This is a genomic window from Bacteroides caecigallinarum (genome assembly GCF_021531075.1).
In the GTDB taxonomy this organism is placed as follows: Bacteria; Bacteroidota; Bacteroidia; order Bacteroidales; family Bacteroidaceae; genus Phocaeicola; species Phocaeicola caecigallinarum_B.
Genome location: NZ_JADYTJ010000025.1, coordinates 1 through 45520 on the forward strand (window position 1 = coordinate 1; position 45520 = coordinate 45520).

Below are 45520 nucleotides of genomic sequence, written 5' to 3' on the forward strand. Positions count from 1 at the left end.
CTCATAGACACAATCGGTAATCCTGAAATATCATTCATAATAAAGAAATTATCATCCATACCAATAAACGTATTTATTGCATATTCCCCTTCATCAATAGCAGCTATAAGAGATTCTCCCTCACCAAAATTAAATTCCGTACTATTTGAGCTATTTTTATCCACGAAAAAGATTCTCACTGGATAATCAATGTCCAAAATATCACCATTAGAATTCTTATGAAATTTAAAATAAACATTAAACTTATCACTATCACCATCATCCAAAGTATATTTACTGCATGCTACCAAAAGCAATAAAGGCAATAAAGCAATTATAAAAAATATATATCTTTTCATATCGAATATAGATTACTTATAGAATATATAACTGTCAATTAACTTATTATACTATATTGACATTAAAAAAAATAACATGCGCATCGGTATATAGCTTATTTAAAGACATAACCAACTAAAATAAGTATAATTTTGCCAATAGCACAAAACTGTTTACCTTTGCAAAAGATCATTATATATGTAAATATGAATATATTAGGAAAAATTCTATCAGGCTCACTAATCATAATCTACGCTGCGTCTGTTACAGCATGTGGCAGTAGCAAGAAAAGCGATACTACGATTACTAAAGAAGAAGCTGCAAGTGACATACAAGTACCAGTTTTTAATGCCGATAGTGCTTATCATTACGTAAAGTCACAAGTAGATTTTGGTCCTCGTGTTCCGAATTCTGATTCACATAAGAAATGTGGAGATTATCTCGCATCAGAACTTGAACGTTTTGGCGCAAAAGTATATAACCAGTATGCCGATTTGGTAGCGTACGACGGTACATTACTCAAAGCACGCAATATCATAGGTGAGTACAATCCAGAAGCAAAGAAAAGAGTTATACTGTTTGCGCATTGGGACAGTCGTCCATATGCAGACTGCGACGAAGAGAAACATCACCATACTGCCATAGATGGAGCAAACGATGGTGCCAGTGGTGTAGGTGTACTCCTTGAAATTGCCAGACAGATTCAGAAGCAATCCCCTGCAATAGGTATAGATATTGCATTCTTCGATGCCGAAGATTATGGTATTCCCGAATTCTATCAGGGAAACTATAAGGCTGACACATGGTGTCTTGGTTCGCAGTATTGGGGAAGAATACCTCACGTATCAAACTATAAGGCTCGCTACGGAATACTTCTGGATATGGTGGGTGGCAAGAATGCTACTTTCTATTATGAAGGATATTCACAACGCACAGCCAATAATATAATGAAAAAAATCTGGAATGCAGCCCACGAACTTGGCTACAGCAATATTTTCATAAAAGAAAAGGGTGGAGAAATAACCGACGATCATATTTACGTAAACCGTTACAGACAAATTCCTTGTGTAGATATCATTCATTACGACATAAACAGCAATACAGGATTTAATCCTACATGGCATACCATAGACGACACTATGGATAATATAGACCGTACCACCCTACAGGCAGTTGGTCAGACTGTACTCCAAGTAATTTACAATGAAAAATAACATAAAAGTAGAATAACGATGAAAACAATAAACGAACTTCAGGACGAAGTAATAGAAGAATTCAGCGACTTTGATGATTGGATGGACAAGTATCAGCTTTTGATTGATTTAGGAAATGAACAGGAGCCACTTAACCCAGAATACAAAACAGACCAAAACCTCATTGACGGTTGCCAGAGCCGTGTATGGCTACAAGCTGATATGGAAGACGGGAAAATAATATTCCAGGCAGAAAGCGACGCTTTAATAGTGAAAGGTATTATAGCTCTACTTATTAAAGTTGTGTCTGGACATACTCCTGACGAAATATTGGAGTCTGACTTATACTTCATCGAAAAGATTGGACTGAAAGAACACCTTTCGCCTACACGAAGCAACGGACTTCTTGCAATGGTTAAACAGATGCGTATGTACGCATTAGCTTTCAAGGCAAAGAACGCTTGACATAAAGGAAACTTTTACAAAAAAAAGAAAAAGAGTTTAATAGTGCCAACCTTAAAATAATCATCCGCCGCATTATCCGGAATCCCGGTAATACGGCGGATGTGTTTTTTATATCATCTCTTAAAGATTCAGATAACTCTTTGCATTGCAATAGCAGATATCTTCTATCATACCTTTTATTCTTCCCATTTCCGATTCTGGAAGTATTCCGTTCACCACGTCATTACCAATCATATTACACAATATTCTGCGGAAATACTCATGACGAGGATATGAAAGGAACGAACGCGAATCGGTAAGCATACCAACAAAACGGCTCAATAATCCCTGTTCCGACAATGCATTCATCTGGCGTAGCATTCCTCCCATCTGATCGTTGAACCACCATCCTGAACCGAACTGCATCTTACCAGGGACACTACCGTCCTGATAATTAGCTATCATCGCTGCCACCATATCATTCTCGGCAGGATTAATATTATATATAATTGTCTTGGCCAGTTTTCCTTCAGAATTCAGACGGTCGAAAATCTTCACCATAGCCTCTGCACATCTGAAATCACCGATAGTATCAAAGCCTGTATCAGGACCAAGCTTAGCCATCATCTTTGAGTTAGTGTTACGCAAAGGTCCGTAATGATACTGTTGGGTCCATCCGGCCTCGGCATTCATTTCGGAAAGAATAATCAATAAAGCTGTTTGGTATTTTGATTTTTCTTCTTTTGTCAATTCATTTCCACCATATACTTTATCGAATATTGCAGAGATTTCCGACATAGTATAATCTGCAGCAGGTATATCCGCAAGACCGTGGTCGGCTAGTTTACATCCGTGCTCGGCAAAATACTGATGACGTAATTTCAAAGCCTCAACCAAATCGTCAAACTTGGAGATTGTCACACCACTAGCCTGTGAAAGTTTTTCCAGATATGCTCTGTATTCGGCTGCTGTAGTGATGTTCATAGCCTTGTCAGGTCTCCAAGTAGGAAGAACCTTAACTTCGAAACCAGAATCTGCAATCGCCTTATGATACTCAAGTGTATCAATCGGATCGTCAGTAGTACATACAGACTCTACATTATATCTTTTCATCAGTCCGCGAGCCGAGTATTCAGGAGTAGCAAGCAATTCATTACACTTGTCGTATATCCTTTTTGCCGATGCAGGATTCAGGGTTCCACCTATACCGAAAGCTGTCTTCAATTCAAGATGAGTCCAGTGATAAAGCGGATTGCGCAATGTATATGGAACTGTTTCTGCCCATTTCTCAAATTTCTCCCAATCGGAAGTTTCCTTACCTGTGATATACTTTTCATCTACTCCATTAGCACGCATCGCACGCCATTTGTAATGGTCGCCGCCAAGCCATATCTCGGTGATGGAACTGAATTTATAATCATCTGCAATCATCTTCGGATTAAGATGACAGTGATAATCTATGATAGGCATCTTTTCCGCATGTTCATGATACAACATCTTTGCCACATCACTCTGCAGAAGAAAATCTTCGTTTATAAAATCTTTCATATTAATCAATTATCAAATTTCAATTATCTTATATTTCGGAACAAGTATCTTTATCATTATCCAGCTGAACAGATAAGCTACTGAAGCTATAAGGAACACTATCATATAGCCGGCATGAATACCTTCGAATCCCATGAAAGCCATATTCGTTTCCTTTGAATAAGTAAACAGGATACCTGAGCCCTGATTGAACAGCAAGCTGCCGATACCACCAGCCATACCACCGATACCTGTAACTGTTGCCACAGCCGATTTAGGGAACATATCGCTCACTACCGTATAAGTATTGGCACTCCAGCTCTGATGCGCTGCACCTATTATACCGATTATGATAATAGGGAACCAGCAGGATATATTTCCGAGCGGTTGTGCAAAAAGTCCGAGCAATGGGAACAAAGAGAAGATAAGCATAGCACGCATACGTCCTGCGAACGGATTCATACCAAGGCGTGTGATAAACACGGTAGGCAGATAACCGCCAATGATGGAAAGCATTGATATCAAATAAAGAGTAAAGATAAGCAGCATACCCATAGTAGAGTCTGAACTGTATCCGTAAACGTCTTTCACATAAGCAGGTGCCCAGAAAAGGAAGAACCACCACACACCGTCAGGAAGACAACGTCCGAATATAACAGCCCAAGTCTGACGGAAAGTGAAACATTTCCACAAGCTGATACCCTTCTCCTTTTTCTCTTCTGTTGCAGGCTTTGCAGTCTCAGAAGCTTCTGTCAGACGATCCTGCTCGATATATTCCAGCTCAGCCTTGTTTACCTTCTTCTGCTTTGACGGAGTTTCATACATTCTCACCCAAAATCCCATCCAGAAGAAACCTAAAGCACCGATGATAAGGAATGACATTTCCCAACCCATATAACGTGCTATGACAGGAATGGTGAAAGGTGCGAGCAAGGCACCAAGCTGTGCTCCGGCATTGAACACACTGGTTGCGAAAGCACGATCTTTCTTAGGGAAATATTCTGCAGTTACCTTAATGGCACAAGGGAAGTTTCCAGACTCTCCTACTGCCAAAATTGAACGTGCAGCAAGGAAAAGCCATATACTAACAGTCGATACACTCCATATCACCGTTCCTACTGTTTCGGCCGCCTCGATAGCTTCACGCGCTCCTTCGAAAGTGAAAGCCCATGTACCTGTAGATATTCCGGCAGTAAGTATTCCACAGAAAGTGTGAAGACAGGCACCTACAGACCATATACCTATAGCCCACAGATAACCTTTCTTTGTTCCTATTTTATCCACAAACTTTCCTACGAAAAGCATGCTTATCGAATAAAGAATAGAGAAGAATCCGGCAATTGTTCCGTAATTAGCATCAGTCCAATTGAATTCTGGAGCTATAAAGTCCTTCCATGTAAGTGAAAGGACTTGACGGTCCATATAGTTTATCGTTGTGGCAATAAATAACATAAGACATATCGTCCAGCGATAGTTCGTCATTTTCATTCTATTATCTTGTGAATTCATGGCATTATTCATTATCTTTTATACTATTCCGTTTTTCAGTTCATCTTCCACCACAGCCATCATACCTTCCACCTGTCCGAGGGCAAGCATACGTCCGTGGAATGAATATCCTGCGTTGTAACCCTTGTCTTCGTCGCCTAGCATCATACGTCCATGGTCAACACGCATCGGCAATCCCGGGTTTTCCTTTTCGAATATTCTGATAAGGTCAATCAGATGTCCGCGACCAGACAGATGAGTACTTTCAATAAAGTTACCGCCAGGCATAGCCGCTGTACTGCGCAAATGTACGAAGTGTGTACGTTTAGCAAACTTCTTTGCAAGTTCACGTGTATCGTTATGCTCTCCTGCACTCAAAGAACCTGCACAGAAAGTCAGTCCATTGTGAGGATTGTCAACAGCATTGAGGAACCATGCTATATCTTCTTCGTTTGTTACTATACGAGGCAATCCAAGAATCTGGAAAGGAGGATCATCTGGGTGTACACACATATTCACACCATATTCCTCGCATACAGGCATTACAGCAGCAAGGAAGTAACGCATGTTCTCACGCAATGTATCACGGTCAATTCCTTTATAAAGTGAGAGAAGACGCTTAAATATAGCTACAGGGTTCTTGTCACCTTCACGAATATTACCGTTTACGAATCCTTGAGTCTTAACAATGATAGCATCGATAAGCTCATCTTTTTCTGCTTCTGTAATAATCTTGTCAAGTTCTTCCACCTTGCGAAGTTCTTCTTCCGAATAGTCTTTCTCCGCTCCTTTGCGCTGAAGAATCTTTACATCGAAATATGCAAAACGCACCCTGTCGTAGTACAATGAACTTGTACCGTCAGCCCAAGGATGCTGCAAGTCTGTTCTCACCCAGTCAATAACCGGCATGAAATTGTAACATACAGTCTTTACTCCGCATTTACCCAAATTGGCAAGGCTGACTTTATAGTTTTCAATAAGCTGGTCACGTTCAGGACCTGCATATTTGATAGCCTCGCATACAGGAAGACTTTCCACTACCGACCATCTCAATCCGTATGATTCGATATATGATTTCAAATCATTGATAGCCTCAACAGTCCAAATCTCACCGTTTGGAACATCATGCAAGGCTGTTACTATTCCTTCTACTCCTATCTGACGCAGCATGGAAAGAGTAATCTTATCCTTCTTTCCAAACCATCTCCAAGTTTTTTCCATCATAATGTTTACTTTTTTAGTTACGAGTTGACAAGTTAACGAGGTTTAGCTTCGCTGACCGTTGGTTCCATCCGGATGAACCAACGGTCAGCGGAGCTAAAGCCTTGTTTCCTTGTAACTGAAGCCTTGCCAACTAAATATAATTATACTCCACTGAATGCACTGAATCCACCGTCGATAGCCAATGTTGCACCAGTAATAAAGCTTGCAGCATCACTGCAAAGGAACTGTACAGACCCGTTAAGTTCCGAAATATCCCCAAAACGTCTCATAGGAGTCTTGGCAATAACCTTCTGACTGCGTTCAGTAAGCGAACCGTCTGGATTAATAAGGATAGCACGGTTCTGATTTCCGATAAAGAATCCCGGAGCAATTGCATTTACACGGATCTTTTCGCTAAACTTGATAGCCATTTCCTGTGCAAGCCAACGAGTAAAGTTTTCTACAGCACTCTTAGCCATAGAATATCCAGGTACGCGAGTGATAGACTCGTATGCAGCCATTGAAGATACATTTACGATAGCTCCACTCTGTTGTTTAGCCATGATTTCACCAAATACCAGACATGGATAAACAGTTCCATAAAGGTTTAGGTCTACCACTTTATTAAGGTCTTCCACTTTCATGTCGAATATATTCTGGTCAACAGTCAATGTACCTCCAGGAATATTACCACCGGCAGCATTGATAAGGAAGTCTACACGTCCCCATTTTGAAAGCACTGTATCTTTTACAGAACGAAGGCTCTCTATATCAAGCACATTACATACAGTACCTGCAACATCTTCGCTTATAGTTTTCAAGCGTTCCAACGCAGCATCTACTCTGTCCTGATGCGCACCAATAATTATAACTTTAGTTCCGGCCTTCAACAAACCTTCAGCTATATTACTTCCCAAAACGCCGGAACCACCTGTCACAACGGCTACCTTTCCGGTAATATCAAACATGTTGTTCATATATATAAGTTTTAAATTTTTCCAAACGCAAAAATACTACAGAAAGACATATATGGATATACATAATTTTGCAAGATATTTACGTATATTTGCACCTAGAACAAATCTTATAATATACAATGAAAAAGATATTAAACGAGCAGTTATACATATCAGATTCAAATCCGATAAAAGCAAGGTCATATAATTACAAATCATTTACTTACCCGTGGCATTTTCACGGAGAATACGAAATGTTATATGTAGAAAAAGGATATGGACAATGTATAATAGGTGACAGTATTATAGATTATTCGGACGAAACTCTATTACTGTTTGGGTCAGCACTGCCACATTGTATGAAAAATCCTCCTGAATATGATAAAGACGATAATTTAAGAGTTAATGGGACAATAATACAATTCGAAAAAGATTTCATGCAATATTCATTTACTCACTATGTACAATTCATAAATATAAATACACTTCTAAATGAATCAAACCGAGGCCTAAAAATATCAGTAAAAAACAAACAGGAAATTTCATTATTGTTAAAACAAATACCGGGAGCAGAAGGAATGGAACAGATAATACTTTTTCTTAGGTTACTACAAGAACTTTCGTTGATTAAAAAAAGAGAATTTGCGGCATCTCCAAACTATAATCCTGTACCTGCAGAATTCAAAAATAAAAAAATAGAAAAAGTTGTAGCATATATCAACAAGAGATATACAGATAATATAACATTAGATGAGATATCATCATACGCAGCTATGAATCCGTCTGCCTTTTGCAGATATTTCAAAGACAATACAGGAAAAACACTAAAACAATATATTACAGACATGAGAATCGGTTACGCCTGCAAACTTTTGGCAGACGACCGTCTTAATATTTCAGAAATAAGTATAGAATGCGGCTTCGACTCTGCTGTACATTTCAACAGATGTTTTAAAAGTGTCACCAGTGTTACTCCTACTGAATACCGCAAAAAAATTTTAGAACTATAATATTCAATCCTGCCAATACGTTTAACCCAGATTTATATTGTAACCAAGTTAGTCATGACTTACCAAAATCATTCAACCATTTCAACGTAACATTACAACACGTCGCAAGATGAGTTGTTTATACTGTCTTTTCATATCTTCAGGCAAAAAAGAATTATCTATCAATTCGAACCACTTAGGCAATGCACGGCTAAAACGGCGAGCCAGATTTTCTATTACCTTTTCATCAACACCAGATGCTGTAATTGCTTTGTAAAAATCAACCTTACGCAAACGGCTCTTCTTACCATTAAGAGTAAGGGCAAGCTCCTCTGTATCTTCCGGCATAACAAGAGTCGTTGAAAGCATATCGTATGCCGGCGTAAGTGTATATCCACCCATCTGATTATAAAGGGAGAAATTCTTAAGATGCATATCTGCATTACCGGTTATCCAACAGAATACCACAACTTCCCAAAAATTTATCACATCAAGCTGTGGCGCAGAAGAATAGCGACGTATAAGTTTGGCTATTTGTTCATACGAGCCTTTGTATTTATATTCGGTAAGTCTTTCGGATAGCTGACACATATCTTCCATTGCTATCTTATGGCCATCAGATTGGCGGTCTATACGCCTAGTGATATAACACAGTTCTCCATCGCTGAAACGTATCAGACTATGAGGAACCACATTAATTTTAGCAGCTTCAGCCAAATGCATAGTAACATCCTCCAATTCAGGTAAGGCACGATACGAATGAGTCTGAGGCTTTAATATAAATCGTCCCCAAAGCCCAACAATAGTAAAACGGTCAGGCTCATTACGCCCACCACGATTAATATCAAGCGATAATTTGGCCTGAACTCCTGTAAGAGTTGTCTGACTGCGCACAACCTGACGAGCCAAATCTCCTAATTGAGCACGTACATATGGCAAATCCGGTGCTGTTCGTGTTCCAAAAAATTTCCTGGCACATGCAGGATGGAAGTCCTTTATTCCTTCAGGCAATTCTTTATAGCAATACAGACATCGGCTCATAATTTATCCTCCTCTATTTCGTCATCAGGTACTACACTTACAGCTCCTATACAGTCTTTACAACAAGCCAAGAGAAGAGACATACGGTCTCTCTGGTTTATTTTCCAACTTCGTTCTGCAATATCAAGCAGCCATCCTTCTGGTATCAGACCGTCAAAGAACGGAAATAATACCATATCATGATATGGTTTGTCAACAAGAGGAAGCGTCAAGCTGACTGCCGCTGCATCCGGCTGCTTCAGGAACCCAGCATCGTATGTAAAGGTGAAGCCATTTTCATCTTCCACCAATCTGCCTGCCAACCGGTCATGCAGAAACACTTTTGCACGCTTCATAACTTATTTCTCCATTGTTTTGGTACTCAATTCCACAGGCCCTACCTGACGCCCGAAAAGACTGAGTACCTGATTTACCTTATCCATACGCAAGGTTTGTTTACCTTGCTCCAAATCACGAACAAAGCGCAATCCGACTCCAGACTTGTCAGCTAAATCAACCTGAGTCAATCCGAACTGCCGACGCATCTCCTTTACAAAATCCGCTATTACTGTATATTCCATATTTATACCCTTTCGGGTACAAATATAATAATATATTCAAGCAATTATACCTTTTAGGGTATAATTTTGCATTCAAAATTATTTTTTATACCCAAACGGGTATAAGAAGTAAAGTATTTATAAAAACTACACAGCCAAAGTTAGTTTTGCAAGGTAGTCATAATGTTCTCCACTATATACAAGCTCTGCCTTGAAACCAAATTGAGATGCATAAAACTCTAATGTCCCATAATCTATATACAGCCACTTGAATGTTTCACCTTTTATCTGCTTATATTGCATACAGAATTCTATCTCGCCATAATAATCGGCTGCCAAATCAATAAGCATACTTCCATCCTCATCTTCAAACAGATACTTCAAGTCACTTGAATCCATCAGAATACAGCCATCAGGGTTCAACAGTTCCTTCATACGTGTAAAGAAAGTTTCCATATTCTCCAACGAGCCAATTATTCCGGAACCATTCATCAGCATCAATATAGTGTCATAAGTCCCAACCAACGATGTGTCAAAAAGATTTACACAGCGGGCATTCACACCACTCTCTTCCATTACTTTAACCGACAAAGGAGATATATCTATAGCTTCTACATCCTTACCCATGTCTTGTAAAGCAACTGAGTGACATCCACTTCCTGCACCTACATCCAGGATTTTACCGTGTGCCATATCAAGAGCCATTCTTTCCAATTCAGGCATTTCATCATATTCGCGAAACAACGTTTCTACAGGAATTTCATCTTCATCAAACTGAGGCGAGAAAACTCTAAGTCTACCGGCATGTCCTTTGCTGAAGTAATCATATATGGCATTTCCCATAGGGTCCTTACCTGTTTCAAGCAATCCGTTATTCATATACATTATTAATATTATACTTCAGCACAAAGTTACAAAAAACTTATACATATACCGTCAATATGATTATTTATGCATAGTTTTCACATTTTTTACGAATAATCATATAAAAAACTTCGTATTTATGCATGAATTTAAATAAATAGCTGTATATTTGCGGCCAATACAGAATAATTATACAATGAAAAGTAAAAGTACAAGGCTTGATGCCATTAAAATGATTATCTCCGTAAAGGAAATCGGAAGCCAGGACGAACTTCTTCAGGAACTTACCAAAGAAGGGTTTAGCCTGACACAAGCTACGTTGTCTAGAGACTTGAAGCAGCTAAAAGTGGCAAAAGCCGCCAGCATGAACGGCAACTATGTTTACGTACTTCCGAACAACACCATGTATAAGCGCATGGCTAATCCACCAGGAGCCACCGAAATGATGCGTCACAACGGGTTCATGGGAATAGAATTCTCAGGCAATATAGCTGTAATCAAGACAAGACCAGGATATGCCAGTAGTTTGGCATACGACATTGACGATCACAACTTTGACGAAATTATAGGTACTATTGCAGGTGATGACACTATAATGTTGGTAATCAGAGAAGGATACTCCCGACAGAGTGTAACTGATACACTCAGACAAATTATTCCGAATATAAACTAAAAACAAGATAACATAAAAAGCTGAAGGAAACAACATACGAAAAAGATGGAAAAAGAAAAACAAATAGACGTAATGGTGGCAGATGCTTCACACGAAAAATATGTGGATTATATTCTTGACACCATAAGAGAAGCAGCCAAAGTACGCGGAACAGGTATTGCAGAACGTACTCATGAATACGTAGCCACAAAAATGAAAGAAGGTAAAGCTATTATAGCACTGTGCGGAGATGACCTTGCAGGATTTACCTATATCGAATCATGGGGAAACAAGCAATATGTTGCCACATCCGGACTTATAGTTCACCCTAAGTATCGTGGATTAGGCCTTGCCAAAAGAATCAAACACGCATCATTCACTTTAGCAAGACTAAGATGGCCTAAAGCAAAGATTTTCAGTCTTACTTCAGGAGCTGCTGTAATGAAAATGAATACAGAACTTGGATACGTTCCGGTAACATTCAATGAACTTACCGACGATGAAGCATTCTGGAAAGGTTGCGAAGGTTGTATCAATCATGAGATTCTGATGGCTAAGAACAGAAAATTCTGTATCTGTACTGCCATGTTATACGATCCTGCGTTACATCAGGACGACAAAGTAAATAATTTCTAAAAACTCAAAACTCACATACATATATGGAAAAGAAAAAAGTAGTTGTGGCATTCAGTGGCGGTCTTGACACATCTTTCACTGTAATGTATCTGGCAAAAGAAAAAGGATATGAAGTATATGCGGCTTGTGCCAACACCGGAGGTTTCAGCCCTGAACAATTGAAACAGAATGAAGAAAATGCATACAAGCTTGGAGCTGTTAAATATGTGACTCTTGACGTTACACAGGAATACTACGAAAAGAGTTTGAAATATATGGTATTCGGAAACGTACTCCGTAACGGTACATACCCTATTTCCGTTAGTTCGGAACGTATCTTCCAGGCACTTGCCATAGCACGCTACGCAAACGAAATCGGTGCGCACGCTATAGCACACGGTTCAACAGGAGCAGGTAACGACCAAGTTCGTTTCGACATGACTTTCCTTGTTATGGCTCCGGGTGTGGAAATAATCACCCTTACACGCGATATGGCTCTGAGCCGTGAATACGAAATCAACTACCTTAAAGAACATGGTTTCGAAGCAGACTTCACAAAACTGAAATACTCTTACAATGTAGGTATTTGGGGAACATCTATCTGTGGTGGAGAAATTCTGGACTCAACTCAAGGATTGCCTGAAAGCGCATATCTGAAGCAGGTAAAAAAGACAGGTTCTGAAGAACTCAGACTTGAATTCAAGAACGGTGAGATCTGCGCTGTAAACGGCGAACAGTTCGAAGACAAGATAAAAGCTATCCAGAAGATAGAAGAAATAGGTGCAGCTTACGGTATCGGTCGCGATATGCACGTAGGTGATACAATTATCGGTATCAAGGGACGTGTAGGATTCGAAGCTGCAGCTCCTATGCTTATCATCGGTGCACACAAGTTCCTCGAAAAATACACTTTGAGCAAATGGCAGCAGTACTGGAAGGATCAGGTTGCCAACTGGTATGGTATGTTCCTTCACGAAAGCCAGTATCTGGAACCTGTTATGCGCGACATCGAAGCTATGCTTACTGAAAGCCAGCGTAACGTAAACGGTACAGTTATTCTGGAATTGCGTCCTTACTGCTTCTCAACTGTAGGTGTTGATTCTAAAGACGACCTCGTAAAGAATAAGTTCGGCGAATACGGTGAAATGCAGAAAGGCTGGACTGCAGATGATGCAAAAGGATTCATCAAGGTTCTTTCTACTCCGCTCAGAGCTTATTATGCTAACCATAAAGACGAGGCGGACGTATGATAAAAGTAGGAATTATAGGTGGTGCAGGATATACGGCAGGCGAACTTATTCGTCTGCTTATCAACCATCCTGAAGTAGAGATAGTATTTATCAACAGTTCCAGCAACGCCGGAAACAAGATTACAGATGTTCACGAAGGTCTGTACGGCGAAACTGAACTTACATTTACAGACGAACTTCCATTAGACAAGATAGACGTTCTCTTCTTCTGTACAGCTCACGGCGATACAAAGAAGTTCATGGACAGCCACAACGTACCTGAAGACTTGAAGATAATCGACCTCTCAATGGATTATCGTATAAAGAGCGACGACCATGATTTCATCTACGGATTACCGGAACTGAACAGACGCGCAATATGTCATAGCAAGCATGTAGCCAATCCTGGATGTTTTGCCACTTGTATCCAGTTGGGACTTCTGCCTTTAGCAAAGAACCTGCTGCTCAACGGAGACGTAATGGTTAATGCCATCACAGGAAGTACAGGTGCCGGAGTAAAACCGGGAGCTACCAGTCACTTCAGCTGGCGTAACAACAACATGAGCATATACAAGCCATTCCAGCATCAGCATGTTCCTGAAATCAAGCAGTCACTCTGCCAGCTCCAGAACAGTTTCGATTCTGATATAGATTTCATTCCTTACCGTGGTGACTTTGCACGAGGAATCTTCGCTACTATTGTAGTAAAGACAAAAGTGGAACTTGCAGAATTGGTAAAGATGTATGAAGATTATTATGCAGAAGATTCTTTTGTACATATAGTAGAAAAGAACATTGATCTAAAACAGGTTGTAAACACAAACAAGTGTCTGATCCATCTGGAGAAACATGGCGACAAGCTGCTCATCATATCATGCATCGACAATCTGCTGAAAGGTGCAAGCGGTCAGGCCGTGCATAACATGAACCTGATGTTCAACCTTGAAGAAACAGTGGGACTGAAGCTGAAGCCAAGCGCGTTTTAATATTAGTTGTTAGTTTTTAGTTGTTGGTTATTAGTTCAAACGGCCAACAGTTAAAATCTAAAGACTAAAGTCTAACAACTAAAAACTAATAGCTAAAAAGTCTAACAACTAAAAACTAAAAAAAATGACCCTCTTCGACGTATATCCGCTTTTCGACGTAAACATTGTGAAAGGCAAAGGCTGTCACGTGTGGGACGCGAAAGGCAATGAATATCTTGACCTGTACGGAGGACATGCCGTTATCTCAATAGGACATGCTCATCCGCACTATGTAGAAGCCGTAAGCAATCAGGTTGCAAAATTAGGTTTCTATTCAAATTCTGTAATCAACACACTACAGAAAGACCTTGCTGAAAAGCTTGGAGCAATGTGTGGCTACGACGATTACCAGTTATTTCTTATCAACTCAGGTGCCGAGGCCAACGAAAATGCCTTGAAACTGGCTTCTTTCTACAACGGTCGCACCAAAGTTGTTTCCTTTGCAAAAGCATTCCACGGACGTACTTCTCTGGCTGTAGAAGTAACAAATAATCCTAAAATCATAGCTCCTATAAACGATAACGGACATGTAACATATCTTCCTCTGAACGATACAGAAGCTGTAAAAGCAGAACTATCAAAGGGTGATGTATGTGCTGTTATCATCGAAGGTATACAGGGAGTTGGCGGTATTCAGGTACCAAATGCAGATTTCCTTAAAGAAGTCCGTCGTATGTGCGATGAGACAAACACCGTACTTATCCTCGACGAAATACAATCGGGTTACGGAAGAAGCGGTAAGTTCTTCGCTCACCAGTATATGGACATAAAGCCTGATATGATTACTGTGGCAAAAGGTATTGCAAACGGATTCCCAATGGCAGCCGTACTTATCAGTCCTAAGTTCACCCCGGTATACGGACAGCTCGGTACCACATTCGGAGGTAATCATCTGGGATGTGCTGCAGCAATAGCCGTTCTTGATGTAATGAAGGAAGAAAACCTTATCGAAAATGCTGCTAAAGTAGGTGCACACCTTATGGAAGAGCTTAAATCCTTCAAGGGAATAAAGGAACTTCGCGGACTGGGATTAATGATTGGTATGGAGTTTGAAGAGCCTATAAAGGAAATCCGCAGCAAACTTCTTTTCGAACAGAAAGTGTTTACCGGTGTCAGCGGAACTAATGTCATCCGTCTGTTGCCTCCTCTTTGCCTGAGTATGGCAGAAGCTGACGACTTTCTGGAAAGACTTCACAATGTAATTAAATAAGTTAACAAGGCTTAGATACTAGGGACTAGTACCTAGTATCTAAGAAAAACCTAGTCAACTAGTACCTAGTATCTTAGAAAAAAAAGTATGAAAATAGCAATTATAGGTGCCGGAAATATGGGTGGTGCCATAGCTCGCGGTCTGGCACACGGACAGTACATTGATGCAAGCAGCATCACAGTTTCAAATCCAAGTAACGCTAAGCTAGAGAAACTGAAAGAAGAATATCCTGGCATCAACATAACCAACAACAATAAGGAAGCAGCCGATGGAGCTGATATCGTAATTCTTGCCGTAAAACCGTGGAAGATGGAAGAAGTGCTCAAGCCTTTACGCTTGCGACAGCCACAGATTTTAGTATCTGTTGCAGCAGGGCTGACTTTCGAGGATCTTGCCCATTTTGTTGATCCGGAAATGCCTATCTTCCGTGTTATTCCTAACACCGCTATTGCCATAAACGAAAGTCTGACACTCGTCGCATCAAGAAATGCTTCTGATGAACAGACAGACATGATGATCAAGTTATTCAACGAAATGGGAGTTGCCATATTGATAGAAGAAAAGCTTTTCCCTGCCGGTACTTCACTCACTTCATGCGGAATAGCTTATGTGCTAAAATATGTACAGGCAGCCATGCAGGCGGGTATAGAACTAGGTTTCAAGCCTCAAGACGCTAAAAAGATGATTGCACAGACAATGCTTGGTGCTGCACAGATTCTCCTGAAGAATGAGACTTCACATCCGACCACTGAAATCGAGAAGGTCACTACTCCAGGTGGTATAACCATCAAGGGACTCAACCGTCTCGAACACGACGGATTTACATCAGCCGTTATAAATGCTATAAAAGAAAGTTGTATCTGAAAATAACTTGATATATATCAATACACCATATTATAAGAATGACGTAACTTTGCAGCCGAAAAAATTAAAAGCGAAGTGGATAAAGTTATTCAACAGACAAATATCAAAAGGGGACTTACCAAACTGGTGGTCCCTATTTTTATAGAGACGCTCCTTATAATGATGTTGGGAGCCATAGATACTATCATGTTGAGCCAATACTCAGACGAGAGTGTGGCAGCAGTAGGCGTAGTCAATCAGATAGTAATGTTCGCATTCCTCATTTTCGAGGTTATAAATATAGGAACATCGGTACTTTGTTCGCAGTATCTGGGAGCCAAACTACAGCAGAAGATGATACAGGTGGTAGGCGTATCGCTATTGTTAAACCTCGTTGTAGGTCTTCTGGTCAGTGCTATACTGTATTTCGGAGCAGTAACTCTACTCAACTGGATGGGACTCCGTCCGGAGCTTCTTCAATATGGTATAGGATACATGGAAATAGTAGGCGCTTTTGCTTTCTTCCAGGCTATATCTCTCACCATATCCGCTTCCCTCCGTAGTGCAAACAAGGCTATATATCCTATGCTTGTCACTGTTCTGGTGAATATCATGAACATCATTGGTAACTATATACTGATTTTCGGTAAGTTCGGTTTTCCGGCTATGGGAGCCGAAGGTGCTGCAATCTCCACATCTATCGCACGTGGAGTAAGTATGGTGGTATTGTTCGTGATACTTTTCAGAAAGCACATATCCAGATTTCCACTTGCCTTGTTCAGGCCATTCCCCTGGATTGAACTTAAAAATCTGCTAAAAATAGGAATACCGTCAGCCGGAGAAAACATGTCATACAGTTTCTCACAGGTAGTCATAACTTATCTGATAAATATCTTGGGAAACAATGCACTTGCCACACGTACATACACCGTAAACATTGTTATGTTCGTTTATCTGTTTGCGATAGCAATGGCACAAGGTGGTGCCATAAGTATCGGACATCTTGTGGGACAAAACAAGATACGTGCAGCATATCTGCTTGGTAAATTTGTCATGCGAATATCAATTCTCGTCTCACTTATCCTCTCATGTATATGGGCTGTATGCGGTCATGCCATATTCAGTATGCTCACAGATAATGAAGAAATAATAAAACTGGGAGTTACCATACTAATGATAGATGTACTGGTTGAAATAGGAAGGACTGTAAACATCTATGCTACCAATGCCCTCCGCTCTGCCGGCGATGTGAACTTCCCGTTCTATCTTGGCGTCGTAGTACAATGGAGTGTCTCAGTAGGATTAAGCTACATGCTTGGAATATACTGGGGATGGGGACTTGTAGGAATGTGGGTAGCCTTCCTTTTAGACGAAAACATACGAGCGGCAGTATTCGTCAAAAGATGGAACAGCATGAAGTGGGCCAAGAAAAGTTTTACAAGAAATCGGTCTTGAATTTGCGTAGCTGTGCCCTGAGCTGATGGGAAGCACCATCGGTCATGCTGTCAAGAAGTTTCCAGAAACCGGGCCCATGATTCATCTCCTTGGTATGGGCTAGCTCATGCAGAATAACATAGTCCATCAGATGAACAGGCAGTAGCATAAGATAGCAGGAAAGACTTATTGTTCCTCTTGAAGTACAGCTTCCCCAACGCGACTTTGCTCCTGTTATTCTCACTTTGCGATATGTCATTCCATATTTTTCAGCCCAAAATTTCAGTAAAGGCGGAAGGAACTCTTCTGCGCTCTTCTTCATGGCACGCACAATGGCTGCATTCAGCAGTTTCTGTGTCTGTGGAGAATTAAAGTCGACATTCTGAGGACAAAGAATTTTCATTACCCCTTCCTCTTCACGACGAACGGAAAAACATTTCATTCCTCCTATCCCAACGGTAAGTTTAAAACATGGGGCATCAATCGAAAATCCGTCTGTAATAGTCTTTGGAGATGCCTTGGTAAAAGAAGCAAGCAGTTTCGGCCTGTAGTCGGCAATTACCAGCATAATACGGTCTGTTTTCGTAAATGGTGGGACAGTGACATAAAGTCCATCCTTCTTTACACGCATTGATATGTTTCTGGCATTTATGCGTGTACCTATCACTATTTTTCCGAAATCATCATCCGGAATTATTCGTTTACTCAATTAATAATTAAAAATTAAAAGTTAAAAATTGGATATATCAACTAAGAATTAAAGTAAGTCGGGTAAGCTAATGAACGATTGATGAACGCCAAATAAACAACGTCTAAACGGTAGTTAAACAGCAAATAAATAATAAGACAGCAGCTGACTGTTCAGTAAGCGTTTAGAAGATGTTCAGAAGCCGTTCAGATTATGTTTAGAAAACATTCAAAAAGGGGCAGAAACTGCTTTCTACCCCATATAAAATTATCCAAATCTAGTCAATCGCTGCTTTTTACTGGGACTTATTCATTTCTGATAACAGTTCCCGCAGAAGCATCACTGATATCTGAAGCCTGCTTGATTATCACCTGCTTCACACCATTGTCTATAGCAGAGAAAGAGTTCTCCAGCTTAGGTATCATACCTCCCTGGATTACGCCCTCTTCAGTATATTTGCGGAAGAGTTCAGGAGTAATGACAGGTATAACGCTATCATCATCGTTTTCATCGCTGAGAACACCTTTCTTTTCGAAACAGAACACCAAAGTCACATCGAAGAAAGGAGCAAGTCCCTTTGCTGTTTCTCCGGCTATAGTATCAGCATTTGTGTTCAGGATATTGCCTTTACCATCGTGAGTAAGAGGAGCCATTACAGGCACAATACCCTGAGAGATGAGGGTAGAAAGCATCTTTCCGTTCACTTCCTTAACATCGCCCACAAAGCCATAGTCCACATCCTTCACCGGACGTTTTACTGAAAGAATGGCATTCATATCAGCACCTGTCAGACCGATGGCATTCACTCCCCTTGCCTGAAGGCCGGCAACGATATTCTTGTTAACCAATCCACCATAAACCATAGTAACCACCTTCAACGTTTCGGCATCTGTCACACGGCGACCATTCACCATAGTGCTTTCAATACCCAACTGCGCAGCTACCTTAGTGGCAGAACGTCCCCCGCCATGCACCAGCAGTTTATATCCCGGTATTGAAGCAAAATCGTCAAGCAGGCGCGCAAGTGTATCCGGTTCCTCTACAATCTTTCCGCCCACCTTTATAATAGTAAGTTTTTCCATATTATTCCAAATAAGTATATCCATAAAGTCCCGAACGATAGTTAGAGAGGAATTCCTTTCCTTCTTCGAGCGAGATACGTCCTTCTTTCACTGATTTAGTAACCCAAGTTTCGAGTGTACGCACAAGTTTCTTAGGATTATACTGTACATAGTCAAGCACTTCTGCCACAGTTTCACCGTCTATCACCTGGTCTATGCTATATCCCTTATCGTTCACAGTTACGTGTACAGCATTTGTATCACCAAACAGATTGTGCATATCTCCAAGGATTTCCTGATAAGCACCTACCAGGAATACACCGATATAATACGATTCCTTACCCTTAAGAGTATGAACAGGCAAGTCATGCGATACACTTCTTGAAGAAACAAAGTTTGCAATCTTACCGTCAGAATCGCAAGTGATATCCTGCAGAGTAGCCGTACGGTCAGGTTTTTCATCAAGACGCTGTATAGGCATGATAGGGAAAATCTGGTCGATAGCCCAAGAGTCAGGTAGTGACTGGAAAAGAGAGAAGTTACAGAAATACTTGTCGGCAAGAAGCTTGTCGATATTTCTGAACTCTTCAGGTACATGCTTCAGTCCTGATGCTATCTGCGTAATCTCACGAGTGACAGACCAGTAAAGTTTCTCAATCTGCGCTCTAGTCTTCAAGTCTACAATACCGTGGCTGAACAAATCGAGAGTTTCCTCACGAATCTGCTGAGCATCGTGCCAAGCCTCAAGCATACGGCTCTGGTTCAAATTATCCCAAATGCCGTACAGTTCCTGTACCAATTCATGGTCATCTGGTGAAACTTCGAAATCTTCGTCCATAGCAGGAAGAGAAGCAGTCTCCAGTACCTCAAAAATCAACACAGAATGGTGTGCCGTAAGCGAGCGTCCACTCTCTGTAATAATATTTGGATGAGGAATACCATTTTTGTTGCTGGCATCCACCATTATAGATATAGAGTCGTTTACATACTCCTGAATAGAATAATTCACACTACTTTCGCTGTTAGGCGAGCGAGTTCCATCGTAGTCTACCCCCAATCCACCACCTATATCAACAAATTCAACCGGGAATCCCAACTGATGAAGCTGAACATAGAACTGTGAAGCCTCTCTGAGGGCAGTCTTGATACGGCGTATCTTTGTCACCTGGCTGCCAATGTGGAAATGAATCAGTTTCAGACAGTCTTTCATGTCTTTCTTTTCGATAAAGTCGAGTGCCTCAAGAAGTTCGCTCGAAGTCAATCCGAACTTACTTGCGTCACCACCGCTTTCTTCCCATTTCCCGCTACCCGATGAAGCCAACTTGATACGGATACCTATGTTTGGACGCACATTCAACTGTTTTGCCATTTTGGCAATCAGTCTCAGTTCGTTCATTTTCTCCACTACAAGGAAAATACGTTTACCCATCTTCTGGGCCAAAAGAGCCAGCTCGATATAACTCTCGTCTTTATATCCATTACAGATAATAAGCGAGTCAGAGTCTGTATTGATGGCAATCACGGCATGCAGTTCAGGTTTAGAACCGGCCTCAAGTCCGAGGTTGAATTTCTTTCCGTGACTGATTATCTCCTCAACCACAGGACGCATCTGATTCACCTTGATGGGATAGATGATGAAGTTCTGGGCATTATAGCCATACTCCTTCGATGCCTGTCCGAAGCAGTTCGAGATTTTTTCGATACGATTATCCAGAATATCCGGGAATCGCACCAGCATTGGGGCTGTAACGTCCCTAAGCTGAAGTTCGTCCACCAATTCCTTCAAATCCACAGCCACCCCGTCTTTACGCGGAGTAACCACCACATGTCCCTTCTCGTTTATTCCAAAATAAGAAACACCCCATCCGGTGATGTTATAAAGCTCTTCCGAGTCTTCAATACGCCATTTTCGCATTTCTTGAATTAATAATTAACAATTAAAAATTAATAATGTACTATCAATTATCATTAACCGGGATTTACCTCCCCTTCATCAGTCAGTTATATTATCTATCAGATTTTTAAGAATTTCCACCGTTTCATCAATCTGCGTCCTGCTTTCCAGTCTGCTACCATCTAATGTTATTGCAGCTTTCGAGTAGAAAGGCATCCTTCGCTCCAATCCCTCGGATATTGTCTGTCTCAGTTCATCGTCCGACTTTCCTGCCACGAGCGGTCTGTTGGCCGCAGCCAGTTTCAATCGACGGAACAGTACCTCCTGTGAAGCATCAAGAAACACAGTGATTCCGCGACTGTTCATAACCTCCATATTGTCGAAAAAGCATGGAGTTCCCCCTCCGCATGCCACGATGACATTTTCAAATTCCGATACTTCGTGCAGCATACTCCTCTCCAACTGTCGGAATCCGTCCTCACCACGGGTAGCAAAGATATCTCGTACAGATGCGTGCATACGCTCCTCGATGTACCAGTCGAGGTCGATAAAACTAAGATTGCATGCCTTGGCAAAAGCCTTACCTAACGTAGTCTTGCCAGAGGCCATATATCCGGTCAGAAATATTCTCATTTTTTTAGTTGTTAGTCGTTAGTTGTTAGTTGTTAGTTGTTGGTCATAACATTCGTCTAAAAACTAACAACTAATAACTAAAAACTCTTATCTATTTTTTCCTCTTTCTTGTTTCTGCCTTGGTTTTCTGCAGTTCTATCACCTTAAAACAAGCCTCTGGAGTTAAATCGGCAGGTTCCACTCCCGAAGGAATCTTGTAGTTCTTTCCTTCGCTTGCGATGTAAGGGCCATACCTTCCGTTCAGCACCTGAAGGTCAGGATAATCGGCAAACACCTTTATCACCTTCTTGGCCTCGGCATCCTGTTTGTCCTTGACCATCTGTACAGCTTCTTCCAGAGTGATAGTCAGCGGATCTTTATCCTTAGGCACAGACACATATATATTATCGTACTTCACATACGGACCGAATTTTCCGGCACCAATGCTCACCTGTTTTCCTTCATGTTCGCCCAGCATACGAGGCAGACGGAACAATTCCAAAGCTTCTTCCAGAGTAATAGTCTCCATTGACTGTTCTCGGCGCAACTGTGCAAAACGCGGTTTTTCCTCATCATCGGCACTACCAATCTGTACTACAGGACCGAAACGACCGATTTTTACAGAGACAGGTCTTCCGGTTGAAGGTTCCTCACCCAACAATCTTTCGCCCACCTTGTGTTCAGCCTTCGAGGCCGATGTCTTCTCCACCAACGGATGGAAAGCGGCATAGAAACGGCTTATCATATCCGTCCACGGCCTCTCGCCCGCAGCCACTTCGTCGAATTCCTTTTCCACTCCCGAAGTGAAGTTGTAATCCATGATTTCAGGGAAATATTCCAAAAGGAAGTCAGTCACCACTACACCAACATCGGTAGGCATAAGTTTCTGCTTTTCACTTCCTGCTGTTTCTGTCTTTATTTCGCAAGAGATGTTTCCTTTCTTATCGAGAGTAAGCAGTCTGAACTCGCGTTCTATACCCTCACGGTTACCCTTCTCCACATATCCGCGCTGCTGCACTGTAGAAATGGTAGGAGCATATGTAGAAGGACGTCCGATACCAAGTTCCTCAAGTTTTCTCACCAGACTGGCTTCAGTATATCTTGCAGGCGGCTGGCTGAAACGCTCTGTTGCACGAATGTCCTTACGCACAAGCTTCTGCCCGGCCTTCATTGGCGGCAACAGACGACTTTCGTCTTCGCGTTCGGAGTCATCATCAAGACTTTCGCTATACACACGCATAAAACCGTCGAATGTCACTGCCAGTCCGGCTGCATTAAACTTGCAGTCTGTACCCTCGGCAGCAATAACGGCAGTGGTCTTCATCAGTTCGGCATCAGCCATCTGCGAAGCCAGGGTACGCTTACGTATAAGGTCGTAAAGTCTCTGTTCCTGGGCAGTAGCATCTATCTTTTCCTTGTCCATATATGTAGGACGGATAGCCTCGTGCGCCTCTTGAGCCCCTTTAGTATGTGTATGATATTGTCGCGTACGCAGATATTTTTCTCCGGCCTTTTCGGTAATCACTTTCGCACATGCTCCAAGAGCCAGTTCCGAAAGGTTTACGGAGTCGGTACGCATATATGTGATATATCCGTTTTCATAAAGTTTCTGAGCCAGCATCATGGTCTGTCCCACGCTGTAGCCCAATTTTCGTGCAGCTTCCTGCTGAAGAGTTGAAGTAGTGAAAGGAGGTGCCGGACTACGTTTCACCGGACGTGTATTTATATCTTCCACTACGAAGTCAGCTCCCGCACATTGTTCTAGTATGCGACGTGCCTCTTTCTCCGTTTCCGGGCGTACTGACAACTCTGCCCTAATCTCAGCTCCATCAGTATCAGTCAGCACAGCAACCACCCTGAACGCCGGTTTCGGACTGAATGCATTTATTTCGCGTTCGCGTTCCACTATAAGTCTTACCGCAACACTCTGTACTCTTCCGGCCGAAAGCGACGGTTTTATCTTTTTCCACAATACAGGCGAAAGTTCGAAACCTACTATTCTGTCCAGCACACGACGTGCCTGCTGTGCATCCACCAGACTAAGGTCGATACCTCGCGGTGTCTGTATTGCATTCTTTATGGCATTAGGGGTTATTTCATGAAAAACTATTCGGCGTGTGTTTTCCTGTTTTAGTTTCAGCACTTCCTGCAGATGCCATGCTATAGCCTCTCCTTCGCGGTCCTCATCACTTGCCAGCCATACGATGTCTGCACTATCAGCCTCAGCCTTTAGCTGTGCCACAAGTTTTTTCTTGTCAGCCGGAACTTCGTATATAGGTGCAAAACCATGTTCTACATCTACGCTGAACGATTTCTTCTTCAGGTCGCGTATATGCCCGTAGCTGGACATCACCTTATATCCGCTGCCCAGAAACTTTTCTATGGTGCGGGCCTTTGCGGGAGACTCTACTATTACCAGATTGTTCTGCATATTTCAGGTTCAAATTGATTATTGATGGCAAAAGTAGAAAAAAAATTGAGGGTACATTATATAATAAGGTATGAAATGATAATTTTTTCTTATTTTTTTTCATCCCACTCCTCTATGGTTCCAGTTTCGGATGAGAATATTACACATATTCGTTTTCACTGCCGCCCAAACAGTTTGATGCAATCATTGATAAAAATCCGCGTCTTACTTATTATTTAGATAATCCAGCAAAAATATGTTACGTTCCAAATCAACTCATTTTACAGTCAGATATCCACTCTGATAAATCAAGAGAAAATCGGTGTTACACGTTCGTGTTACACGCGTTACACGTTCGTGTCACAAAAGTCACACGTTCGTGTTACTATAGTTACACGAACGTGTAACGGTAATTAAGAGTAGGTGTTTTATTAAAAAATTATCATCAAGAACGTTTTTTCTTTTATTTGATACCGTATAGTTCCCATATTCTGTCGGTTTCCCATAGGTTATTATTATTTTGCCCCACTGTCTAATAAAAGCTCTTCATTTTGAGGTATGGTTTTAATGTTCTACAATGGGTCTGTTGGAACACCCCCTTGACGGACTATGATAACCCTAACTTAATGTATTCGGTCCATGATCGGGATATTAAACCGCAAAGCATTTTCTATAATGTCCGATTTTCTTTAAGAATTTCGGACATTTTATTGCTACATCAAGAGTAATATCGTATCTTTACAAGTGGAATCATTGTGGATATGAAGACGATACTGACGAAGGAAATACGAAACATCATAGACCAAAACGGACCGAACAGGCTTTATATGGTGAGTGATTTTGCCCATCTGAATAATGATGGGCTAGTTACTCGTGCGCTTTCCCGATTAGAGAAAGAGGGTGTGCTCATTCGTCTTTCTCAAGGTCTATATCTATATCCATTACGGAATAAATTCGGTGTACTTCGTCCCTCTATAGAAGATATCGCATACGTTATAGCGGAAAAGGACAAGGCTCGTATTATACCTAGTGGATTGACAGCATTGAACAAATTGGGACTTTCCACACAAGTCACGATGAATGCAGTCTATTTGACAGATGCCACAGCAAGGGAACTTACTATCGGGAACCGTAAAATCATATTCAAGCGTAGCGCACCTCGCAATTTTGCCTACAAGACAGACTTGTTCCCACTTATAGTCGCTGCCATGAAAGAATTTAGATTTCCATTCTTCCCAAATCGAATGACATTAAAGCCGGATAATCGCCGCACACACTTTTAACGTCGCTACGTCCTTCATCACCATCCCATCCTATTCCATATACAGGGTCATCATGATGACCGAACATAAATCCGTATGCAGGAACTGTCTTCAATTTAAGAAGCAACTGTTCGGCTTCTGATGTTTTTACGGGTTTAACATCTTCTTTTGAAAGTTGGCAGGAATTTCCCAAAAGTGACATAATAATACTTGCGGCAATAAGTTACCTCATACTATTAGAGATTAAATTTATTATTGTAATTTATTTGGATCAGCAGTTGGAAAGCAAAGTTCCAACCACTGATTCATATTATTTATTTTTTTGGTTCAAGACGGAAATTGTCTATACAGATGCCGGTAGGAATATTCTCACCAAACAGACTATTATTCGTATTTACAAACGACAATTCACCTTTAAGATCAGGTTTTATATCGGAAATATTACGTGAAACGGTAATCCATTTACCATCTGTTGTTTCCGGGATGAAATCAGTACCGAACCCAATCCAATTATCAGCGAGTATATATTGCATGTTAGCCTGTGAGGCACCTGTAACTCCTTCCTCTATCTTTAAATCGAATTTGATAACATAGTTCTCAATATTAGAAACTTTAGCAGAACAGTGACTGCAATTAAATAGATAAATTGTCTTAGAAAGCGCAGATGAAGATGCAAACCTTAAATATGTATTACCATTGTCCTTAGGATATTCCAAAGTCACGCCTTCTGTCCAACTATTATCATTATGTCCTTCAAAATCACTGATCATGATAGCATCTTTAGATACAGGATCACGTTCCAATAATGTTGTAAGGGCGGTAATCTTAGTAATAGTATAACCATCTCCGGTAAGAATCAAATTATGTTTTTTCAGTTTCTCTGCAGATTCAGACGTTATCGTATAAGTAAAAAATCCTTGAGCTTTTTCATTTTCATCAATTTGTCCATGAGCATCGTCGTCCAATGGTTTCCATGTACCTGTATCTTGAAATGATTTAGTACCACTTTCACAACCTTTGAAATAAACAGTCAATACATCACCTTCTTTTAAATAGTGAAAATAAAAATGAGAGATTGGCAAATTGCTCCAACCAGAGATTTCTTTTTCACCTTCAAACAAAGTTATAACACTTTTTTCAGTATCTCCTCCTGCCGTTTTTTCCACAGGAACTTCCATGTCGTAATATTTGTTTGAATCAAGATTGTAAGAATATATTGTATTACATTTAGCAGTCTTTGTATAATCTGCTGTATATCCACTATAGTTACCCTTAAAAGAAAGTTCGATTGTCTGATCTATAGAAGCCGTATTTGTAGGGAACACCAAAGCATATAGATATGCAGTTTCACCTGCATTAACCTTTAAACCTCCTTCAGGTGTAGTAACCTTTATAGCGTATGTACCGTTTGATACACTATATGTAGGAGTTACTGTACCATCATTATCCATGCTGAGTTCAGCCTTATTACAGAAAGGTCCTGATATACTTACCTCATTTACTGTAAGATCCTCACTTTCGGTGTTAGTTATCTTGAATCTGTATATTGCAGGAAGGACCTTGAATTCGATGTTTGCAGAATTACTGCCATCTACAACTCCCGTACCGGACATCAATATGTATTGCTTAAGATGTTCTGTACTGTTCAGTTTTGTCTGTGTAAATCCGTCAGGCAAAGTGAATGTCACTTTATTTTCTGCACCGATATTACTATTTTCCAAAGGAGATACAGCCCAGATAATATCACCTTGAGCATACTGCTGTGATAAACCTGTAGTAATCTGGAGCTGTGCCCGTTTCTTATCATCTGTATTTGGAGTTACAACAGTAGCAGAATATTTCTTTTCATCTGTAAAGTTAACAAAAGCACTATTGCTCCAAACAAATGATTGCATCTTATCAGTAGATTCCCAAGTGAAAGCAGGACTTTTTCTTTCATCATCATTTATATCCCAATAAGCCCTTGACTCAACACCACCTTCATTTACATCACCCGTCAAAGAGATATAATATCCTTCGCCTGATACCGGAGCCTGTCCTTCTTCAAACTCATTCACACATGATGTAGCGAAAACAGAAGCCGCTACACAAGAAAGCGCGATAAAACGATTTGTATATGTCATAGTCGTATAAATTTTAAAAGTTAATCTTGCCAACCCAAATTAGTCTCACTTACAGAATTGAATCCCGCACTATTTCCATAACCAGGATCAGAAGCATTACCTCCTACATCAGGACCACTTGAACACAACATACCTTCATTTTGCACGCTGTAAGACATAGTCTTAGGTGCCACATAGCTTTCTTTCATTTCCGAAGAAGCCATGGTTACTCCCAATAATTCTCTTTGATTTTTCATGTTTTTATAGTTTTTAAGTTACCAATACGAATCAGCATCCTTAAATTATGAACTGATTCGTTTAATTAATAATGTATTTCAAGTTTAACAAGTAAAAAAGTATAGCTTTTAGTTCTGTATTTCGCAGAAAAAGAGTATCTTTAAGTGCTATCAAAAAGGACTCAATACTAAAAGCTATGGTCAAAGATAAACATATTATTTCAGAAATAGACTCATTTTTCTCTAAAAAATGATTGTAACAGGGCCATTAATTGTATAATCGGTACAATCTCCCGCCTGAACCTCAATTTCTCCGGCATTGGAATTGAGAAACGGCATAACTGTAAACTCACCAGTCTCCAAGTGTTGGAACTGCTTTTGCTCTTCCCTTTCTTCATGGTGAGGAGGGCAAGAACCCTGAAAAAAGACAAGGGCTGACAAGCAAGCAGTGGAATGCCCGCTTTTGCAAAGTCCGTGACGAAAAATCCGTGGTCAACACCCGTATCCGGGAATATAAACAAAGCAAGATTGAGCGTTCCATTGAAATGGTGAGGCATGCCATGAAGAAAGGCATACGGTTTGATTACCTGCTGGTTGACAGTTGGTTCACCTGTGCAGACCTGATACGATTCATCACTTCAAGACATTTGGAATGCCATCTGATAGGCATGCTAAAGATGGGGAAAAACAGATACAGGACCGAACATTCCGCTGCCGTATAGATGTCACAGGCTTTAATGTGGGAAGATCTTTATCTCGCTCAGCTTCAAGCCTGCCACAAGTGTTACGCATAGGACAATAATATCTGGAAATAATTTTGAAACAATAAAGTAATGATATTAAAAGAGAGCCGCATCATCTCCACTTTATAGTGAGTATGATACGGCTCTCTCTGTATTGTAGCTCAAATTTCGGATTTAGTGATACGCATACACTTAATAGCTGAATTTACCATACCGTCATTCAAACTTGCCTTTCGTCAGCTCCTCTTTCAGGAAAGCAAACACATAGTGGTAGCTTTGATGATAAAAATGCGTCCGTTCATCAACTACTTTCCGATAAGTTTCCGAATTGAATACCGTGGCAAGTGCCTCTTCCATTGTCATTCCGCTGTTCTGCTCGACCAGCAGGGCGGCAAGGTTCTTTACCATATCCGCCATCATTTCCGTTTTCTCACTCATATCCTTTTTAACTGTTTGATGGCACGTTCCGTACCGAAGAAATATTGAAGCGTCACACCTTTCATGTATTGCAGGTTACGCACAAGAGTTGGAAGGTCTATCGAACGGTTCTCGTATCGCCACAACTGCACGCCTACCCTGTCATTGGCTATGGGACCGATAACCACGTCATATTCATGTACAGGCTTTTCAGTCGGATTGTTTCGATTTAGTAGGATGAATTTCGCCCATTCTTCAGAATAACCGTTAAAACGGAGTACACTCAAGGCATTCAAGGCATCGTCCTCAACAAGGTAGCTTTGTACAACCGGAAAACCTGTTTCCAACTGTTCAACTTTAACTTTAGCCATATTCAAAGCCTGTTCATAGTCAGCAGACAGATAAAATCCACGTCCGAAATCTTTGTTAGGTTTCGATTTCAGCAAATCTATCCTATCAAAATCCTTGTTTGTCCCATGATAAAGTTTCATACCAATGCTCCTCCTTGACGATGGCAATATTCCGCAATGTCGTCCACCATTGAGGCAAACGACTGTGTATGCACATATCCGTAATTGCGATCAATAAAATCTATTCCTTTGTAACGACTCAGATAATTGAAGGCCTGTTTCATCGTCAGTCCGTACTTACGACCGAACTCAAGGATGAAGATGACTGTCCATTCCAGTTTTTCCTTTATATTATATTCCATTTTGATATTCTTTAGACCTTTGTACAAAGATAGCAAAAACCATTGTAAATCTGTATGAAAAGTAATAGAATTATTGCCATTACAGGAAAATCATAGTTTGTATCTACGTAAGTTGCTGTTTGAATATGTTTCATCCCCCTGAAATAGGCAAGATGATTTTATTCTTGCATTTAAATTTAATGTAAACCATAAATTCTCAAGATTTTTACTACTTTTGCTGTTATAAATATATAACACAAAATGAGTAAAAGTATAGAAAGCAACAAACAGTTTATGGTAGGCAACGGGCTCCTGGCTTTCGGAGTATTCTTCATCGTATGCCTGTTTCTCTATCTCGGTTTCCGTTCGCAAAAGAAAACCGGCAACGAACAAACTTATAAAGACATCTATGAGGTATGCCTGACAAAATCATTTGCAGGCGATTCACTGAATATATTCATCAACGACAGTCTGATAATGGCACGCACTATGGGCAATGCTGACATCACATTCCAGATAAACAGATTTGCAGAAGAGAATGCACTGATGGTGGTAGATGCCAAAACGGATATCATGACTCCTTTCAACCTTAGTAAGGAAGGAGGCAAGGTTACAGTGGAAAAGAAAAACGGACAGATATTCTTTCTGTACGAGGGTAACGAACAAAAATAAAGAAAAAGTATAACATACTAAATATCGGCGTGACAGACATTAGGACATTGTCTATCACGCCGTTTCTTTTGAAAAAATTTGTAGCTCGAAAAATAAATATTAAATTTACGATGTTTAACTTGATAAACATAATTTACTCAATTAAAACATCATGTTTTATTTTAAGACAAACACTAATAAGTAATTATAAATAGTATGAACAGTGAGGATATCAAAAATCTGTTAAGAAACGGAGAACATATATTTCTTGAATGCAAGAAAGCAGAAAACACAATTCCAAAATCATTATGGGAATCTTATTCCGCATTTGCAAACACATACGGTGGAACAATTTTGTTGGGAATAGGTGAGATTTCTTCAGAAACAGATAATTCCAAAAGATTCATAATTACAGGTGTTAGTGAGCCAAACAAATTATATAAGGATTTATGGAATACAATAAACAGTAATGAAAAAGTCAGTATAAATCTACTACGTAACGAAGATGTACAAACTATTGACATTGAAAATAAAAAAGTCATAGCAATAAACGTACCTCGTGCTGACTATACTGTTCGCCCTGTTTATATAAACAATAATATTATTAGAGGAACATTTAAACGTAATCATGAAGGTGATTATCATTGCACTGAACAAGAAATAAAAATGATGCTACGCGATGCCAACGAATCAGGCAATGACAAGTTGTTCCTTGAGTTTTACTCTATGGATGATATTGATATTCCCACTTTAGAGAAATACCGTATAATGTTTAAAACAAACAATCCTGAGCATATTTGGAATGACCTTGGCAATAAGGATTTTTTAATACAGTTAGGTGGTTACACAATAAATCGCAAAGAGAATAAAGAAGGTCTTACAATGGCTGGATTACTCATGTTTGGCAAAGGATTACCAATACGTGAACGGTTTGATAATTTACGGATGGACTATATTGACAAGTCAAACCTGATAGGAGAACAACGTTATAGTGACAGATTAACCTATGATGGAACTTGGGAAAATAATTTGTTTAACTTTATCAGACTGGTATTACCACGTATTACTAAAGACTTACCACGCCCTTTTAATATGGAAGGAGTAGTAAGGATAGACGATTCTCCTCAACATAAAGCCGTCCGTGAAGCTGTAACAAATATGATAATTCATGCAGACATGATGTTAAATGGAATCCTTCGTATAGAAAAATACAATGACAAGTTTGTACTAACTAATCCTGGATTACTTAAATTGCCAATAGAACAAATCTATGCTGGGGGTGAATCCAAATCAAGGAATCAGAGAATACAAAACATGCTTCGTATGATCGGGTATGGAGAAAATTTAGGTTCAGGATTTCCTCTTATTCTTAATGCATGGAACGAGAGACATTGGCTAAAACCGGAATTAATAGAACAACAAGACCTTATGCAGGTCAAGCTTATTCTTAGTATAAATACTAAAGATGTCACTTTAGGTGTCACTAAAGATGTCACTTTAGGTGTCACTAAAGATATTATTTCAAGAAGGAACACCATAATGGAATTAATCCAAAACAACAGTGAGATAACAATTTGTGAGTTATCAAAAAAAATAAACGTCACTGAACGTACTATTAAAAGAGACCTATCTGTACTTCAAAAATCAGGATTCATCATTAGAGAAGGAGGACGTAAGGAAGGTAAATGGATAATAGCCAAAAATAAATAATAAAAAATACATTTAGCATCCAATACAAAAACACAATACAAAAATTGCTATCTTTGCCCTTAACTGTATTAAGGCATATACAAGAGAACGAACAATCTAAATAATTATTTTATATGAAAGACTTTTTGAAAATGACATTTGCCTCGATCATCGGAATGGTGATTGCCGGTTTCGTATTACTAATAATGGGTATATCGGTTATAGGCGGAATGGTGGCTACTACTGAAGTGGCAACTGTAGTGAAAGAAAATTCAGTTTTCGTACTCGACCTTAAGGGTAGCGTAGTGGAAAGATATGAAGATAACCCATTCGAACAGCTTTTGGGTGAAGAAATAACTACAAGAGGGCTTGAAGATATCCTGGCATCAATAGAGAAAGCCAAAAACGACCCTAAAATTAAAGGTATGCTTATCAATGCCGAAGCTTTCGCCTGTTCTACTGCATCGCTTCAGGACATCAGAACTGCAATAGCAGACTTTAAGGAATCAGGAAAGTTTGTTGTGGCTTACTCAGGCGCTTATACTCAAGGTGCATACTATGTTTCTACCGTAGCCGACAAGGTTTTCCTTAATCCTTCGGGAAGTATTTCATGGCACGGACTGTCTGCACAGACTATGTTCCTGAAAGACCTGCTTGCCAAGGTGGGTGTAAAAATGCAGATATTCAGAGTAGGTACATACAAATCAGCCGTAGAACCGTTCATCGCCACAGAAATGAGTCCTGCCAACAGAGAGCAGACTCTTGCTTTCACCCAGTCAATCTGGAACGAAATCGTAAATGAAGTATCAGAATCAAGAAACATCTCAGCTGAAAAACTGAATGAGATGGCTGACAAATGTATGGATTTCCAGCCTGCAGAAGCATACGTGGAAAACGGACTGGCAGACCAGCTGATGTATAAGGATGAGGTATTGTCATATCTGAAGAAGTTGACGGGCATAAGCGAAAAATCTACCCTTAACACTCTGACTCTGGACGATATGAAGAATCTTGCAGTGACTTCAGCTGTTAAGAGTCGTGACGTGATAGCGGTATATTATGCATTTGGAGAAATAGACAACGCTGCAGATCCATATAATGAAGGTATCGTATCTGAAAAAGTAACAAAACATCTGCGTGACCTGAGAAATGACGACAATGTTAAGGCCGTGGTTCTCAGAGTGAACTCACCGGGTGGTAGCGCATACGGTTCTGAGCAGATTTGGAGAGAAGTATCACTACTGAAAGAAAAGAAACCGGTGGTAGTTTCAATGGGTGACTATGCTGCTTCAGGAGGTTACTATATATCTTGTGCTGCCGACTGGATTGTGGCTCAGCCAACTACTCTTACCGGTTCTATCGGTATATTCGGAATGATTCCTGATGCATCGGAGCTTATCACAAAGAAACTTGGTGTCAAAATAGACGGTGTAAAGACCAACAAGCTAGCTGATATGGGAGACATGAGCCGTCCGTTCAACGCAGAAGAAGGTGCGCTGATACAGGGTATGGTGAACAGCGGTTACGAACTATTCACCAAGAGATGTGCTGAAGGCAGAAATATGCCTATTGACAGTCTGAAAATGATTGCCGAAGGTCGTGTATGGTCGGGCGAAATGGCTAAAGAGCTGAAACTTGTTGATGAACTGGGAAATCTGGAATGTGCTATCAAGAAAGCTTCTGAGCTTTGTGGTATAAGAGACTACAAGGTGGCTTCTTATCCTAAGAAAGTGGATTTCATCACAAGCCTCATCAGCAACGCCAAGCCTGAAAGATATATAAGCAGCAAACTGGAAGATTCGTTCGGAGAATTCTACAACGGATTCATGATGATAAAGAACCTCGACAAGGCCGATCGCATACAGGCAAGAATGCCTTTCGAGATATCTATAAACTAAAATGTATAAAAGTTCCAACCACACGAAGATGAAACAAAGCAAACCTCGCATATACATTCCTCTGCTTCCTTTCTCGGCATTATACGGCATGGCTGTATGGCTGAGAAACAAGCTTTTCGACTGGGATATTCTGAAATCAAGGAGTTTCCCGATACCGGTGATATGCGTGGGAAACATCACAGTGGGTGGAACCGGGAAAACGCCTCACACTGAATATCTGATAAGACTGCTGAAAGATGAATTCAGTGTGTGCGTGTTGAGCCGCGGGTACAAACGCAAATCGAAAGGTTTCGTTCTGGCAGAGAAAGGTAAGAGCACTATAGAGGATATAGGAGACGAACCTTTCCAGATGTGGCAGAAGTTTCCGGATATCAATGTAGCCGCCGACAGTGACAGATGCAACGGTATTGACAATCTTATCGTAAAGACCGGCAACCGTGACAAGAAGCAGGTAATTGTACTTGATGATGCATACCAGCACAGATACGTAAAGGCAGGTATGTACATACTGCTGATAGACTACAACAGACGTATCCGTCACGACACTCTCCTACCCGCCGGACGACTAAGGGAACCGGAAAGCGGAAAAAGCAGGGCTGATATTATCATAGTGAGCAAATGTCCGGAAAGCTTAACATCTGAAGAAATGGACAGACTGCGTTCTGAAATATCACCGACAGCAGAACAGGAAGTGTTCTTCACATATATGAAGTACGGAAATCTGTACCGCATATTTCGTCAGGGAAATAGCGACGAAATGAAACCCGAGGATATATCATCGGACAGCCATATACTGTTGCTCACCGGAATTGCATCGCCCAAGGCTATAACAGAGAAGCTTAGGCAATACACCGGGAACATAGAGTCAATGGTATTTGCCGACCATCATAACTTCAACCGGGAAGACATGGAGACCCTCAAAAACAGATTCATGTCGATGTCAGAAGGCAGAAGGATGATAATAACAACCGAGAAAGATGCAGCAAGGCTTACCACTCATCCGCACCTGAGCGAGGAACTGAAACCATATATCTACGCTCTGCCTGTGGAAGTAAGCTTCCTGAACAACGAAACAATAAAGTTCAACCAAAAAATAACCGAGTATGTTAGAAAAAATTCAAGAAACAGCAGCATTCCTGAAAGCAAGGATGCAGACAAATCCTGAGACAGCAATTATACTGGGCACAGGACTGGGCAGCTTGGTACACGACATTACCGACAAGTATGAAATACCTTATTCAGAGATACCGAATTTCCCCGTATCGACAGTGGAAGGACACAGCGGCAAGCTCATCTTCGGAAAACTTGGAGGTAAGGATATCCTCGCAATGCAAGGACGTTTCCACTACTACGAAGGTTACTCGATGAAAGAAGTGACATTCCCTGTCAGAGTAATGAGAGAGCTCGGCATAAAGACACTTTTCGTATCGAACGCGGCTGGTGGAACTAATCCTGATTTCGAAATAGGCGACCTTATGGTTATTACTGACCATATAAACTTCTTCCCGGACAATCCGCTGAGAGGCAAGAATATAGACTATGGACCTAGATTCCCGGACATGAGCGAGGCTTATTCGCACGAACTTATTGAAAAGGCATTCGAAATTGCTGCCGAAAAAGGAATCAAACTGCAGAAGGGTGTATATATCGGTACCCAGGGACCTACTTTCGAAACTCCTGCCGAATACAAAATGTTCAGAATCATGGGAGCCGATGCTGTAGGCATGTCAACAGTACCTGAAGTTATTGTGGCAAACCATTGCGGAATCAAGGTATTCGGTGTTTCTGTCATAACAGACTTAGGAGTGGAAGGAAAGATAGTGGAAGTATCGCACGAAGAAGTACAAAAGGCTGCCGATGCCGCACAACCACGGATGACCAGCATAATGAAAGAACTTATAAACAGAGTATAAACAATCATATAATCATGCACGAAGGAAACAGAACAGAAATTTCCACTTTGGGAGAATTCGGACTGATAAAACATCTGACCGACAATATAAAGTTAGTAAACAACGAAACAAAATACGGTATCGGTGATGATGCTGCCGTGTTGGAATATAACGACCGTCAGGTGCTCGTCACTACAGACCTGCTTATGGAAGGTGTACATTTCGACTTGGTATATACACCACTGAAACATCTGGGCTATAAGTCGGCAATGGTAAACTTTTCCGACATATACGCAATGAACGGAACCCCGAAGCAGATAACAGTATCGCTTGCCGTATCAAAAAGATTCTGTATTGAAGACCTGGAAGATTTCTACGAAGGATTGAAACTGGCATGCCAGCTGCATAATGTTGACATAGTGGGCGGCGATACCACTTCATCTGTAACAGGACTTGCAATATCTATCACATGTATAGGCGAAGCAAGAAAAGAAGATGTGGTTTACCGCAACGGTGCCAAGGAAACAGACCTTATCTGCGTGACAGGTGACCTTGGAGCTTCATATATGGGACTTCAGTTGATGGAACGCGAAAAAGCCGTGTTCAACGGAAGCAAGGATGTACAGCCTGACTTCGCCGGTAAGGAATATCTATTGGAAAGATTCCTTAAACCGGAAGCAAGAAAGGACATCATCGAGGAACTGGCAAAAGTAGGTATCAAACCTACTGCAATGATGGATATCTCCGACGGACTTTCTTCCGAACTGATGCATATATGCAGCCAGAGCAAATGCGGATGCCGTGTTTACGAAGAGCGTATTCCGATAGACTATCAGACAGCCGTCATGGCTGAAGAGTTCAACATGAACCTCAGCACTTGCGCCTTGAACGGAGGAGAAGACTACGAACTTCTTTTCACTGTGCCACTTACAATGCACGAAGCTGTATCCCAAATAAAAGACGTGAAAGTGATAGGCCATATCACAAAACCTGAACTTGGATGCGCACTCGTGACAAGAGACGGCAACGAACTGGAGCTTAAGGCTCAGGGATGGAACCCTTTGAAATAAAAACAAGCCCACATTTATAGGATGTCAGCAATGTTTTATTACGGACATTGCTGGCATTTGATTTAATCAATATATCTATTCTGCTTAAACAATTAACAATCCTGTTTATAACTTCATGAGCAAATTATCACCCGAAACTATAGAATTTATCAACAAACACCGTAAAGATGATGTAAGACAGCTGGCTCTGCAATCAAAAAAAGATGGTAAGGTGGACATAAACGAAGCTGTAACACAAATTGCCGGATGGCAGATTGCTGAGAAAAAGATTCCTTCATGGAGCAAAATAGATTCTATAATCTATCCCAAACATCTTTCTATGGAGCAATGTTCGTCTGAGGTTACAGCAAGATTCAAGGCATCACTGGTGAAAGGTGAAACTTTTGCCGACCTGACATCTGGTTTCGGTGTAGACTGTTCATTCATTGCCTCTGGATTCAAGCATGCACACTATGTGGAAAGACAGGAAGAATTATGTGATATTGCCAGACACAACTTTAAGTTACTTGGATTAAATCATATTGAAGTCCATAACACAGACGGAGTAGAGTTTCTGAAAAATATGGAACCTGTGGACTGCATCTACCTTGACCCTGCAAGAAGAAACAGCAATGGAGGGAAAACAGTAGCAATAACCGACTGTGAACCTGACGTGAGCGGCATGGAAGAGTTACTTGTTGAAAAAGGTGGTACGGTAATGATAAAGCTGTCACCTATGCTGGATTTGCACTCGGCAATGAAAACACTTAAACATATCAACAGTATTCACATCATATCTGTTAATAACGAATGCAAGGAACTTGTTATTATCCTATCAAAGCACTCATTATCAGATGAAAAAGCTGTTGATAAAATAAAAATAAGTTGTGAACAACTTGTTAATAACTCAGAAACGCAACATCTGGAATTCACCTACGAAGAGGAAAAATCTGCAGAGGTAAACTACTCTGACAGTGTTGGGGAATATCTTTATGAACCGGGAGCTGCTATACTAAAAGCAGGTGCATTCAAAATACTTGCAAAAAAATTCAGTGTTAAAAAGCTGCATCAAAACAGCCAGCTTTATACTTCAGACGAGCTGGTTGACTTTCCAGGCAGACGATTTAAGGTAATAGAGGTTTCCACATTTGCGAAAAAAAATCTCAAGGCCTTCCTTAAAGACCTTGAGAAAGCAAATCTTACTATAAGGAACTTTCCATCAACAGTTGACGAGTTGAGAAAGAAACTCAAGCTGAAAGAAGGTGGAGATGTTTATATCTTTGCCACCACACTTGCCAACGGTGATAAAGTTCTCATTAAATGTCAAAGCATAAAATCACTTATTTCCTAAAAGAAAATCATCAATGGCACTCTTAAGGCTTTCCTTTGGCAAAGCACCTTGTGCCACTTGCGGTTCGCCCTTGACTGGAATAAACAGTAATGTAGGAATGCTGCTGATACCAAAGGCAGAAGCCAATTCTCTTTCTTTATCTGTATCTATCTTATAGATAACTATCTTACCTTCATACTCTTTTGCAAGCTCTTCCAACACAGGGGCTATAGCTTTACATGGTCCACACCATGTTGCATAGAAATCTACAATAGCAGGTTTGTCACCCTCGTAAACCCATTTATCCGGGTTTTTCTCGTAGTTATAAACCTTATTCATAAATTCCACCTTTGTGAGATGTTTAACCGGAGATTCCTTGCCCTCATTTACGGACTGACCTGCAAAACATAAATTTATTACAAGCACTGAAAAAAATAATAAAGCAATTCTCTTCATAACAATATACTTTTAAAAATAAAGAATAAGAAATACTTATCAAAAAGACTATTCTCTCAAAATCATGTACAAACTAAAGTAGATGAGAACAATCATTTATACAAAGATAATGTTTTTTGGTGACAGTCAAACAATATGACATACAAATTTGTAAAGATTTTAATTTGACATATTTGCTAAAGGTATTACAAACGAAAAGTCAAGCTTCGGATCTGAATTAGCTTATCAAGTCCCCCATAACTAAACAAAAAATCCAGCCTTATCTTAAAATTAAGATTTCGGGCTGGATCTTTAATTTTGTTTGCCTGAATTCTATTAATATTCTTCCTCGTTGAAGAAGAAATCTTCCTTACTAGGATAGTCAGGCCAAATATCCTCAATGCTTTCATATATTTCACCTTCATCCTCCATTTCCTGAAGATTTTCTATCACTTCAAGAGGAGCACCTGAACGCATTGCATAATCAATCAACTCATCCTTAGTTGCCGGCCATGGAGCATCCTCCAATTTTGAGGCCAATTCTAATGTCCAATACATAGTATATCTATTTTTAAAAGTTTTACTTTTATTATTTGAGCCACAAAAGTAAAACAAAAAAATTCATTTACAAGTCTTATCCCAATAAATTTCATCAATTGACGCCAAATGATTTAATTTTCTTGACAAAACAAATAAAAAATCAGACAATCTATTGACAAAACGTTTACAATTTAAATCAACAGTACATATATTTTCTTCTTCAAGTTCAAGTATTCTTCTTTCGGCTCTTCGGCACACAGTCCTGCATAAATGACAAGCTGATGCCTGATAACTACCTCCGGGAAGAACAAATCCTTTTAAAGGAGAAAGTTCGGAATCTGTAATATCTATAGCATTCTCCAACTTTAAAATATCTTCATCATCAATATATGAATCCATTTTAAACTCCGTCTGTGAAGAATCTGTTGCCAAATATGCGCCCAATGAAAAAAGTTTATGCTGAACATATCGAAGAAGTTCCATATCTTCTTTGGTTTTAATAAGTGATATAAGCATTCCCAAACATGAATTCAACTCATCAACAGTACCATAAGCCTCCAAACGACGATGAGTTTTAGATACGCGAACACCTCCGACCAATGAAGTAGTTCCTTTGTCACCTGTCTTTGTATAAATCAAACTTTTTTTCATGGTTAATTGTATATTGTTTGTTATAAAAACGACTTACTGGAAGAATAGTTCGATATAAAATATTATTTTACAGGAAATTCACTATTCTATGCTCTTTTACACGTTTTTTATCGAAAAAGACAATTCCTATATCATATAAATCAAATGTCACACCTGTACGTTCATCTTCAACAACACTCTTCCACCATAATTTCTTTTTTTTATCACTATATGGGTGAGATATAATCAGACAATCCCCACAAGAAGCTTTTTTTATTATTTCTTCATAAACGTGAATATAGTCCTGAGTATGAGCTATGTGAAACAATATCGGACTTTTAAGGTTATCCTTCATTTTTTCAAAAGCCATATCCGGTTTGCCATAATATCCAATATTCTTCTTCATTGAAAATATTCTATCTACTTGAGGGTTTACTTCATCGGAAAATGTGTATATACTCATTTCAACATTTGCGTCCGATATATATCGAGTAGTCATACCAGAACCTGTACCAAACTCAAGAACTGTCTGAGGACGTAAATAATTAACCAAACGAAAAAATAATTTATCTACTTTCTCGCGATGACCGGGCAGATGAGCTACAAGCCTTCTAATATGGTGTAAGGATGAGTATGAATAAAATGGAAGCTTTTCGTATATTATGAATGTTATAAAAAAGAAATCAGAGGGAGAATGCACACCATAGCCACACCTTTTACGAAACCTTCTACACCAATTCCAACCTCTTAACAAAATTTTTCCCATAGAATTGCTTATTATATTATTGCAAATAAAAAAACATTATAATTCGCAAATGTAAGAATACGATATATAAATAGCAAGTAAAAAAATCTTATTACTATTTTATACTCTCCATAATTTTATTCTTTCCGAAAAAGTACGGAGTTATCCCACAATAATCCATTATTACACCTATAAGGAAACAACCACAAACATTAATGCACAAAGCTGTAAAAAGGAATAACAATCTGGTTTGATCAAAAGCAAAGACATCTACCAACGGTTTTACCACAACCGTGAAGAGTGGGGAAAATAACAATATGACCAGTGTATGTCTACCAATATAATTAATTACAGAACAAATGAAATGTGGCAAAACAGCATAAATGGCAAGCAAAGATGAAATCACCAAGTATACTACCAACACTCCTCCTATCGTAAAACGATCTAGATTAGTCGGAAACTGAACCAACACAACAAAACCCAATACTGCAATCCATGACTTTCTAAAGAAAGAGAAGAAATTAACAGAAGATTGCCTTACCGTAACTCCAACAAGAAAATAGAATATGCTAGACAAGGATATAATTCCCCAGTATAAAGATATAAAACCTAAAACGGCCGATGAAAGAACCATACGTGCTACCAATATATCTTTATACCGGCTCTTTATAAAGCAAATATAATACACTACAGAACATAATATCAATGAATGCAGATACCAATACGGACCTATAGGTGTCAAGAACAACTTATTCACAAAAACAACAGGAGTAAGTCCATCTATATGCTCCCTTATCGGTAAAACCGAAGCCATAAGAATATAACCACTTTCCATTATAAGGTATGGAACCAATAGCCATAACAAACTACGCACATACCCCCAAAATGGTTTTTCCACATTCATCAAGTATCCTGAAATTATAAAAAAAACAGGTATGTGGAATGTATAAACTATTTGTTTTACATATGGGTACCCATCACCAATATATACCAAATGAAAGGCCACCATAAGCATTATCATTATACCTTTTAAGAAGTCTAACTCGTCAAATCTTTTAGCCATACATTTATACTAGAATGTAATATACATATAAACATCATTACCTATACTATTTAACTGTCTGCATTTGATGCCTCATTATCCTTATCGATATCACTATTCTTGATTTTATGAAGTTCTGCATATTTGCTTGGAGAAACGCCATAAAGTTCTTTGAATGCATTGGAGAAATAAGTGGCATTACAGAATCCCACCAACAATGCAATCTCTGAAATATTATAATCTTTTTCACCTATCAAAAGAGCCTCAGCCTGTTTCAAACGTGTGTTACGAATAAAGTCGCGTGTGGATTGATTTGTAAGTTCTTTCAGTTTACGATACAAATGTACTCTACTGATTCCCACATGTGCAGCAATCATTTCCACATTAAGTTCAGGATTTCCTATATTGTCATTAATAACTTTCATAACTTTCTTCATCAATTTTTCATCGGCTGATTCCGGATTTATATAATCCATTAAAGCAAGCTGTTCTTGTCCGCCTCCAAAATTATTCTTAAGCACTTCCCTACTACGTAACAAGTTGGCCACTGTTGTTGCAACAATACTTATACTAAACGGTTTTGTAATATAGGCATCTGCTCCAGAAGATATACCCTCAATATTGTCCGACTCACTATTCAGCGCAGTAAGAAGCACTACGGGTATATGGTTCGTCTTAATATTCTGCCTTATCTTTTTTAGGAAAGATATTCCATCCATTAATGGCATCATAACGTCTACTATTACCAAATCCGGAATATTGGATGATACAATATCCAAAGCCTCTTTACCATTTCTTGCCTGATGTATATGATAGGTCTTTCCTAGTTCAGATGCCAAATAATTTCTCGTTTCATCATCATCATCTGCCAAAAGAACTGTATAACGTTTTCTTACTGATTTTGAAGAAACAGACACAGTCTCATCTACATTTTCTACTGGCAAAGGCATACTATATGGCTTGTGCTGATAGACAGAATTCACATCAATCATATCACTGGTATTAAGATGTGCGTTTCCAAGAGGTATACGAACATAAAAACTACAACCTGGATTCGGAGTATTATTTCTTACAGACATTGTGCCATAATGTAATTTTACGAGTGACATAGCCAAATGCAACCCTATTCCTGTACCACATTGAGTCGAAGCATCTGTAGATATCTGATAAAAACGTTCAAAAATATGCTCAATCTCATCTTCCTTTATTCCAGTTCCATTATCTTCTACTATTATTTCTGCATAATGACACAAAGGCGAAGAACAATCATTATCCTCTCCAACAGAAAGGCGTACGGTTATTTCTCCTTCATTAGACACATGTTTGAATGAATTGGACAACAAATTCAGTATAACCTTATCAAAATGGTTCGGGTCAATCCATACATTTATAGAGTCGGAAGTAGAAACAACATCAAGTTTTATACCTTTTGCATCAGCCTGATACGTAAAGATTTCTATTATGTCTTTTACATAACCAACAAGATCTGTCTCGGCAAAACGCAACTTCATTTGCCCCTTATCAATCTTACGGGTATCCATAAGCTGGTTTACCAGAGTAAGTATCCTGTCGGCATTCCTATCCATTAATGAATAATCCTTCTGACGTATAGGGTCTCTATCAGACGATATAAGTTTATGAAGAGGACTTATAATTAAAGACATAGGGGTACGAATTTCGTGCGCAATGTTTATAAAGAATTGCAAACGGGCCTCATTGGACTCTTCCCTAAGTTTATGTTCAAGCATTTCCTGACGCACAAGATACCTTAATCGTACCTGGTATAATATTAAGAATAATACGGACAGTATTATAATAGAATATACGATCTTTGCCCACACAGTTGCATACCATGCAGGATGGATTGTTATAAAGAGTGTTGCAGGCATAAACTCATCACCCATATCTTTTCCCCTTACAGCAAACTTATAATCTCCTGGCTGTAAATTACTGAACGAAACACTTGAAGTTCCCTGTTTAAGGCTATTCCATGCCCCTCCATTCATAGAATATTCAAAATCCCTTGCAACACTATAATTATCAGGAGCAAATTCTATTGCAAATGAATTGTCTAAATAAGAAAGATCTATTCTGGAGCCATTTCCTACCGGAGAATCAGTTATACGATAATTTCCTGACATAGAATTGGGAGCAATAGGTTTGCCATAAAGATACAATCCCGTTATTCTCACTTTATATTTTGCATGTTGCACTTTAACCTCATCTGGACGAAAATATACTATACCGTTAGTTCCACCCCAATAAATATTACCATCCACATCACTATAACACGCTCCTCTAGAGAACTCGTTATTATAAAATCCATCAGAAGCATTGAAAGATATAAATTTTTCTGTATGATAATCAAATTTTGCAATACCCAAGTTTGTACTTATCCACATATTTCCGGAATAATCAGGAATAATTGAAGCAATAACATTGCTTGGTAATCCATCACTGATACTATAAGAATCCAACATCACAGAAAGATCCGAATTAAAGATTTTAATTCCATCCATAGTTCCAACCCAAATATTACCAATTCTGTCCTGGCATATAGAATTTATCGTATTTCCCCTAAGAACAGACGAAGTATCTATATAAGAAGCCGTATTTAAATCTAAACACTTTATTCCGTCCACCGTTCCAATATACAAGATACCCGATGGACTGCAATAAAGACTATTAATCCATAAATTGACATTCTTATTTAAATCCAATTCATTACTACCAACTCTAAGAACATCATTAACTCTATTTGGATTAGCTAAATCTATATAATAAAGACCAACTCCCATTGTACCTACCCATAGTCTTCCGTACATATCTTCAGCAAGTGCATAAATTTTATCGGCTTTAGAAGATTTGTTTTCCGGAAAGTGTATTTTTTTTAATAGCCGTTTCTTGGTATCAAGTATTGAAAGTCCATCCAGATACGAACCGACCCATATTCTATCCTGCGTATCACGTAACATACACATTACAGTATGAGGGGCATCCGGATTTCGTTTACGTGGTGATAAATGTGATATCATTTTATAATTTTCATCTAAAATATAAATACCGTCATTATCAGTACCTACAAGAAAATTTCCTTCCGAATCACGACATATACCAGTTACACATTTATCCCCAATGCTGTTATGCAAAGTAGAACGACCGCCTATATAACCAAACTTATTAGTATTTGCAGGAATAAACACAACTCCCTTTTGGAATACGCCAACCCAAAGATTATCATATTTGTCAACTACTATAGAATGTACCTTTGCTTCTGAAAGATTTATATCACTGACAAGAAAATCCGACTTTCCTGTATTTCCTGTCATTATATCGTAATATGCAATACCGTCCCCATCAGTACCAATCAGCATACGACCGCCACATTGAACTATCGATGTTACAGGATAACGTGTATCGTATATTTTTTTAAAACTGCCTCCGTTTCTACTACATACATATACACCATTACCCACAGAAGAAATGTACAATCTTCCACCGGAATCCATTACACACAGATTAATACAATCTATAGAATCATTTCCAATACTGGTGTAACGACGTTCCGTTCCATCAGCCAATATACATACCAAGCCATCAAATTCTGTAGCTATCCACAAATTCCCATTATTATCTTCCAACAAACTATTTATGTTATATCCGTAATAATTATTATTCAAATCAGAGACCTTACTTCCTCCGTTATCATCTATATGCAATACCTTTACACCGTATCCACTTGTACCCAATAATATAGAACCATCCTTACGTTTTAGTATGCATTTATTGTTATAATAATTTCCTGAACGAAGTAAAGTATGAAATTTATCTGTAACATAATCATATGCTTGAAGCCCATTAGTAGAGAGAATAAAAAGACTGTCTCCATACTCACGTACATGATATACATTATTACTCAACAAAGAAGTAGAA

Annotated in this window: 42 protein-coding genes and 3 pseudogenes; 19 read left to right on the forward strand and 26 right to left on the reverse strand. The window is 39.6% G+C overall.

Going from position 1 to position 45520, the window contains the following annotated elements:
• On the reverse strand, positions 1-338 hold a 338-nt coding region (locus I6E11_RS08155; RefSeq protein ID WP_235337577.1), incomplete at its 3' end, for a hypothetical protein.
• A gap of 186 nt (positions 339-524) precedes the next feature.
• Between I6E11_RS08155 and I6E11_RS08160 the strand changes: the two genes are divergently transcribed.
• Positions 525-1532, forward strand: coding sequence for a M20 family metallopeptidase (locus tag I6E11_RS08160; protein WP_235337578.1), 1008 nt, complete (start codon positions 525-527; stop codon positions 1530-1532).
• Between the two features lie 18 nt (positions 1533-1550).
• A complete protein-coding gene (locus tag I6E11_RS08165; RefSeq protein WP_204390482.1) occupies positions 1551-1976 on the forward strand; it encodes a SufE family protein in 426 nt (141 codons plus the stop codon).
• Between the two features lie 120 nt (positions 1977-2096).
• Here I6E11_RS08165 and uxaC read toward each other — a convergent pair whose 3' ends face one another.
• From uxaC to I6E11_RS08185, 4 genes are all read right to left on the reverse strand, one after another.
• Positions 2097-3503 carry a glucuronate isomerase gene (gene uxaC / locus I6E11_RS08170; RefSeq protein ID WP_235337579.1) on the reverse strand — a complete coding sequence of 469 codons (1407 nt, stop codon included), beginning with the start codon at positions 3501-3503 and terminating at the stop codon, positions 2097-2099.
• Between the two features lie 12 nt (positions 3504-3515).
• Positions 3516-4991: an MFS transporter gene (locus tag I6E11_RS08175; protein ID WP_235337580.1), complete on the reverse strand. Its 1476-nt coding sequence runs from the start codon at positions 4989-4991 to the stop codon at positions 3516-3518.
• 18 nt (positions 4992-5009) lie between these two features.
• Positions 5010-6194, reverse strand: a complete 1185-nt coding sequence (gene uxuA / locus I6E11_RS08180) for a mannonate dehydratase (protein ID WP_235337581.1) — start codon at positions 6192-6194, stop codon at positions 5010-5012.
• A gap of 140 nt (positions 6195-6334) precedes the next feature.
• Positions 6335-7150 (reverse strand): SDR family oxidoreductase, encoded by an 816-nt coding sequence (locus tag I6E11_RS08185; protein WP_235337582.1) that lies wholly within the window; start codon positions 7148-7150, stop codon positions 6335-6337.
• Between the two features lie 119 nt (positions 7151-7269).
• Here I6E11_RS08185 and I6E11_RS08190 point away from each other — a divergent pair, with 119 nt between their 5' ends.
• Positions 7270-8139, forward strand: a complete 870-nt coding sequence (locus tag I6E11_RS08190) for an AraC family transcriptional regulator (RefSeq protein ID WP_235337583.1) — start codon at positions 7270-7272, stop codon at positions 8137-8139.
• A gap of 81 nt (positions 8140-8220) precedes the next feature.
• Here the strand turns inward: I6E11_RS08190 and I6E11_RS08195 are convergent, their stop codons facing one another.
• The 4 genes from I6E11_RS08195 to I6E11_RS08210 all read right to left on the reverse strand — a co-directional run bounded on the left by I6E11_RS08195 (position 8221) and on the right by I6E11_RS08210 (position 10577).
• Positions 8221-9159, reverse strand: coding sequence for a HipA domain-containing protein (locus I6E11_RS08195; RefSeq protein WP_235337584.1), 939 nt, complete (start codon positions 9157-9159; stop codon positions 8221-8223).
• Positions 9156-9494 carry a HipA N-terminal domain-containing protein gene (locus tag I6E11_RS08200; RefSeq protein WP_235337586.1) on the reverse strand — a complete coding sequence of 113 codons (339 nt, stop codon included), beginning with the start codon at positions 9492-9494 and terminating at the stop codon, positions 9156-9158. The genes I6E11_RS08195 and I6E11_RS08200 overlap by 4 nt, the downstream gene beginning before the upstream one ends.
• Positions 9495-9497: 3 nt before the next feature.
• Positions 9498-9719, reverse strand: a complete 222-nt coding sequence (locus tag I6E11_RS08205; protein WP_235337588.1) for a helix-turn-helix transcriptional regulator — start codon at positions 9717-9719, stop codon at positions 9498-9500.
• 126 nt (positions 9720-9845) lie between these two features.
• On the reverse strand, positions 9846-10577 hold the full coding sequence (locus I6E11_RS08210) for a class I SAM-dependent methyltransferase (protein WP_235337590.1): 732 nt from the start codon (positions 10575-10577) through the stop codon (positions 9846-9848).
• Between the two features lie 181 nt (positions 10578-10758).
• Here I6E11_RS08210 and I6E11_RS08215 point away from each other — a divergent pair, with 181 nt between their 5' ends.
• The 7 genes and pseudogenes from I6E11_RS08215 (at position 10759) to I6E11_RS08245 (ending at position 17591) form a co-directional block, all read left to right on the forward strand.
• Positions 10759-11235: an arginine repressor gene (locus I6E11_RS08215; RefSeq protein WP_235337592.1), complete on the forward strand. Its 477-nt coding sequence runs from the start codon at positions 10759-10761 to the stop codon at positions 11233-11235.
• 45 nt (positions 11236-11280) lie between these two features.
• Positions 11281-11850, forward strand: coding sequence for a GNAT family N-acetyltransferase (locus I6E11_RS08220; protein WP_204391365.1), 570 nt, complete (start codon positions 11281-11283; stop codon positions 11848-11850).
• 23 nt (positions 11851-11873) lie between these two features.
• Positions 11874-13079, forward strand: coding sequence for an argininosuccinate synthase (locus I6E11_RS08225; RefSeq protein ID WP_235337594.1), 1206 nt, complete (start codon positions 11874-11876; stop codon positions 13077-13079).
• Positions 13076-14044 carry an N-acetyl-gamma-glutamyl-phosphate reductase gene (argC, locus tag I6E11_RS08230; RefSeq protein WP_235337595.1) on the forward strand — a complete coding sequence of 323 codons (969 nt, stop codon included), beginning with the start codon at positions 13076-13078 and terminating at the stop codon, positions 14042-14044. The genes I6E11_RS08225 and argC overlap by 4 nt, the downstream gene beginning before the upstream one ends.
• A gap of 124 nt (positions 14045-14168) precedes the next feature.
• Positions 14169-15293: an aspartate aminotransferase family protein gene (locus I6E11_RS08235; protein ID WP_235337596.1), complete on the forward strand. Its 1125-nt coding sequence runs from the start codon at positions 14169-14171 to the stop codon at positions 15291-15293.
• Positions 15294-15377: 84 nt separating this feature from the next.
• Positions 15378-16157: pseudogene (gene proC, locus I6E11_RS08240) on the forward strand (pyrroline-5-carboxylate reductase); the annotation flags it as partial.
• A 75-nt stretch (positions 16158-16232) separates the two neighbouring features.
• A complete protein-coding gene (locus tag I6E11_RS08245) occupies positions 16233-17591 on the forward strand; it encodes an MATE family efflux transporter (protein WP_235337598.1) in 1359 nt (452 codons plus the stop codon).
• Here I6E11_RS08245 and I6E11_RS08250 read toward each other — a convergent pair.
• The 5 genes from I6E11_RS08250 to topA all read right to left on the reverse strand — a co-directional run bounded on the left by I6E11_RS08250 (position 17572) and on the right by topA (position 24256).
• Positions 17572-18279, reverse strand: coding sequence for a M48 family metallopeptidase (locus I6E11_RS08250; protein ID WP_235337599.1), 708 nt, complete (start codon positions 18277-18279; stop codon positions 17572-17574). The two genes, I6E11_RS08245 and I6E11_RS08250, sit on opposite strands and share 20 nt — an antisense overlap.
• 284 nt (positions 18280-18563) lie before the next feature.
• Positions 18564-19340 (reverse strand): acetylglutamate kinase, encoded by a 777-nt coding sequence (gene argB, locus I6E11_RS08255; RefSeq protein WP_235337621.1) that lies wholly within the window; start codon positions 19338-19340, stop codon positions 18564-18566.
• A 1-nt stretch (position 19341) separates the two neighbouring features.
• Positions 19342-21234, reverse strand: coding sequence for a biosynthetic arginine decarboxylase (gene speA, locus I6E11_RS08260; RefSeq protein ID WP_235337600.1), 1893 nt, complete (start codon positions 21232-21234; stop codon positions 19342-19344).
• 78 nt (positions 21235-21312) lie between these two features.
• The gene (locus I6E11_RS08265) at positions 21313-21846 is read right to left on the reverse strand and encodes a shikimate kinase (protein ID WP_235337601.1); all 534 of its coding nucleotides are present in this window, start codon (positions 21844-21846) and stop codon (positions 21313-21315) included.
• 91 nt (positions 21847-21937) lie between these two features.
• Positions 21938-24256 carry a type I DNA topoisomerase gene (gene topA / locus I6E11_RS08270; protein ID WP_235337603.1) on the reverse strand — a complete coding sequence of 773 codons (2319 nt, stop codon included), beginning with the start codon at positions 24254-24256 and terminating at the stop codon, positions 21938-21940.
• A gap of 740 nt (positions 24257-24996) precedes the next feature.
• Here topA and I6E11_RS08275 point away from each other — a divergent pair.
• Positions 24997-25518 carry a DUF6088 family protein gene (locus tag I6E11_RS08275; protein ID WP_235337604.1) on the forward strand — a complete coding sequence of 174 codons (522 nt, stop codon included), beginning with the start codon at positions 24997-24999 and terminating at the stop codon, positions 25516-25518.
• On the opposite strand, the pseudogene I6E11_RS08280 reads toward I6E11_RS08275, so the two are convergent.
• The 3 genes and pseudogenes from I6E11_RS08280 to I6E11_RS08290 all read right to left on the reverse strand — a co-directional run.
• A pseudogene (locus I6E11_RS08280) lies at positions 25457-25699 on the reverse strand (beta-mannosidase); the annotation flags it as partial. The gene I6E11_RS08275 and the pseudogene I6E11_RS08280 overlap by 62 nt on opposite strands.
• 112 nt (positions 25700-25811) lie before the next feature.
• Positions 25812-27620, reverse strand: coding sequence for a glycan-binding surface protein (locus I6E11_RS08285; RefSeq protein WP_235337605.1), 1809 nt, complete (start codon positions 27618-27620; stop codon positions 25812-25814).
• 20 nt (positions 27621-27640) lie between these two features.
• Positions 27641-27823 (reverse strand): hypothetical protein, encoded by a 183-nt coding sequence (locus I6E11_RS08290; protein WP_235337606.1) that lies wholly within the window; start codon positions 27821-27823, stop codon positions 27641-27643.
• A gap of 209 nt (positions 27824-28032) precedes the next feature.
• Here I6E11_RS08290 and I6E11_RS08295 point away from each other — a divergent pair.
• Positions 28033-28539 (forward strand): annotated as a pseudogene (locus I6E11_RS08295) (IS4 family transposase); the annotation flags it as partial.
• A 255-nt stretch (positions 28540-28794) separates the two neighbouring features.
• Here I6E11_RS08295 and I6E11_RS08300 read toward each other — a convergent pair.
• The 3 genes from I6E11_RS08300 to I6E11_RS08310 are packed head-to-tail and all read right to left on the reverse strand — an operon-like array spanning position 28795 to position 29707.
• On the reverse strand, positions 28795-29016 hold the full coding sequence (locus I6E11_RS08300; RefSeq protein WP_235337607.1) for a hypothetical protein: 222 nt from the start codon (positions 29014-29016) through the stop codon (positions 28795-28797).
• The gene (locus I6E11_RS08305) at positions 29013-29486 is read right to left on the reverse strand and encodes a DUF3990 domain-containing protein (RefSeq protein WP_235337608.1); all 474 of its coding nucleotides are present in this window, start codon (positions 29484-29486) and stop codon (positions 29013-29015) included. The genes I6E11_RS08300 and I6E11_RS08305 overlap by 4 nt, the downstream gene beginning before the upstream one ends.
• Positions 29483-29707: a DUF3791 domain-containing protein gene (locus I6E11_RS08310; RefSeq protein WP_235337609.1), complete on the reverse strand. Its 225-nt coding sequence runs from the start codon at positions 29705-29707 to the stop codon at positions 29483-29485. Before I6E11_RS08310 ends, I6E11_RS08305 begins: the two co-directional genes overlap by 4 nt.
• Positions 29708-29947: 240 nt before the next feature.
• On the opposite strand from I6E11_RS08310, the gene I6E11_RS08315 reads away from it, so the two are divergent.
• The 7 genes from I6E11_RS08315 (at position 29948) to I6E11_RS08345 (ending at position 38216) form a co-directional block, all read left to right on the forward strand.
• A complete protein-coding gene (locus tag I6E11_RS08315; RefSeq protein WP_235337610.1) occupies positions 29948-30358 on the forward strand; it encodes a hypothetical protein in 411 nt (136 codons plus the stop codon).
• 195 nt (positions 30359-30553) lie between these two features.
• The gene (locus tag I6E11_RS08320; protein ID WP_235337611.1) at positions 30554-32047 is read left to right on the forward strand and encodes an RNA/DNA-binding domain-containing protein; all 1494 of its coding nucleotides are present in this window, start codon (positions 30554-30556) and stop codon (positions 32045-32047) included.
• Between the two features lie 113 nt (positions 32048-32160).
• The gene (sppA, locus tag I6E11_RS08325) at positions 32161-33924 is read left to right on the forward strand and encodes a signal peptide peptidase SppA (RefSeq protein ID WP_235337612.1); all 1764 of its coding nucleotides are present in this window, start codon (positions 32161-32163) and stop codon (positions 33922-33924) included.
• A gap of 28 nt (positions 33925-33952) precedes the next feature.
• Positions 33953-35089 carry a tetraacyldisaccharide 4'-kinase gene (gene lpxK / locus I6E11_RS08330; protein ID WP_235337613.1) on the forward strand — a complete coding sequence of 379 codons (1137 nt, stop codon included), beginning with the start codon at positions 33953-33955 and terminating at the stop codon, positions 35087-35089.
• On the forward strand, positions 35028-35837 hold the full coding sequence (locus tag I6E11_RS08335; protein WP_204508974.1) for a purine-nucleoside phosphorylase: 810 nt from the start codon (positions 35028-35030) through the stop codon (positions 35835-35837). The genes lpxK and I6E11_RS08335 overlap by 62 nt, the downstream gene beginning before the upstream one ends.
• Positions 35838-35851: 14 nt before the next feature.
• Positions 35852-36886, forward strand: a complete 1035-nt coding sequence (gene thiL, locus I6E11_RS08340; RefSeq protein WP_235337614.1) for a thiamine-phosphate kinase — start codon at positions 35852-35854, stop codon at positions 36884-36886.
• 115 nt (positions 36887-37001) lie between these two features.
• A complete protein-coding gene (locus I6E11_RS08345) occupies positions 37002-38216 on the forward strand; it encodes a class I SAM-dependent methyltransferase (RefSeq protein ID WP_235337615.1) in 1215 nt (404 codons plus the stop codon).
• On the opposite strand, the gene trxA is transcribed toward I6E11_RS08345, so the two are convergent.
• The 6 genes from trxA to I6E11_RS08375 all read right to left on the reverse strand — a co-directional run.
• Positions 38202-38651 (reverse strand): thioredoxin, encoded by a 450-nt coding sequence (trxA, locus tag I6E11_RS08350; protein ID WP_235337616.1) that lies wholly within the window; start codon positions 38649-38651, stop codon positions 38202-38204. The two genes, I6E11_RS08345 and trxA, sit on opposite strands and share 15 nt — an antisense overlap.
• Positions 38652-38966: 315 nt before the next feature.
• Positions 38967-39188, reverse strand: a complete 222-nt coding sequence (locus I6E11_RS08355; RefSeq protein WP_002558131.1) for a DUF2795 domain-containing protein — start codon at positions 39186-39188, stop codon at positions 38967-38969.
• A 63-nt stretch (positions 39189-39251) separates the two neighbouring features.
• Positions 39252-39821, reverse strand: coding sequence for a cob(I)yrinic acid a,c-diamide adenosyltransferase (locus tag I6E11_RS08360; protein ID WP_235337617.1), 570 nt, complete (start codon positions 39819-39821; stop codon positions 39252-39254).
• A 67-nt stretch (positions 39822-39888) separates the two neighbouring features.
• Complete coding sequence (locus I6E11_RS08365; RefSeq protein ID WP_235337618.1) at positions 39889-40566, reverse strand: O-methyltransferase; 678 nt, start codon at positions 40564-40566, stop codon at positions 39889-39891.
• A gap of 94 nt (positions 40567-40660) precedes the next feature.
• Positions 40661-41608: an acyltransferase family protein gene (locus tag I6E11_RS08370; protein WP_235337619.1), complete on the reverse strand. Its 948-nt coding sequence runs from the start codon at positions 41606-41608 to the stop codon at positions 40661-40663.
• A 50-nt stretch (positions 41609-41658) separates the two neighbouring features.
• A partial coding sequence (locus I6E11_RS08375) for a hybrid sensor histidine kinase/response regulator transcription factor (protein WP_235337620.1) occupies positions 41659-45520 on the reverse strand: 3862 nt, incomplete at its 5' end.

Coding starts and splice junctions, on each gene's coding strand:
- I6E11_RS08160 (WP_235337578.1), top strand. CDS start 525: ATGAATATATTAGGAAAAATTCTATCAGGCTCACTAATCATAATCTAC.
- I6E11_RS08165 (WP_204390482.1), top strand. CDS start 1,551: ATGAAAACAATAAACGAACTTCAGGACGAAGTAATAGAAGAATTCAGC.
- uxaC (WP_235337579.1), bottom strand. CDS start 3,503: ATGAAAGATTTTATAAACGAAGATTTTCTTCTGCAGAGTGATGTGGCA.
- I6E11_RS08175 (WP_235337580.1), bottom strand. CDS start 4,991: ATGAATTCACAAGATAATAGAATGAAAATGACGAACTATCGCTGGACG.
- uxuA (WP_235337581.1), bottom strand. CDS start 6,194: ATGATGGAAAAAACTTGGAGATGGTTTGGAAAGAAGGATAAGATTACT.
- I6E11_RS08185 (WP_235337582.1), bottom strand. CDS start 7,150: ATGAACAACATGTTTGATATTACCGGAAAGGTAGCCGTTGTGACAGGT.
- I6E11_RS08190 (WP_235337583.1), top strand. CDS start 7,270: ATGAAAAAGATATTAAACGAGCAGTTATACATATCAGATTCAAATCCG.
- I6E11_RS08195 (WP_235337584.1), bottom strand. CDS start 9,159: ATGAGCCGATGTCTGTATTGCTATAAAGAATTGCCTGAAGGAATAAAG.
- I6E11_RS08200 (WP_235337586.1), bottom strand. CDS start 9,494: ATGAAGCGTGCAAAAGTGTTTCTGCATGACCGGTTGGCAGGCAGATTG.
- I6E11_RS08205 (WP_235337588.1), bottom strand. CDS start 9,719: ATGGAATATACAGTAATAGCGGATTTTGTAAAGGAGATGCGTCGGCAG.
- I6E11_RS08210 (WP_235337590.1), bottom strand. CDS start 10,577: ATGAATAACGGATTGCTTGAAACAGGTAAGGACCCTATGGGAAATGCC.
- I6E11_RS08215 (WP_235337592.1), top strand. CDS start 10,759: ATGAAAAGTAAAAGTACAAGGCTTGATGCCATTAAAATGATTATCTCC.
- I6E11_RS08220 (WP_204391365.1), top strand. CDS start 11,281: ATGGAAAAAGAAAAACAAATAGACGTAATGGTGGCAGATGCTTCACAC.
- I6E11_RS08225 (WP_235337594.1), top strand. CDS start 11,874: ATGGAAAAGAAAAAAGTAGTTGTGGCATTCAGTGGCGGTCTTGACACA.
- argC (WP_235337595.1), top strand. CDS start 13,076: ATGATAAAAGTAGGAATTATAGGTGGTGCAGGATATACGGCAGGCGAA.
- I6E11_RS08235 (WP_235337596.1), top strand. CDS start 14,169: ATGACCCTCTTCGACGTATATCCGCTTTTCGACGTAAACATTGTGAAA.
- argB (WP_235337621.1), bottom strand. CDS start 19,340: ATGGAAAAACTTACTATTATAAAGGTGGGCGGAAAGATTGTAGAGGAA.
- speA (WP_235337600.1), bottom strand. CDS start 21,234: ATGCGAAAATGGCGTATTGAAGACTCGGAAGAGCTTTATAACATCACC.
- I6E11_RS08265 (WP_235337601.1), bottom strand. CDS start 21,846: ATGAGAATATTTCTGACCGGATATATGGCCTCTGGCAAGACTACGTTA.
- topA (WP_235337603.1), bottom strand. CDS start 24,256: ATGCAGAACAATCTGGTAATAGTAGAGTCTCCCGCAAAGGCCCGCACC.
- I6E11_RS08275 (WP_235337604.1), top strand. CDS start 24,997: ATGAAGACGATACTGACGAAGGAAATACGAAACATCATAGACCAAAAC.
- I6E11_RS08285 (WP_235337605.1), bottom strand. CDS start 27,620: ATGACATATACAAATCGTTTTATCGCGCTTTCTTGTGTAGCGGCTTCT.
- I6E11_RS08290 (WP_235337606.1), bottom strand. CDS start 27,823: ATGGCTTCTTCGGAAATGAAAGAAAGCTATGTGGCACCTAAGACTATG.
- I6E11_RS08300 (WP_235337607.1), bottom strand. CDS start 29,016: ATGAGTGAGAAAACGGAAATGATGGCGGATATGGTAAAGAACCTTGCC.
- I6E11_RS08305 (WP_235337608.1), bottom strand. CDS start 29,486: ATGAAACTTTATCATGGGACAAACAAGGATTTTGATAGGATAGATTTG.
- I6E11_RS08310 (WP_235337609.1), bottom strand. CDS start 29,707: ATGGAATATAATATAAAGGAAAAACTGGAATGGACAGTCATCTTCATC.
- I6E11_RS08315 (WP_235337610.1), top strand. CDS start 29,948: ATGAGTAAAAGTATAGAAAGCAACAAACAGTTTATGGTAGGCAACGGG.
- I6E11_RS08320 (WP_235337611.1), top strand. CDS start 30,554: ATGAACAGTGAGGATATCAAAAATCTGTTAAGAAACGGAGAACATATA.
- sppA (WP_235337612.1), top strand. CDS start 32,161: ATGAAAGACTTTTTGAAAATGACATTTGCCTCGATCATCGGAATGGTG.
- lpxK (WP_235337613.1), top strand. CDS start 33,953: ATGAAACAAAGCAAACCTCGCATATACATTCCTCTGCTTCCTTTCTCG.
- I6E11_RS08335 (WP_204508974.1), top strand. CDS start 35,028: ATGTTAGAAAAAATTCAAGAAACAGCAGCATTCCTGAAAGCAAGGATG.
- thiL (WP_235337614.1), top strand. CDS start 35,852: ATGCACGAAGGAAACAGAACAGAAATTTCCACTTTGGGAGAATTCGGA.
- I6E11_RS08345 (WP_235337615.1), top strand. CDS start 37,002: ATGAGCAAATTATCACCCGAAACTATAGAATTTATCAACAAACACCGT.
- trxA (WP_235337616.1), bottom strand. CDS start 38,651: ATGAAGAGAATTGCTTTATTATTTTTTTCAGTGCTTGTAATAAATTTA.
- I6E11_RS08355 (WP_002558131.1), bottom strand. CDS start 39,188: ATGTATTGGACATTAGAATTGGCCTCAAAATTGGAGGATGCTCCATGG.
- I6E11_RS08360 (WP_235337617.1), bottom strand. CDS start 39,821: ATGAAAAAAAGTTTGATTTATACAAAGACAGGTGACAAAGGAACTACT.
- I6E11_RS08365 (WP_235337618.1), bottom strand. CDS start 40,566: ATGGGAAAAATTTTGTTAAGAGGTTGGAATTGGTGTAGAAGGTTTCGT.
- I6E11_RS08370 (WP_235337619.1), bottom strand. CDS start 41,608: ATGGCTAAAAGATTTGACGAGTTAGACTTCTTAAAAGGTATAATGATA.